This is a genomic window from Kineococcus rugosus, assembly GCF_050871975.1.
Classification (GTDB): Bacteria; Actinomycetota; Actinomycetes; order Actinomycetales; family Kineococcaceae; genus Kineococcus.
In genome coordinates this window covers 1-56,735 of sequence record NZ_JBJLSJ010000027.1, presented here as the reverse complement: position 1 = coordinate 56,735, position 56,735 = coordinate 1, and the positions used below count along the sequence as shown (strand labels likewise).

Below are 56,735 nucleotides of genomic sequence, written 5' to 3'. Positions count from 1 at the left end.
CGAGACGTTCTCGGCGATCCGGGCGCCCATGGCCACCAGGACCTCCCGCTTGTAGTGGCCCAGCACCGTCAGCAGCGGCGGGGTCTCCGCGACGCCGCTGTCCGCGGCCCGCTGCGCCGCGACGCGCTGCGCCTCCAGGAAGACCGGCGACTCGCTGACCGACAGCCGGACGAACAACCCGACCAGGATGAGGGCCGCCGACAGCAGGAACGGGATCCGCCAGCCCCAGCTCTCGAAGGCGGCGTCGGACTGGAACGCGGCCAGCAGCGCCAGGACGCCGGTGGCGAGCAGGTTCCCGGCCGGGGCACCGGCCTGCGGCCAGGAGGACCAGAAACCCCGGTTCTCCGGCTTCCCGTGCTCGGACACCAGCAGGACGGCCCCGCCCCACTCCCCGCCGAGGGCGAAACCCTGGACGAGGCGCAGGGTGACCAGCAGGGCCGGCGCGAGCACGCCGACGGTGGCGAAGGTGGGCAGCAGGCCGATGGCGAACGTCGCGCCGCCCATCATCAGCAGCGAGATCACCAGCAGCTTCTTACGCCCGACGCGGTCGCCGAAGTGGCCGAAGACGAGGGCGCCGATCGGCCGGGCCGCGAACCCGACGGCGTAGGTCCCGAAGGCCAGCAGCGTGCCGGCGAACTCCGAGCTCTCGGGGAAGAACAGGGCCGGGAAGACGAGCGCGGCGGCCGACCCGTAGAGGAAGAAGTCGTACCACTCCACGGTGGTGCCGATGAGGCTCGCGCCGACGACGCGGCCGAACCCCCGCTGGGGGTGCGCAGGTGCGGACATGGGGTCTCTCCTCGTCGAGGGAACTGCTGCTCCGACGCTAGGAGCGCGTCGCGCCGGCCACCATGTGCTCCGGGACCCCCTTCGAGGTGGCCGTCGTGTGCCGGGCCGACACGTCCGGGCGACCGGCGGGCCGGGCCCCGGGTGTGGGCGCCCACCACCGCCAGGCCGCGGGTTGTGTGCGCTGCGCCCTGGGAAACCCCGCGGGGGGCCTCTAGCGTCGCGGCATGGCAGTCAGCGAACCCCCCGGCGTACCCACCGGCGAACCCCTCGGCGGGCGCCGTGCCCTCGTCACCGGCGGTGCGTCGGGCATCGGCCGCGCCTGCGCCGTGCGCCTGGCGCAGGCCGGGGCCGCCGTCGTCGTCGCCGACCGGGACGGCGAGGCGGCGCGCGCGGTGGCGCAGGAGGTGGGCGGCACCGCGCTGGTGGTGGACCTGTCGGACCTGGACGCCGTGGACGCCCTCGACCTCGACGTGGACGTGCTGGTGAACAACGCCGGCCTCCAGCACGTCGCGCCGGTGCACGAGTTCCCCGCCGACCGCTTCTCCCTCGTCCTGCGGCTGATGCTGGAGTCGCCGTTCCGGCTGCTGCGGGGTGCCCTGCCGCACATGTACGCGCGCGGCTGGGGGCGGGTGGTGAACATCAGCTCGATCCACGGGCTGCGGGCCTCGGCCTACAAGGCCGCCTACACGACCGCCAAGCACGGGCTGGAGGGGCTGTCGAAGGTCGTCGCGCTGGAGGGCGCCGCCCACGGCGTCACGTCGAACTGCGTGAACCCCGCCTACGTGCGCACGCCGCTGGTCCAGGGGCAGATCGCCGACCAGGCCCGGCTGCACGGGATGTCCGAGGACGACGTCGTCGCGCAGGTCATGCTCGCCCCGGCCGCGGTGAAGCGGCTGATCGAGCCCGCCGAGGTCGCCGAGGCCGTCGCCTGGCTGTGCTCACCGGCCGCCGCCTCCGTCACCGGGACGTCGCTGGTGATGGACGGCGGCTGGAGCGCGCACTGACCGGCGCACCGGCGAGAATGCCCGCCGTGACCGGGACCGGTGCCGCGGAGTTCCTCGAGCTGCTGCTCGAGGACGCCGCCGCCATCGAGTACGAGCGCCCGCTGGTGCGGGCCCGCGCCGCCGGGGCCGACGCGGCGGACCTGGCCGAGCTGGAACGGGCGAAGCTGCTCGCCCTGGAGGTCCGGGAGGCGTTCGCCGCCCGCCGGCGCCGCGAGTCGGAGCTGTCCGCGCTGTTCGACACCGCCGGCGACCTGGCCGCCCTGCGCGGGGTCGACTCGGTGCTCACCGCGATCGTGCGGCGCGCCCGCCAGCTGCTGGGGACCGACGTGTCGTACCTGACGCTCAACGACCCCGCCCGGGGCGACACGTTCATGCGGGTCACCGACGGGTCGGTCTCGGCCCGGTTCCAGGCGCTGCGGCTGCCGATGGGCGCCGGGCTGGGCGGTCTGGTCGCCCAGACGGCGGCCCCGTACGCCTGCGCCGACTACTTCCACGACGACCGGTTCCGGCACACCGGCGAGATCGACGGCGGTGTCCTGGAGGAGGGGCTGGTCGCCATCCTGGGCGTGCCGCTGGTTCGCGGGTCGCAGGTGATCGGGGTGCTGTTCGCCGCCGACCGCACCGCGCGCACGTTCGACCGCTCCGAGGTCTCCCTGCTCGGTTCCCTCGCCGCGCACGCCGCGATCGCCCTGGACAACGCCCGCCTGCTGGAGGAGACGCGGGCGGCGCTGGAGGAGCTGTCGGCGACCAGCCGGGAACTGCGGGAGCACACCGCCTCGGTCGAGCGGGCCGCCGGGGCGCACGACCGGTTCATCGACGTCGTCCTGCACGGCGGGGGCGTCGACGACGTCGCCGCCGCCGTCCGGGACACCCTCGGCGGTTCCATCACGGTCCTCGACCCGGAGGGCCGGGGGAGGCGCTGCGACGGCGAGGGGGCCGAGCTGCCGCCCGACCCCGCCGGTGCCCTGACGCGGGCCCGCAGCACCGGCCGGACGGTGCGGGAGGGGAACTGGTGGACCGCGGCCGTGACCGTCGACCGCGAACTGCTGGGCGGGCTCGTCCTGCACCGCGAGGAGGAGCTGCCCGAGGCCGACCAGCGGATCCTGGAGCGGGCCGCGCTGGTCACCGCGCTGCTGCTGCTGATCCGCCGCACGGCCGGCGAGGCCGAGGGCCGGGTGCGCGGGGAACTGCTGGAGGAGCTGCTGACGTCCCCCGTCCGCGACCCCGAGGGGCTGCGGGAGCGGGCCCGCCGCCTGGGCGCCGACCTGGACCGGCCGCTGGCCGTGGTGGTGGCCCTCGTGCCCGAGCACGGCCGGTCCCGGGCGCTGGCCGCGGCGACGCACCTGGCCGCGACACGCGGCGGGCTGGCCGGCCCGCACGACGGTGCCGTGGTGCTGTGCCTGCCCGACGCCGGCGCCGGGCCGGCGGCCGCGGCGGTCCGCCGCGACCTGGCCGCCGCCGGGGCCGGCCCGGTGACCGCGGGCGGCGCCGGCCCGGTCCGCGACCCCGCCGCGATCGCGACCGCGCACGCCGAGGCGGCCCGCTGCGCGGCGACCCTCGTCGCGCTGGGCCGGACCGGGGACTCCGCCGACACCGGCGAACTGGGTTTCTTCGGCCTCCTCGTCGGCGAGGGGCGGGACGTGGGCGGGTTCGTCACCGCGACGCTGGCGCCGGTGCTGGAGTACGACCAGCGCCGCCGCACCGACCTGGTGGGCACGCTGGAGGCGTACTTCGCCGCGAGCGGTTCCCCGGCCCGCGCCGCCGAAGCCCTCGGGGTGCACGTCAACACCGTCACCCAGCGCCTGGAACGCGTCGGCCGGCTGCTGGGGGAGGACTGGTCGGCCCCGCAGCGGGCGCTGGAGGTGCAGCTGGCGCTGCGGCTGCGCCGCCTCACCGGGGCATAGAAAAGTCCACCGGAGTGATGTACGGCGCTCTCTCTCGCGAGTGAAAGTGCGTCCACCACCGAATGAGGTGGCCGCTGGCTCCGATGCCTCGGCTTAGAGGTGACCTCACTAGGTTGAGGGAAGCGGGAAGAACGGCTCTCAAGTTCCTAGCGCATGTAACTAGCTTCGTAAGGAAGCCTACACGCGGTCACTGACACTAGGTACCCTGTCAGGATGGGTTGGCGCGACTGGTTCGGCTCGACGAATCATCAGAACTCTCTACCACCTATGCGTCCGACGTTCCCGCCTTCGGTCCAGCAATCAGTGCGCTCTACGTTCGATGGCGCGGAGCTGGGGACTGCAATTGCGGCGGTGCATGGTCTGACTGGTGACGCCTGGAAAAAAGCCCAGGCCGCCTACATCGGCGGTTTGGCGTCCGCCGACTCATCTCTTTCTCAACAGGTCGATGCGCTACTGGCGGTCGTTACCACTTGGAGTTTGGTCGGCAAAACATCGAGTAAGGTGACCAGTGTTGCGCCGAATCTCGGTCAGGTCATCGAAAGGGTCGCTTCCTCCCTGGTCCGGCCGGACGAGCGGTTGCTAGCGTTCTACCCTACCGACGGCGACACTGCGGAAGTTTTGATTATTGCCGTGAGTCAGGGTTACATCATTCGACAGGAGGGCAACACCTTTAGGTTGGGTCCGCCTGCTCTGCGGGCCACAGTAGGAAGCGGCGTTCTTGATCTCGGCCGCGGTCAGTCGATAACCCTCACTGAACTGCCCTACGCCTTAGCCATTGCGGCTGCTGCAGGTGCTCAGCAGATGCCTGTATCGCGAGGCAGCTCGAAGCCCTATTTTCGACAGGCGAAGCGACGGACGGATAAACCCAAACGCTCCCCACGTCCCCGTTCTAAGTCGGACGCCAGCGCGACAGCAATCCACTCGGCGGTGGCAACTACGGTCGATTTTGTTAATGTCCCACCCGTCGAGATTGTGCCGATGGCCGTACGACCACGACCTGCCCATCGCTTCATTCGTACATACCGGGATGCCGAGGAGGTGGCGGCAGAGTGGATGGAGTACATGGGCTACACCGGCGTACAGGTTACAGAGCTCGGGCCGGACGGCGGCATTGACATCGTGGCGGACGGCGCAGTCGCCCAGGTGAAGCTTCATGGCAAGCCCATGGGTCGGCCGCCACTGCAACAGCTCCGTGGCGCTTCTCGCGATGGCGATGCTTTGTTGTTTTTCTCCGCCTCTGGTTATACGGCTCAAGGCAGAGAGTGGGCCGACACTGTCGGAATGGCGCTGTTCACCTTTGATCGCCAGGGAGAACCCGAGCCGGTCAATGAAGTCGCACAAGAGCTATTTCATGCAAATGACCAGTAAGTTGCTCGCTGCGAGTTGCATATTTACGATCGTCGCTCCAGCGACTGTCGTGGCTCAGTTTTGACCAGAATGTTAAGCAGCGCTTAGGCGGCGTCAGTCCTTATAGGTTCATCGCGGATCGAATCGATGGCCAGATCCGTGGCGGTCGCGTTCGGCTCACCGCGAAGTCAACGGGTGCCCTCGGCGACATCTGGTCGAAGCCGAAACTTTTCGTCAATTTCAAATGCGACTTTGTTATGCGCGACATGGCCACATCTGGCTTATTGTTGCATGGGATGCCAATCTCACTATCCATCCAACGTGCATTCTTCAATCGCCGTCGCGACTCGCGTCCTTAGTCGGCCAAAGAATGCCTAGGAATTATGTATTGTTCTCTTCAGGGCACCGGCGCGTCGAACGTCTCCGGGCACTCCCGCAACGCCCGCGCCATCGCCGCGGTCCCGTCGAACTGGAAACCCAGCTGGGTGGCGTAGGCGGCGCAGGCCGCGACCTTGGCGTCCAGTTCCTCCCGCGCCGCCGGGCGTGGGGAACCGGTGGGGGCCGACGCCCCGGGGCGCAGCACGTACGGCGTGTCCGCCCAGCGGGCCAGCGGGTACCCCCGCCGCCCGGCGAGGGCGTCCACGGCGGTCCGCACGTGCCGGTGGTCGACGTGGTCGCCGAGCCCCTGCGGGCCCAGCAGCAGGTCCACCGGCCCGTCGAGGTGCTCTGCGCCGAGGAGGTCGAGGAAACCCTCCAGGGCCGCCCCGACGGCGGCGGGGCAGTCCTCGTCGCCGGGGGCGATCGCCCCGAACAGTTCCGCGGCGCTGTGGTAGCCGCGGTGCGGGGCCTCGCGCAGCGGCAGGTGGTGTCCCCGCACGCCGAGGGCCGCCATCGCGGCGGCGTCCTCGGCGCGGCGGACCGCCATGTAGTCCACGTCGGGGGCCAGGCCCTTGTCGGTCTGGCACGCCAGCGCGAAACCCGCCGGGTCGGGCACGGTCGCGGTGAACACCGTCACCACGTGCACCCGCGCGCCCGCCGCGGCCAGCCCGGTCAGCAGGGCCCCGGCGGAGAACGCCGCGTCGTCCAGGTGCGGGGAGACGGCCACGACCCGGGTGGGCCTCACAGCAGGTGCGGGGTGGCGAGGAACCGGCAGTCGGCGTCCGCGGTCGCCGGTTCGACGCCGCGGCCGGTGCTGGTGGGCCGCCGGGCCGGTTCCAGCGCCGTCCACGCCGTGTCCGGGGCGGTGCCGGCGAGGCGGTCGTAGACGGCCTCGACGCGCGCGGTCAGGGCCGGCCACGACCACACGTCGCGGACCTCGCTCAGCGCCTGCTGGGCCAGCTTCGGCCCCAGCGCGGGGTCGTCGAGCAGGCGGCGCAGCGCGGCCGTGAGGCCGTCGACGTCCCCGACCTCGTGCAGCAGGCCGTTCTCCCCGTCGCGCACGCAGTCCACGACGCCCACGGTGCGGGTCGTCACGACCGGCAGCCCGGCGGCCATGGCCTCCAGAATCGTGTTGGAGAAACCCTCGGACTGGGTGGGGGAGACGAACACGTGCCCGTCGCGGTACACGGCCGGGGCGCCGGTGTACGGGACGTACCCGCGCTGCTCGACGGCCTCCCCGAGCCCGAGCTCGGCCACGAGGTCGGCCACGGCGGTGACGTCGGGCCCGATCCCGGAGACCAGCAGCCGCACGTCGCGGCCCTCGGCCCGCAGCGCGGCCAGCGCGTGCAGCAGGTCCAGGACGCCCTTGCGGCGGTCGACGCGGCCGTGGAACAGCAGCGTCACCGGCCCGTCGGCGGGCAGCGTCCCGGCGGCGGTGTCGTCGGCGGGCGTGAACGCGTCGGTGTCGGTGGCCCCGCCCACCAGGTCGAACCGGGCGGGGTCGGTGCCGTGGTGCTCCACGACCTCGTCGGCGAACGTCTGCGAGCCGATGAGGACGGCCCCGGCGTGGTCCAGCACGGTGCGGATGCCCACCGAGTGCGCCGGGCAGCACAACCCGACCCAGTGCCCGTCGCCGCCCTGGACGCTGACGACCGACGGCAGCCCGAGGGACGCCGACGCCTCCAGCACCGCCATGCCGGTGGGCCAGGCGTACTGGGCGTGCAGCAGGTCGAAGGGTTCCTCGGCGTGCAGGCGTTCCACCGTCTCCCGCATGGTCGCGATGTCGGCGTCGAAGTCGGCGTCGGAACCGTCGGCGACCCGCTGCTCGCCCAGGGCCTCCAGACCCACCGCCCGCACGCCCGCCGGGACGCGGTCGGCGGGGGGCGGGCCGCCGCCGTAGACGGCGCTGCCGGCGGGGTCGCCGCGGAACTGCGAGACCAGCACGACGTCGTGGCCGCGGGCCACCAGGCCCTCCAGCAGCTTCTCGGCGTAGACGCTCATGCCGGACACGGCCGGCCAGTAGCGGCGGCTCACGAAGCAGATCCTCATGCCGTCCATCCCTTCGCGCGGGCCACGGCGGCCGCGTGCAGTGCCGGTTCGCGGTACAGCGGGTACAGGTCGCCCAGGACCCGGTCCAGGGCGGCGCGGTCCAGCCACGCGGGGCCGCCGACGCGCTCGCGCGCGGCGTCGGTGAGGTGGACCGGGGCCGCGGTCGCGGGCACCCCGTCGCGGCCCGGGACGCCGAGACCGGCGATGCCGTGCAGCCCGGTGCGCCCGTCCCCGCGCTCCAGCAGGTCGGTGAGCCCGCGCTCGCCGATGCGGCCGTAGCTGACGATCTCGACCTCCAGGCCGGGGACGACGACGCGGGCGACCGCGACGTCGTCCGGCCCCCCGCCGCTGGAGCAGTCCAGGACGAGGACGTCGAGACCCCGCTCGCGCAGCAGCCCGACGAGGTGCGCGGCCAGCGCCTGCTGCTCGTCGGCGCCCTCGGGGGCGCTCCACGTGGGGAGGGTGTCGAACCGGCGGCGGCTGCGCTCGGCCAGCACGACGGGTTCCAGCAGCGCGCGCAGCTGCGCGGCGTCGCGCTCCAGCCACCCCAGCATGCCGCGCAGGGCGCGTTCCTCCTGGGTGGCGGGGTCGGCGGCGTAGCGGTCGACGTACCCGGCGGGGCTGATGGCGCGCACCGCGTCGAGGTCGCCGTGGGTGAACGCCTTGCGCGAGCGGGCCGCGGCGAACTCCAGGACGGCCTTGCGCAGCGCGACCTCGCGGTCGGGGTGGGCGGCCTCCCCGGCGGCGGTCACCATGACCGGCTGCAGCGGGTCGTCGTCGGCGCCGACGACGGTGACGTTGACGATCCCCCACCAGTCGTTGGCGAGCTTGGGCACGACGCGGACGCCCTGCGCGCGCAACTTCGCCAGCGCGTCGCGCGTCACGGGGTCCCGCACGAGCTCGTCGCCGGGGCCGAGGTCGAGGACGACGCCGGTGTCCATCGCGCGGAACCTGGTGCCGTTGCCGTCGCGCTGGAGGAGCTCGCCGATGCCGTGCGCCACGGCGCGGTCGAGGGTGTCGCCCGCGCCGAGGCCGTTGCCGTGGCGGGTCACGAGCCGGGGCAGGTCGTCCACGAACCCGGGGGGCAGTTCGTCGGCGTCGCGCAGGACGACGTCGGCGGGGGCCCACACCCGTTCACCGGTCCCGTGGCGCTGCAGCGGCAGCCAGTTCAGCACGGCACCGGGTCCCCAGGCGGACCCGGCGTCCAGGCACACCGACGGCGGGTCGAGCACGGCGTCGGCGCCGAACTCGGCGACCAGGTCGGCGCGGGTCCCGCGGCGGTGCTCCAGGGTGGCGACCTTGCGGCGCAGCAGCCCCAGCTCGGCGGACTCGCCCCAGCTGGAGCGGCGCGCGTCGGCGTCGGTGGCGCCGTAGCCGTGGCCGATGGCGGCCGAGGCGGCGCTGCCGGTGGCGGCGATCGTCCACCAGGAGGGGATCCCCACGGTGTCCAGGCGGTAGGTCGGGAACTGGAACCGGTCGCGCTCGCCGAGGACGTCGCGGAACCGCTCGGTGGCCCGGTGGTCGCCGTTCTCCTCCACGGGGTGGTCGACGGTCAGCCGGTGGGTGGTCCTCACGCGAACACCTCCACGGCGCGGTCGAGCAGGTCCATCGGGACGGGGGAGGCCGACGGCGGGTTGGCGAGCATGTGGTCCACCAGCGCGACGACGTGCCGGGTGGTGACGCCGCGGGCGAACTCGAACGGGCTGAACACCGTGTCGAACTCCAGGGCGCCGACGATCTCGCGCATGCTGCGCAGCTCGGCGCGCGAGAGCGGGATCTGGGCGTGGAACGCCTTGTGGGCGCTGAGGGCCGCGGCGTTGCCCTGCTCGTCGAGGTCGATCTTCAGGGAGTCGCCGCAGAAGAACAGGCCCCGGTCGGCGTCGTGCAGCACGCTGTGCCCGGGGAAGTGGCCGCCGGTGCGGTGCAGCGTGATGCCGGGGGCCAGTTCGGTGCGGTCGTCGGCGGGCCAGGTCACCCGGAACGCCTTGGTCCAGGTGAGGTCGTGGACCCCGACCGACACGACGGGCGGGTCGAGCTCGTCCTGCAGCTGCCAGAGCCCGCCGAACCCGTGGACGTGGCTGGAGGCCAGCACCCGCAGGCCGCCGCGGTGGCGCAGCTCGGCCAGCGCGTCGGCGGAGTACCACGGCGCGGCCTCGAAACCCAGCAGGCCGTCGGCGGTCTCCAGGACCCAGCCGTGCGACCCCAGGCCCACCACCGGGTCGCACCAGAACTCGGTGACGCCGGGGACGGCCTCGCGCCACGACGTCGTGACGAGGTCGTCGACCTCGGTCTCGCGCAGGAACCGGAAACCGTCCACGGGCAGTTCGTTGCGGACGTCCGAGCACACCGGGCACGCCGGCGGCGGGGTGTGGGCGAACCAGCGCTGCCAGTGCCCGCAGTTCGTGCAGGAGTAGGCCCGGTGCTGGCGGTGGGCGCGGGTGGGCAGCGGGGCGAGCTCGCCGGCGCGGACCCCGCGCAGGACGTGCGAGTCGTCGGGTCCGGTCACGCTCGTGCCTCCAGGGTCCGGGGTTCGGCGCTCCGGGACGCCGGGGTGATCGCGTCGTGGAGCAGGTGCAGCAGGCGCAGGTCGCGCGCCATCGGGAACCGCCACCCGGCGCCGCCGGTGACGGCGGCCTCCAGGGCGCGCAGCTCCCCGGCGAACGGGGACGTGCCCCGGTCGAACTCGACGTCCCGGGAGACGCCGGTGGCCGCGTCGAGGAACTCCACACGGCCACCCGCGTCCTGGCCCATGGTGTCGGTCGCGACGAGCTGCCCCGCCGTCCCGACGATCTCCAGGCGGCGGCGCGGGAGGGTCTCCACGGTGTTGAAGGAGTTCGAGATCGTCACCAGCACACCGGAGGGCGTGCTGCCGACGAGGACGGAACCGTCGTCGACGGCGTAGTCGTGGACGCGGTGCTGCAGGTGGGTGGTGGCCGTGGCGACGTCCTCGCCCAGCAGGGTCCCGACGAGGTCCAGGCCGTGCGGGGCGAGGTCCACGTAGGCCCCGCCGCCGGCGCGGACGGGGTCGACGCGCCAGTTGTCGCCCGTGGTGCTGCCCGGCGGCGCCCAGCCCGGCGGCAGCCAGCAGGCGTAGACGATGCGGACGGCCGTCACGGTCCCCAGGTCCCCGCGGGCCACCATCGCGGCCATCACCTCGTGGGCGGGGTGGAACCGCTGGTCGAAGGCCGTCGCGGCGACGACCCCGGCGCCCTCGCAGCCGGCGACGAGCGCGGCGGCGTCGTCGAGGTCGGCGGCCAGGGGTTTCTCGCAGAGCACGGCCAGACCGGCCTGCGCGGCGGCCACGGCGACCTCGCGGTGGGCGTGGTTCGGGGTCGCGACGTAGGCGATCCGGGCGCCGGGGGTGGCGAAGGCGGCGGACAGGTCGTCGTGGGCGACGGCGCCGGGGAACCGCGCGGCGAGCGCCCGCGCGGCCTCGAGGTCGCGGTCGACGACGGCGACGACGCGGCTGCTGGCGGAGGCGGCCAGGGCGGGGGCCATGTGGTCGCGGGCGACCCAGCCCGCGCCGGCGATGACCCAGCCGGTGCGTTCGTCGGGCTCGGCCGGGTGCTGGGCGGGGACGGTCACGGAACTCCTCGATCGGGGGTTTTCAGCGCACGGGGATGCCGGCGCCGGCGAGCACGCCGAGCTGGAACTGCTGCACGGCACCGGGGTGCACGATGTCCAGGTCGTCGAGGGCCTGGGCGGCGGTGAACGCGGCGGCGCGGGCGTGGTGGTGCACCTGGAGCACGCGGTCGAGGACGTCGGCGGTGTTGAACGTCCGCCCGATCGCGGTGCCCGTCGTCTCCCGCTGCGGCAGCAGGTCGCGCAGGTACCCGGCCAGGCCCAGCGGCAGTTGCCGCAGGGACCGTTCCTCCAGGGCCGCCAGCACGGGCAGGTAGTGCTCACCGAGCAGGACCTCACCGCCGAAACCGGCGTCGGGCAGGTCGCCGTTGGGCAGGTGGTGGGCCAGCGCCACGAGGAACGCCGTGCCCCGCCCGACGCCGAAGCGGGGGGCGACGAGCGCGGAGTACACGGCGGTGACGAAGCAGTGGTCCCCGTGGCTCTCGGGGGGTTCGACGACCACGCGCGGCAGGTCGGGGTGGGTGGCCCCGGCGCGCGGCTGGCGGACGAGGGCGTCGACGAACGGCGGCGCCGCGGGCAGCAGCGCCTCGTCGAGGGGGTCGGGGTCCAGGGCCGCGCGCAGGTCGGCGAGGTCGCCGAAACCTCCCCGCGCGGTGGCGGTGACGGCGTCGAAGGCACGTCCCAGCACGTCCAGGCGCTGGTCGCGGTCCAGGCCGGCCTGGGCCAGCACGCCGGCGTCCACGCCCGCGAGGCGCGCGGCGACGAGGGCGTGCGCGACCTCGCGCAGGGCCAGCCGCTGCACGTGTTTCGGGGACCAGTCCCGCAGCAGCAGGCGCCAGGAACGGGTGAAGGCGCGGTCGGCGAGCGACCCGGGGCCGCGGGCGTCGCGCAGGCGCTTCACGTCGGCGACCTCCCGCAGGAGGGTGAGGGTGGTGGGGGCGACGACGGGGCCGTCGGTCCCGGGCAGTTCCGGGCGGGGTTCGGCGTCGGGTTCCGCGCCGGTCCCGGTGGCGGTCCCGGTGGCGGTCGGCGACGGGGTCACCGCTGACCTCGGTCACCCGCGGTTTGGATGAGGAGCACGCAGTCACTGTGCCCGCGGCCCGGGGGGGCCGCGCGTCGAAACCCCCGTGACGATCCTCACCCGTCCACCCGCGGTGCGTGAGCGCGCCGGACGTGGTTACGTGCGAAGGGGACCCGTCGCGCCGTTCCGTCGCGACCGGCCACCGTGACGTCCCCACCGCGCCACCCGTCACACCGCCGTCACGCCGGCACCACGCCGGCCGAGTCGCCCCGGCGCGCCACTTCGAACCCAGGAGTCCCCGTGCCCCTCACGCCGCCCTCGACGACCCGCCTGGCCTACAACGCCAACGGCCTGCGCTCGCTGGACGTCGGCGACGCCGTCCGCACCCTGGCCGACCTGGGGTACGACGGCATCGAGCTGTCCCTGAACCACCAGCACGTCGACCCCTGGACGTTCGGCGCCGCCGACGCCGACCGCCTGCGCGCCACGCTGGAGCGCACCGGTCTGGTCGCGTGCAGCCTGGCGACCGGCGACCCGCACCTGCTGAGCGACTCCCCGTTCGAGCCGGCCCTGGTCGACCCCGACCCGGCCGAGCGGGCCCGCCGGCTGGACCTGCTCCAGCGGGGGGTCCGCGCCGGCGTCCTCATCGGCGTCCCCCTCGTGGTGTTCTCCTCGGGGCGGCGGCGGCCGGAGGTCCCCGCCGCGCAGGCGGACGCCTGGTTCGACGAGGCGCTCGCGGTCCTGCTGGACACCCTGCACGACGCCCTCGACGCCGCCGGCCTGCCCCGTGGCAGCACGGTGCTGGGCATCGAACCCGAACCGGGTTTCCACTACCAGACGAACGCCGAGGTGGCGGCCGTCATGGAACGCACCGGCAGCCCGGACCTGTGGCTGAGCCAGGACCTGGGGCACTGCGTCGTCGTCGAGGACGACGCCCTGGGGTCGCTGGAGCGCCACCTGCCGTTCACGCGGCACCTGCAGGTCGAGGACATCGCCGACCGGGTGCACGCCCACCTCGTGCCCGGTGACGGCGACGTCGACTTCGGCGCCGTGGGCGCCGTGCTCGCCGCGGGGTACGAGGGCTGGGTCAGCGTCGAGCTGTACGACCACGACCCGGTGCACCGCGAGGCCGCGCGGCGCAGCCGGGAGTTCCTGCGCGAGGCCTTCCCGGGGCTGCGCGCGCCCGCCACGATCGACCTCACCGCGCCCGTCCCGCGCCGCGAACGGGTCGCCGTCCCGCGGTCCTGAACCGCACCCGCGTCGGGTCCGCGGCCGAGGGACCCGTGGGCGCCCACCTCTTCACGTCCGACCAATAGCGATATATCGTCGAGGCATCGCGAGGCGCTCGGCCGCGCGATGACGCGGAGGTGGGCCATGAGGAGCGGCAGGTTCCAGAGGATGTGGGGCGGCCACGTCGAGCACGCCCGGGGGCACCGACCCGGCGGGCCGTTCGGCGGGTTCGGCCCGGGGTTCGGCTTCGAGCCCGGCCGCGGGGGTCCCGGCGGCGGGCCGTTCGGCGGGTTCGGCGGGGGCTTCGGCGGGGGCTTCGGCCGCGGCGGCGGCCGCCGCCCGCGCGGGGACGTGCGGGCCGCGGTGCTCGTCCTGCTCGCCGAGGCCCCCAGCAACGGGTACCGGATCATCGGCGAGGTCGCCCGTCGCAGCGAGGGGCAGTGGAAGCCCAGCCCCGGGTCCGTCTACCCGCTGCTGCAGCAGCTGCAGGACGAGGGCCTGGTCGCCCCCGACCCCGCGGACCCCAAGCGGTTCACGCTGACCGACGAGGGGCGCGCCCACGTCGAGCGCGAGTACGCGGACACCCCGCCGCCGTGGGAGACGCTCGACGGCGGCCCGGACCGCGAACGGGCGCACGCCTTCCGGCGCCAGCTCGGGGCCCTGGCGATGACCTACCAGCAGATCGAGCTGGCCGGCCGCCCGGCCGACGTCCGGCGCGCCGGGGACGTGCTGGAGAGGGCCCGCCGCGACCTGCTCGCGATCCTCGCCGAGGACCTCAGGGAGACGCCGGGAGAGTGACCCGCGGGGTCGCCACCAGCGGGGTCAGGGCGTGCACGAGCGGCACCCGCCGCCGGTCGGCGAGCACCGCGGCCAGGAGGTCCGCGCGCACGGCGAGGTTGGCGGTCAGCGCGTGCGTCCCGCCGGTCCCGCGCACCGGCCCGGTGCTGGCGCGGGCGCCCTCCCGGTGGTGCCGGACGTGCCCGACGACCCAGTCCGGGGCCACCAGGACGTCGCACGTCGTGGTCAGGACCACCGTCGCGGGGTCGGCGAGCGCCTGCGCGGACCGCCACCGCAGCTCCTCGCGCGAACCCGCCCCCGGGTGGTGCTCGACGGTGAGGGCGACGCCGTCGAGCAGGTTCAGCAGCGGCACCCAGCTGGCCAGCACGGCGTCCACGGCGCCGCGGTCGGCGCTGGTCGCCAGCACCAGGGTCGTGGGCACGCCCGCGGCGGTGCTCTCGTCGGCGGCGGCGACGAGGTGCTCCAGGCTCGCCTCCAGCGACGGCAGGTCCGCGGGCAGGACGGGCAGCAGGGCGTGGGCCCGGGTCACCGGCACGACGTACCACCCTCCGATCCGTCCGTCGATCCGTCCGTGATCGACCGTTCAGCGATGGTGTCGGCCCACCGGCCCCGGCACTTGAACGGGAGTTCCCCGCGGGCCTTGACCCTGCCGCTGCGTCAACTCCTACCGTCGTGGACGTGGGACGGGAGTGGACGATCCAGCAGGTGGCGCGGGCGGCGGGCACGACGAGCCGGACGCTGCGCCACTACGGCGAGATCGGGCTGCTGCCCGCCTCCCGCACCGGCACCAACGGGTACCGGTACTACGACGAGGGGTCGCTGCGGCGGCTGCAGCGGATCCTGCTGCTGCGCGAGCTGGGCCTGGGCCTGGCCGCGATCGGCGACGTCCTGGCCGCCCGGGTGCGGGAGGAGGACGCGCTGGCCGCGCACCTGGCCCTGCTGGAGGACGAGGCCGCGCGGATCGCGCGGCTGGTGAGGTCGGTCCGCCGGACGCTGGCGGGCCCGGGCACGGGGGAGGGGTTCACCGTGGAGGAGATGTTCGACGGGTTCGACGCGAGCCGGTACGAGGAGGAGGTCGTCGAGCGCTGGGGCCGCGCCGCCCACGAGGACGGGCAGCGCGCCTGGCGGGAGCTGGGCGAGGCGGGGCGGCGCGCCCACCTGGCCGAGCACGAGGCCGTGGGGGCCGGGCTGGCCGCCGCGGCGGCCCGCGGGGACGCGGTCGAGGACGCGGCGGTGCAGGAGCTGGTCCGCCGGCACCACGCGTGGGTCTCGGTGTTCTGGACCCCCGACGCGGCGGCGTACCGCGCCCTGACGCAGGGGTACGTCGACGACGAGCGGTTCCGCGCGACCTACGAGGCCTTCGGCCCCGGGACGGCGGGGTACCTGCGGCGCGCCGCGGACGTGTTCGCGCAGCGTGCGCTGACCTGACACCCGCCCGTCACCCTGCGTGTCGGAGGTCGGGTGCAGGCTTCCGGGATGAGCGACACGGACACCGGGACCGGTCTGGGGATCAGCCGCGCGGGAGCGCCGGACCTGCGGGGGCGGGCCGGGTACGACCCGTCCTTCCTCGCACCCGGCCCGTGGATCCCGCTGCCCGAACCGCTGGACGGCGCGGAGGTCGTGGTCCTGCCGTACACGAACTTCTCGATCGTGCAGCGGCCGGACCGCCGCCTGGCCGCGGCGACGGTCGTGGCGATCGACGGTGCCGCCCTGGTCGACCTGGACCGCGGCGGCGACGCCTGGTTCACCGACCCCCGCATCGGCCCCGACGAGCAGGCCGGCGCGGAGCTGTACGCCCGCAACGACTTCGACCGCGGTCACCTGGTGCGGCGCCGCGACCCGGTGTGGGGCCCGCAGGCACCGACGGCGAACGCGGACACCTTCGCGTACACCAACGCCGCCCCGCAGGCGTCCCGGTTCAACCAGTCGGCGGAGCTGTGGCTGGGCCTGGAGGACCACGTCCTGGACCACGCCCGGCGCTGGGACCAGCGGCTCGTCGTGGTGACCGGCCCGGTCTTCGCCGACGACGACCCCGAGTACCGGGGGGTGCGCATCCCGCGCCGCTTCTACAAGATCGCCGCGTTCCTGCTGCCGCAGCCGGCCGACCTCGACCCCGACGAGGAGGTGTCGGTGCTGGCCACCGTCGGGTTCGTGCTGGACCAGACCCCGCTGGTGGAGCAGGTCGTGGGGGCGCCGGCGGCGCGGGACGTCCCCGAGCTCGGGGGTTTCCGCACGTTCCAGGTGCCGGTGGAGGACATCGGGGACCTGACGCAGCTCGACCTCGGCCCGCTCGTCGCGGCCGACCGGCTGCCGGGGCTGGTGCCGGCCGCGGCCGGCGACGAGGTGCCCGCGTGGCGCCCGCTGGCGGTGCCGGGGGACCTGCTGCTCTGATGGGCGCGTGAGCGCTCAGTGGTGGGAGCGGGCCCGGGCGGCGGAGACGGCGCAGGCGCAGGAGATGCTGCGCGGGTTCGTGGCCGAGCTGCTCCGCCGGGGCCGCGAACCCGGTCCGCTGCGAGCGCGGGCGGGGTCGGTGCGCTGCCGCACCGACGTCGTGGGCTGGTACCTGCGGGCGAACGGCTCGCTGGGGGTGGACGCGGCGGGGCGGTACTACGTGCTGGACGTCGCGCCGGTGCTGCTGGGGCGGTTCCGCCGGGTCCACGTGGACCCCGCCGAACCGCCCCTGCAGGTCGGGCGCGGTGCCCGCGACGGGGAGTCGGTCGAACTGGCCGAGCTCCTGCGCCGCAGGCTCACCGAGCTGTGAGGCTCAGCCCTTGCGGAACCGCACGACCGCCCAGCTCAGCGGGGGCAGCACCACGGTGGCCACGCCCTCGGTGACGGTGACGTCGTCGAGGCGGCGCAGGCCGACCTGCTGGTGGTCCCCGTCGCGGTTGGTGGTGTGCCGGTCCTGACCCTCGGTCGCGGCGAGGACCTTGGCCTCGGCGAGGCGGTCGACGCCGAAACCGCGCAGCGGCACCTCGACGGAGGCGGAGTCCTCCAGGTCGCGGTTGGCGAGGAAGACGGTCAGGGTCTCCTCGTCGTAGGTCGCCGAGGCGTCCACGACGTCGACGTCGCCGAAGTTCCCGGTCTCGTACGTGTCCGACGTGGTGACGACCTGCAGGACGTTGCCCGTGGCCAGCTTGCGCATCTGCTCGAACGGGTGGGCGATGGACTGCTTCCACGCCTCCCCGCCCGCCTCGCTGCGCAGCAGGCCGATGACGTTGACCAGCTGCGCCTGGGCGCCGATGTGGACGCGGTCGGAGTGGCGCAGCAGGGAGTTCAGCAGGGTGCCGACGACGACGGCGTCGGTGATGGAGTACTCGTCCTCGATGACGCGCGGGGCGACGTCCCAGGGCTGGACGCCCTCGGCGTGGTGGGGCCGGCTCTGGTACCAGACGTTCCACTCGTCGAAGCTCAGGTTGATCTTCTTGGAGTGCTTCCCCTTGGCGCGCACGGCGTCCGCCGTCGCGACGACCTGCTCGATGAACAGGTCCATGTCGACCGCGGAGGCGAGGAAGTTCTTGGTGTCGCCCGGCTTCTCCTCGTAGTACGCGTGCAGCGAGACGTAGTCGACGGCGTGGTAGGACAGCTCCAGGACGGTCTGCTCCCACTCGCCGAACGTCGGCATCGAGCGGCTGGAGGAACCCACCGCGACGAGTTCGATGTCGGGGTCGATGGAGCGCATGGCCATGCCGGTCTCGGCGGCGAGGCGGCCGTACTCGGCGGCGGTCTTGTGCCCGGTCTGCCAGGGGCCGTCGAGCTCGTTGCCCAGGCACCACAGCTTGATGTCGAACGGGTCCTTGGAGCCGTGCGCCCGGCGCAGCTCGGAGAACTTCGTGCCGGAGTCGAGGTTGGTGTACTCGAGCAGGTCGCAGGCCTCCTGCAGGCCGCGGGTGCCGAGGTTCACGGCCATCATGGTCTCGGTGCCGACCTTGCGGGCCCAGGAGTCGAACTCGGCGAGGCCGAACTGGTTCGTCTCCACCGAGCGCCACGCCCGGTCGATGCGGCGGGGGCGCTCCTCGCGGGGGCCGACGGAGTCCTCCCACTCGAACCCGGAGACGAAGTTCCCGCCGGGGTAGCGCACGACGGTGGGGCCCAGTTCCTTCGTCAGTTCCAGGACGTCGGTGCGCAGACCGTCCTCGTCGGCGCTGGGGTGGTCGGGCTCGAAGATCCCGGTGTAGACGCAGCGGCCCATGTGCTCGACGAACGAGCCGAACAGCCGGCGGGGGACCGGACCCACGGTGAAGGCGGGGTCGAGGGCGAGGCGGGCGGTGCGCACGGATGGCTCTCCTGGTTCGCGTCACGTCGGTGTGAGGAGCTGGTCACCGGGGCGTGCCCTGGATCGGCCAGCGCTGTACTTCCAACGTTGCAAGTGCAACGTTGGAAGTAGTGAACGCGAAACCGGCGACGGCGTCAAGGCACCGGTGGCACAATGCCTCGGTGCCTGCCGGTCCCTCCCCGTCGCGAACCCCCGCGCGGCCGACGACGTTGCGGGACGTGGCCGAAGCGGCCGGTGTCTCCATCAAGACGGTCTCCAACGTCGTGAACGACCACCCGCACGTGCGGCCCGAGATGCGGGAGCGGGTCAAGGAGTTCATCGAGCGGCTCGACTACCGCCCGAACGGCATCGGCCGCCAGCTGCGGCAGGGCCGGACCGGCCTGGTGGCCCTCGCCCTGCCCAACGTCACCAGCCCCTACTACGGCGAGCTGACCTCCGCGCTGGTGACCGCCGCCCGGTCGCGGGGCATGACCCTGCTCGTGGAGCAGACCGACGGCGACCTCGAGCGCGAGCGCGAGGTCGCCGGCGGCTTCCCCGTCCGCCTGGTCGACGGGCTGGTGTTCGTGCCCCTGACCATGCCCGTCGGCGAGCTCGCGCAGCGGCGCGACTCCACCCCGGCCGTCCTCATCGGAGAGCACGGCGAGGGGTCCGGCTACGACCGGGTGACCATCGACTCCGTCGCCCTGGGCGACACCGGGGTGCGCCACCTGGCCGAGTCGGGGCGGCGGACCATCGCCTTCCTCGGCGACAAGGCCGCGGACGCGGTGCGCCCGCCCGTCGTGGCCCAGCGCATCGAGGGCTACCGCAGGGCCCTGCGCCGGGCGGGGCTGCCCTTCGACCCCGAACTGCTGTGGCCGCTGCCGGAGTGGGAGCTGCGGCACGGCTACCACGGGGCGCGCGAACTGCTGGCCGCCCGACCCGACGTCGACGCGATCTTCGCCGCCAACGACCTCGTCGCCTTCGGCGCGATGCACGCCCTGCGCGAGCGGGGGCTGCGGGTCCCGCAGGACGTGGCCGTCGTCGGCGTCGACGACGTCGAGCAGGCCCGCTACGGCGCGCCGACGCTCACCTCCATCGCGCTGGACCGCTCGGAGATGGCCGACCTCGCCCTGGGGCTGCTCGCCGACCGGCTGGCCGGGCACCACGGCCCCGAGCGGCTGATGACGGTCACCGGCCGGCTCGTGGTGCGGGAGAGCACCGGGGGCTGAGGGGCGCCGTCGCGGGCCCCCTGGCAGGCTCGCCCCGTGCGAGCCGTGCAGATCGAACGGACCGGGGGACCGGAGGTCCTCACCGTCACCGACCTCCCCGCGCCCGAGCCCGGGCCCGGTCAGGTCCTCGTCGACGTGGAGGCCGCCGGGGTCAACTACATCGACACCTACCGCCGCTCCGGGGTGTACCCGCTGGACCTGCCCGCCGTCCTGGGCAGCGAGGGCGCCGGGCGGGTGCGCGCCCTCGGCGCGGGCGTGGAAGGCCTGGCCCCCGGGCAGCTCGTGGCCTGGAAGGAGGCGCCGGGCAGCTACGCCGAGCAGGTCCTCGTCGCCGCCGACGAGGTCGTGCCCGTGCCCGACGGCGTCGACGCGACCACCGCCGCGGCCGTCCTCCTGCAGGGCCTGACCGCCCACTACCTCGCCACCGACACCTTCGCGGCCGGCCCGGGCACCTGGGCGCTCGTGCACGCCGGGGCCGGTGGCGTCGGGCTGCTGCTGACGCAGGTGCTGAAGCTGCGCGGGGCGAACGTCGTGACGACCGTCTCCACCCCGGCCAAGGCCGAGCTGTCCCGGGCCGCCGGCGCCGACGAGGTCGTCGTCGGCTACGACGGGTCGACCGCCCGGGCCCGCGAGCTCACCGGCGGCGCCGGCGTGGACGTCGTCTACGACAGCGTCGGGAAGGACACCTTCGACGCGAGCCTGGACGCGCTGCGGCCGCGGGGGCTGATGGTGCTGTTCGGCGGGTCCAGCGGGCAGGTGCCGCCCTTCGACGTCCAGCGGCTCAACGCGAAGGGGTCGCTGTTCCTGACCCGGCCCACCCTGGCGTCCTACACCCGCGACCGGGCCGAGCTGCTCGCGCGCACCGACGAGCTGCTCGGCTGGGTCGCGGCCGGGCGCCTCGACGTCCGGGTCGGGCACACCCACCCCCTGGCCGAGGCGCGCCGGGCCCACGAGGAGCTCCAGGGGCGGCGCACCACCGGCAAGGTGCTGCTCCTGCCCTGAGGGGCGCGGGCGGCGCCGTCCCCCGGACGGGTGCGCCGGGCGGTTCCGACCGGCCCGCCGGACGGGTGGTTCCGCCCCGGGACGAGACGGCGCACGGTCACGAGGGGTGACGATCGGGAGGTCAGCCGGCCCTCAGGTGGCCGCGTCCCCCGGAGGTCCCCTTGGCACCCGCCATCGTCGTCCTGATCCCTGCCCACGACGAGGCAGCCCAGCTCGCGAGCACCCTGCGCGCCCTGCAGCAGCAGACCCGCCGCCCCGACCGCGTCGTCGTCGTCTGCGACAACTGCACCGACGACACCGCGGTCATCGCCCGCGCCGCGGGTGCGGAGGTGTTCGAGACGGAGGGGAACACCGACAAGAAGGCCGGCGCCCTGAACCAGGCCTTCGCGGCGCGGTTCCGGCGCAGCGGCGCCTCGCGCCGGGGCGCGGCGCAGGACGAGGGGACCGGTGCGGACCGCCGCGCCCGGTCGGACCGCCGGGCCGCCGCCGCGGCGCGGCCCGACCTCGCCGACGACGACCTCGTGCTCGTCATGGATGCCGACACCGTGCTGTCGCCGCGCTTCCTGGAGGCGGCCGCCCGGTCCCTGGAGTCCGATGAGCGGATCGGCGCAGCCGGCGGCATCTTCTACGGGGACCGGGGTGCGGGCCTGCTGGGCCAGCTGCAGCGCAACGAGTACACCCGCTACGGGCGGGAGATCGCCCGCACCGGCCGGGTCATGGTGCTGACGGGCACGGGGACGCTGTTCCGCTCCCGGGCGCTGCGCCAGGTCGCCGAGCAGCGCGGCACGACGATCCCGGGACGGCCGGGCCACGTCTACGACACCCTGGCGCTCACCGAGGACAACGAGCTCACCCTCGCCCTCAAGACGCTGGGGTGGCGCATGACGTCGCCGCCCGAGTGCGTCGTCACCACGGAGATCATGCCGACCTGGGGCGACCTGTGGCGCCAGCGACTGCGCTGGCAGCGCGGTGCGCTGGAGAACCTGCGCCACTACGGCCTCACGCGCACGACGCTGCGGTACTGGGGGCAGCAGCTGGGCATCGGCGTCGGCGTGGTGGCCTTCCAGCTGTACCTGCTGCTGCTGCTCGTGATCGCGCTCGACCCCGGCCTCGACTTCGGGGTGACGCCGCTGTGGTCCTCGGTGGGTCTGGTCTTCCTCGCCGAACGGCTCGTGACGGTGTGGCGCGGGGGCCCGGCGGCGAGGCTGGTCGCGGCCCCGCTGGTGGTGGAGCTGGTCTACGACGCCTTCATCCAGGCCGTCTTCGTCCGTTCCCTGACGGACCTGCTGAGAGGACGGGAGGCCCGGTGGCACCACGTCACCGCGGATCCCGCGACGCTGAGGAGCGTGTGACGTGTACGGGAACATCAGCCTGGTGAGCAGCGCCGGGGGGCTGAGCACCGCGACCCTGCTGTGGTCGGGGGCGACCGACGCGCTGCAGGTCGTCGTGGCCGCCACGACCCTGACCTTCGCCGTGCTGGCCGTGGGCAAGCTCCTGCCGAAGCGGCGCCCGGCCCCGCGCCGCTAGCCGACGACCCCGGCGAGCACGCAGAACTCGTTGCCCTCGGGGTCGGCCAGCACCGTCCACCCGACCCCGGGGCCCTGCCCCACGTCGACGGGCCGGGCCCCGGCGTCCAGCGCCCGGGACAGGACCCGGTCGCGGCCCGGGCCGGTCGCGGTCGCGCGGACGTCCAGGTGCCAGCGGTTCTTCACCCGGTGCGGGGTCGGGGAGGCGACGAACTCCAGGAAGGGGCCGCCGTCACCGCGCAGCGCGGCGACCCGCGCGGAGGAGCGCACCGGGCGCATCCCGGCCAGCGGGGCCCAGAACCCCGCCAGGGCCTGCGGGTCCTGCGCCAGGCAGACGACGGAGGCGACCCGCCCCGTGCCCTCGTACTCCGGCCGCGGGTCCAGGACGCAGAACTCGTTGCCCTCGGGGTCGGCCAGCACCACCCACGGGACGTCGCCCTGGCCGACGTCGGCCGGCCGGGCGCCGAGGTCGAGCAGGTACGCGACCGTCTCGCGCTGGTCGGCGGGGGAGGAGGAGTCCAGGTCCAGGTGCACCCGGTTCGGGCCCGTCTTGGGGCCGGCGCCGGGCAGGAAGACCAGGTCCACCCCGGGCTCGCCCTCGGGCGGGACGACGTCGGTCTCGAACCGGTCGGCGTACCCCATCCGCCACTCCAGGGCCTGGCGCCACCAGTGCGCGAGCGGGACGGGGTCGACCGCGTCGACGACGACGTTGACCAGCCGGCTGTCCGCTCGGTCGCTCCCCAGGTCCTGCACGGACCGACCGTAGCGGGCTCGCGACACCCCGTGCCCGTCGGTCGGGCCAATAGACTCACCGCATGACCCACGTCCTGTCTGCCGTGGCCTGGCCCTACGCCAACGGCCCCCGTCACATCGGCCACGTCGCCGGTTTCGGCGTCCCCTCCGACGTGTTCAGCCGGTACATGCGGATGGCGGGTCACGACGTCCTCATGGTCTCGGGCACCGACGAGCACGGGACGCCGATCCTCGTGCAGGCCGAGCAGGAGGGGCTGACCCCGCAGGGCCTGGCCGACCGGTACAACCGCGTCATCACCGAGGACCTGCAGGGCCTGGGGCTGTCCTACGACCTGTTCACCCGCACCACGACGGCCAACCACTACGCGGTCGTGCAGGAGATGTTCCGCACCGTCCACCGCAACGGCTACATGGTGGCGAAGAAGGGCATGGGCGCGATCTCGCCGTCCACCGGCCGCACCCTGCCCGACCGCTACGTCGAGGGCACCTGCCCGATCTGCGGGTACGACGGCGCCCGCGGGGACCAGTGCGACAACTGCGGCAACCAGCTCGACGCCATCGAGCTGAAGAACCCCCGCAGCCGCATCAACGGCGAGACGCCGGTGTTCGTCGAGACCGAGCACTTCTACCTCGACCTGCCGGCCGTGGCCGACGCGCTCGGGTCGTGGCTGCAGGGGCGCGCCGAGACGGGTCGCTGGCGGCCGAACGTCCTGAACTTCTCGAAGAACCTCCTCGAGGACATGAAGCCGCGGGCCATGACCCGCGACATCGACTGGGGCATCCCGGTCCCGCTCGCCGGCTGGGAGGACAACCCGGCCAAGCGGCTCTACGTCTGGTTCGACGCGGTGATCGGGTACCTGTCCGCGTCGGTCGAGTGGGCCCGCCGGTCCGGTGACGACGACGCCTGGCGCGCGTGGTGGACCGACCCGTCCGCGGAGTCGTACTACTTCATGGGCAAGGACAACATCACGTTCCACTCCCAGATCTGGCCCGCCGAACTGCTGGCCTACGACGGCCGCGGTGCGCACGGCGGGGAACCGGGGGTGTTCGGGAACCTCAACCTGCCCACCGAGGTCGTCGCCAGCGAGTTCCTCACCATGGAGGGCAAGCAGTTCTCCTCCAGCCGCGGCGTCGTCATCTACGTCCGCGACGTGCTGGCCCGCTACCAGCCGGACGCGTTGCGGTACTTCATCTCCGCCGCCGGCCCGGAGAACAACGACTCCGACTTCACCTGGCAGGAGTTCGCGACCCGCGCGACGTCCGAGCTCGTCGCCGGCTGGGGGAACCTCGTCAACCGGACGGCCTCGCTCATCGCGAAGAACGTCGGGGAGGTCCCCGCGGCCGGTGAGCTCACCGACGCCGACCGCGCGCTGCTGGAGACCACCCGCGCCGGGTTCGGCGCCGTCGGGGACCTCATCGAGCACCACCGCCAGCGCGCCGGGCTGGGGGAGGCGATGCGGATCGTCGGGGAGGTCAACAAGTACCTGACCGACCAGGAGCCCTGGAAGATCAAGAACTCCGACCCCGAGCGGATGCGGACCGTCCTGCACGTCACCGCGCAGGCCGTCTCGGACTGCCGGACCCTGCTGTCGCCGTACCTGCCGCACTCGGCGCAGAAGGTGCACGAGGCGTTCGGCGGCACCGGCACCGTCTCCCCGCTGCCGGAGCTGCGCGAGGTCACCGACCTCGACGACGGCCGCCCGTACCCGATCCTGACCGGGGACTACCGGCGGGGCGAGACCCTGCCGCAGTGGGCCCCGCACCCGATCGTGCCGGGCACCCCGGTGGCCGCGCCGACGCCGATCTTCACCAAGCTCGACGTCGCCGCGGTCGTCGAGGAGGAACTGGCACGGTTGCAGAAGTGAGGTCCGCCCGTCCCCCCGCCCCCGAGCCGCTCGCGGTCCCCGTCGTCGACAACCACACCCACCTCGACTCCGAGACCGAGGAGGACGTCGAGGCGCTGCTGGCGGCGGCGACGGCGGCGGGGGTGCCGCGCAGCGTCCAGATCGGCTGCGACCTGGCCGCGGCGCGCTGGACCGTCGCCGCGCTCGACCGCCACCCGCAGCTGCTCGGCGGCGTCGCGCTGCACCCCAACGAGGTCCCCGGCCTCGTGGCGGCGGGGGAGTTCGACGCCGCGTTCGCCGAGATCGCCGAGCTGGCCCGCCACCCCCGGGTCCGGGTCGTGGGGGAGACCGGGCTGGACTACTTCCGCACCGGACCCGACGGCGCCGGGGTCCAGCAGGAGTCGTTCCGCGCGCACGTCCAGCTGGCCAAGGACCTCGGCCTGGCCCTGCAGATCCACGACCGCGACGCCCACGAGGACGTCCTGGCGGTCCTGCGGGAGGTGGGGGCCCCGGAGCGGACGGTGTTCCACTGCTTCTCCGGCGACGCGGCGATGGCCCGCGAGTGCGCCGAGGCGGGCTACTACCTCTCGTTCGCGGGGACCGTCACCTTCAAGAACGCCGAACCGCTGCGCGAGGCGCTGCGGGCCGCGCCGCGGGACCGGGTGATGGTGGAGACCGACGCCCCGTACCTGACGCCGACGCCGCACCGCGGCCGGCCCAACGCGGGGTACCTGGTGCCGCTGACGGTGCGGTCCATGGCCGCCACCCTCGGCGCGGACCTGGACGAGCTGTGCGCCACGATCGCCGCCACCACCGAGGCCGTCTACGGCCCCTGGTGAGTCGCGTCACACCGCCCCGGTCCGGCCCGTCCGGAGCGGTCCGGGCGGTCAAGCGATCACGGCGGTTTGTCGAAGAGGTCTCGGAGCGGTTACGGTCCGCTCCTGTCGGCCGGATCGAGACGGCCGGACCACGAGGTGCGCGCGTGGGGACGGGGGTCCCTCCAGGCGCGGCCGGAGTCCGGTTCTCGTGCCCGGGCACATCGTCGAAGGATCCTCCGTGCCGTTCCCGCTCGCCCACGCCGTCCGCCGCACCTCCCGCACCGTCCGCCTCGTCGCGGGGGGCACCTGCCTGGCCGCCGTCGTCGGCGGCGCCGTGGCCTTCACCGCCCTCGACAAGGACGTCGTGATCGACGCGGACGGCCAGCGCACGCAGGCCAGCGCCTTCGGCGGGACCGTCGCCGACCTCCTGCAGGACCAGGGCATCACCGTCGGCGAGCACGACCTCGTCGCCCCGGCCGTGGACACCGAGCTCGCCGACGGGCAGACCGTCGTGGTCCGCTACGGCCGCCAGCTCACCCTCACCGTCGACGGTGAGACCAAGACCTACTGGACCACCGCCCAGACCGTCGACGCCGCCCTGGCCGACCTCGACGTCCGCGCCGACGGCGCCAAGCTGTCCGCCTCCCGCTCCGAGCCGCTGGGCCGGCAGGGCCTGGCCCTGGACGTGACGACCCCCAAGGCCGTCACCGTCGTCGCCGACGGGCAGTCCCGCCCGCTGACCAGCACCGCCGGCAGCGTCGACGAGCTGCTCGCCGAGGCCGGCGTCACGATGCGCGAGGGCGACGAGCTGTCCCACGCCGGCGCCGACCCGCTCACCGCGGGCACCACCGTCACCGTCGTGCGGATCGACCGCTCCACCAGCACCGAGACCGTCGCCATCGGCCACGGCAGCCGCACCGAGCAGACCGATCAGCTGTTCACGGGCGAGAAGAAGGTCGTCACCGCCGGCGTCGACGGCTCCAAGACCGTCACCTACGCCGACGTGTTCCGCGACGGCGTCCGCTCCGAGCACGTCGCGACCGGCGAGGTCGTCGACGCGGCCCCCGTCGAGGAGGTCGTGCAGGTCGGCACCAAGGCCCGCCCCGTCGCGGCCGCCCCGGCCGCCTCCGGTGGCGGTGGGGGCTCGGTCGGCGGCGCCGACGGGCTCAACTGGGGCGCGCTGGCCAAGTGCGAGTCCGGCGCGAACCCCTCGATCGTGTCCGCCAGCGGCAAGTACCACGGCCTGTACCAGTTCTCCGTCGCGACGTGGAAGGCCGTCGGCGGCAGCGGTCTGCCCAGCCAGGCGTCCGCCGACGAGCAGACGTACCGCGCCAAGCTCCTCTACCAGCGCGCCGGTGCCGGACAATGGCCCGTGTGCGGCAAGAAGCTCTGAGCTCCCTCCTGTCGGCCCGGGACGTCCGCGACCTCGCGGGACGTCTCGGCGTCCGGCCGACCAAGACCCTCGGCCAGAACTTCGTCGTCGACGCCAACACGGTGCGGCGCATCGTGCGGGTCGCCGACCTGACCGCCGACGACGTCGTCGTCGAGGTCGGCCCCGGGCTGGGGTCGCTGACCCTGGCCCTGCTCGAGGTCGCCGACCGGGTCGTGGCCGTGGAGATCGACCCGGTCCTCGCGGCGGAGCTGCCGACGACCCTGGCCGAGCGGGCCCGGGCGGGCGCGACCTTCGAGGTCGTCCTGTCCGACGCCCTGCAGGTCACCGACCTGCCCGGCCCGCCGCCCACGGCGCTCGTGGCCAACCTGCCCTACAACGTCGCGGTCCCGGTGCTGCTGACGATGCTGCAGCGCTTCGACACGCTGCGCGGCGGCGTCGTCATGGTCCAGTCCGAGGTCGCCGACCGGCTCGTCGCCGGCCCGGGCAGCCGGACTTACGGCGTCCCCAGCGTCAAGACCGCCTGGTACGCCGAGGCCCGCCGGGCCGGGGCCGTGCCCCCGCCGGTGTTCTGGCCCGTCCCGCGCGTCGACTCCGGCCTGGTGGCCTTCACCCGCCGCCCGGCGCCGCCGACGTCCGCGACGCGCGAGGAGGTCTTCGCCGTGATCGACGCGGCCTTCGCCCAGCGGCGCAAGACGCTGCGCGCGGCCCTGGCGACGTGGGCCGGGTCCCCGGCGCGCGCCGAGGACGTCCTGCGGGCCGCCGGCGTCGACCCCTCCACCCGCGGCGAGCAGCTCGCGGTCGAGGACTTCGCCCGCGTCGCGGCCGCCGCGAAGGAGTCCTGACGGTGCCCGGCCCGGCGGCGGGCGCCTCCGTCACCGCGCAGGCCCCCGCCAAGGTGAACCTCCTGCTGCGGGTGGGCCCGCTGCGGCCCGACGGCTACCACGACCTCGTCACCGTCTTCCAGGCCGTGTCGCTGTTCGAGGAGGTCACCGCCACCCCGGCCGGGCGCTGGGGCGTCTCGGTGGAGGCCGTCGACGGGACCGACGTGTCCGGCGTCCCCCTCGACGGGTCCAACCTCGCGCTGCGCGCCGCGCGCGCCCTCGCCGACCGCGCGGGCCTGGACGAGCCCGTCCACCTGCACGTGCGCAAGGGCGTCCCGGTCGCCGGCGGCATGGCCGGGGGGTCGGCCGACGCGGCGGCGGCGCTGGTGGCGTGCGACGCGCTGTGGCAGCTGCGGACCGGCCTGGACGGGCTGGCCGCCCTCGGGGCCGAGCTGGGCTCCGACGTCCCCTTCGGCCTGCACGGGCGCACCGCCGTCGGCACCGGCCGCGGCGAGCACCTGGTCCCGGTCCTGACGACCGCGGGGTTCTCGTGGGTGTTCGTGCTGGGCACCGCGGGGCTGTCCACCCCGGCCGTGTACGGCGAGTGCGACCGGCTGCGAGCGCTGGGGGGCTGGAGCGACCCGGCCGACGACGACCGGCTCGAGGCCGTCGAGTTCGCCGTGCGCAGCGGGGACCCCGCGGTGCTGGGCGCGGCCCTGTCCAACGACCTGGCCGAGGCGGCCTGCTCGCTGGCCCCGGAGCTGACCCGGACGCTGCGCGCGGGGCAGCGGGCCGGGGCGGTGGCCGGGGTCGTCTCCGGCTCCGGTCCGACCGTCGCGCTGCTGGCGTCCTCGGCCGCCGCCGCGCAGGACCTGGCCCGCGACCTGACCGCCGTGGTCGGGGCCGAGCGGGTGCGGGTCGCGTCCGGTCCCGTCCCCGGTGCCCGGGTGCTGGAGGCCGTGGCCTGAGGGCGTCCGCCGCCGGGAGGGGCCTCAGAGCGCGTCGAAGGACCGCAGCTCGTGCTCGGCCTCGTCGCGGCGCTGCACGGCCCGCCGCAGGTCGGCGGTGGCCGCCTCGTGCGCGTGCTCGCGGCGGACCCGCTCGGCGGTGACGCGCCGCAGCCGCCGCCGCTGGTCGTGGCGCAACCGCAGGCGCGCCCACCACCGGTCGGCGTGCTCGGAGAGCTGCCGCTGCTCCTCGGCCCAGACGACGAACTCCGCCTCGGCCAGGGAGCCGTGGGCCAGGCGCGCCCGCCCGTCGGCGGTGGCCAGGTCCCGCTCGGCCGCGGCGAGGCGGCGCCAGGCGTCGTCGCGCTGGCGCAGCCGGTCGCCCGAGCGGGACGGTTCCGTGCTCACCCGGGGGAGCATGCCAGAAACCCTCCCGCCCCGTGACGGTCCCGCGGCGGACCGCGGTGGGTCTACGCCACGAGCTCGGACAGCTCCAGCCAGCGCTCCTCCAGGGTCGCGATCTCGGCCTCCAGCGCCCGCAGCCCCTCGGCGAGCCGCATCGTCCCCTCGTAGTCGGACGGGTCGGCCTCGGCCATCTTCCGGTGGACCGCCTCGATCTCGCCCGTCAGCTTGTCGAGGCGGCGCTCGGCGGCCGTCATCTCCTTCTGCGCCGCCCGCAGCTGCGCCCCGCTCAGCCCGGCCGGCTCCGCGGGCCGGGCCGGCTGCCCGCCGGTGGCCGCGGCCGCACCGTCGGCCGCGGCGCGCAGCCGCAGGTACTCCTCGAAGCCGCCGGGCAGGTGGCGCAGCCGGCCCTGCAGGACGGCGTACTGCTGGTCGGTGACGCGGTCGACGAAGTACCGGTCGTGCGAGACGACGACGAGGGTGCCCGGCCAGGTGTCCAGCACGTCCTCCATCGCGGCCAGCATGTCCACGTCGAGGTCGTTGGTCGGCTCGTCGAGGATGAGGACGTTCGGCTCGGACAGCAGCACCAGCAGCAGGTGCAGCCGCCGGGCCTGGCCCCCGGAGAGGTCGCCGACGCGGGCGGACAGGTGCTCGCGGGCGAACCCCAGCCGTTCGAGCAGCTGCGCCGGGGTCATCTCCCTGCCGTCGATCTGGAAGGTCGTCCGCGTGCGGGCGAGGACCTCGCGGACGCGGTCGCCGGCGATGTCGGCCAGTTCGCGGGCCTGCTGGTCGAGGATCCCGATCCGCACGGTCGAGCCGGTCTTGACCCGTCCCGACGTCGGCTGCAGGGTGCCGGCGACCAGGGACAGCAGCGTCGACTTGCCGGACCCGTTGGCCCCCAGGATGCCGGTGCGCTCACCGGGGGCGATGCGCCACTCGACGTCGCGCAGCACCTCCTTGTCGCCGTAGGAGACGCCGACGTCGAGCAGGTCGACGACGTCCTTGCCGAGGCGGGCGGTGGCCAGCCGGGACAGCTCGACCCGGTCGCGCGGCGGGGGGACGTCGGCGATGAGCTCGTTGGCGGCCTCGATGCGGAACTTCGGCTTGGAGGTGCGCGCGGGGGCGCCGCGGCGCAGCCAGGCCAGCTCCTTCTTCATGAGGTTCTGCCGCTTGGCCTCGGCCGAGGCGGCCTGCCGGTCGCGCTCGACGCGCTGCAGGACGTAGGCGGCGTACCCGCCCTCGAAGGGCTCGACGACCCGGTCGTGCACCTCCCACGTGGTGGTGCACACCTCGTCGAGGAACCACCGGTCGTGGGTGACGACGAGCAGGGCGCCGGCGCCGGCCGCCCAGCGACCCTTGAGGTGGGTCGCGAGCCAGGCGATGCCCTCGACGTCGAGGTGGTTGGTGGGCTCGTCGAGGAGCAGCACGTCCCAGTCGCCGATGAGGACGGCCGCGAGCGCGACGCGGCGGCGCTGGCCGCCGGACAGGTCGCCGACGCGGGCGTCCCAGGCGATGTCGGCGACGAGGCCGGCGATGACGTCGCGGACCCTGGGGTCGCCGGCCCACACGTGCTCGTCGAGGTCGCCGACGACGCTGTGCCCCACGGTGGCCGCCGGGTCCAGGTCGTCGCTCTGGTCCAGGACGCCGACGCTGACGCCGCCGCGGCGGGTGACGCGGCCGCCGTGGGGTTCGACCCGGCCCGACAGCAGCCCGAGGAGGCTGGACTTGCCGTCGCCGTTGCGCCCGACGACGCCGATGCGGTCGCCCTCGTCGACGCCGAGGGTGATCGACTCGAAGACGACGCGGGTGGGGTGTTCGAGACGGAGCGCTTCGCCGCCGAGCAGGTGTGCCACCGCACCAGGGTAGGTCTCCGGCGGGGAGGCGATCACGCGCGACTTTGATCACTCTCCGCAGCGGTGGGTGACCATTGCGTCGAACGGGTGAGGCCAACCGGTCGAATACTGCGCTCTGAGCGTGACAGCGGCTGTCACCTCTTGCGTCGTTCGGGTGGCTGTCTACTACTCTCTGCCACGCACCGGTGGTCCCGTGGGGGCGTGGACCGCGGGTGCCGCCCCCGGTGTCCGGCGGGCGACGCACCAGTCCAGGGGGGACTTTGAGCATCAGCGACGTGCCCGGCACCAGAACGTCACCGGGTGAGCTGGAGGACCAGCTCCTCGGCACCTCACCGGCGGACGAGACCGCGGACGCCGTGCGTCGCGAGCGTCTGCTCGTCCCCCGCCAGCGCACCGCCCTCGGCCTCGCCGAGCGCACGCCCGCCTGGCAGCGCACCTACGTCCAGAAGATCGTCGCGGTCGACGCGCTGGCCGCCGCCTTCGCCGCCTTCGTCGGGTTCTTCGCCCGCTTCAACGACTCCCCGGCGGACCTGGCCACCACCTCCGGCCGGGCCGTCGTCGCGTGCGCCGTCCTGCTGCCGGTCATCTGGGTCGTGGCGATGGGCGCCCTGCGCACCTACGAGCCCCGCTTCCTCGGGGTCGGGTCGGAGGAGTTCCACCGCGTCCTGACCGCGGGCCTGGCGGTGGTCGCCCTCGTCGGCACCAGCTCCTGGGCCTTCGGGCTGGAGATCGCCCGCGGGTACGTCGTGGTGGCCTTCCCCATCGCGATCTTCCTGACCCTCATCGGCCGGTACGCGCTGCGCCAGCAGCTGCACGCCCGCCGCACCCGCGGCGAGGCCAGCCAGACCGTCGTCGCCGTCGGCCACCGCGCCGCCGTCGCCGGCATGGCCCGCCAGCTGCACCGCGCCAGCTACCACGGCATGCGCATCGTCGGGGCCTGCGTCCCCGGCGGCCGCGGCACCGCCGAGGAGGACGCCGAGCTGCGCGCCCTGGGGATCCCGGTCATCGGCAGCCTCGACGACGTCCGGCACGCCGTGACGAGCGTGGACGCCGACGTCGTGGCCGTCACCGCCTGCCCCGAGCTCGACGGCCCGGGCCTGCGCCGCCTCGGCTGGGAGCTGGAGGCCACCCGCGCCGACCTCGTCGTCGCCCCCGCCCTGACCGAGGTCATCGGGCCGCGCGTCGCGATCCGCCCCGTCTGCGGCCTGCCGCTGCTGCACGTCGAGCGCCCCGAGCTCGAGGGCGTCCGCCGGCTGGCCAAGACCACCGTCGACCGCGTCAGCGCCGGCCTGGCCCTGGTCGTGCTCAGCCCGCTGTTCCTGGCCCTGGCGGTCGCCATCAAGCTCGACAGCAAGGGCCCGGTCTTCTTCCAGCAGCAGCGCGTCGGCAAGGACGGCAAGACCTTCCCGATGATGAAGTTCCGCTCGATGGTCACCGACGCGGAGAAGCTGCTCATCGACCTGCGCGACTCCACCGACGGCAACGGCGTGCTGTTCAAGATGAAGGTCGACCCGCGCATCACGCGCATCGGCCGCGTCCTGCGCCGCTACTCCCTCGACGAGCTGCCCCAGCTCATCAACGTCGTCCGCGGCGAGATGTCGCTGGTCGGCCCGCGCCCGCCGCTGCAGAAGGAGGTCGACGAGTACGGCTACGACATGCGTCGCCGCCTGCTCGTCAAGCCGGGCCTGACGGGGCTGTGGCAGATCAACGGCCGCTCCGACCTCGACTGGGACGAGTCGGTCCGCCTCGACGTCCGCTACGTCGAGAACTGGTCCTTCACGTTCGACTTCATGATCCTGTGGAAGACCGCCGGGGCCGTGCTCCGCGGCCGCGGGGCCTACTGACGGCCCAGCCGCCGCGGCCTCACCCCTCGAAGGGCGCCGACACCCGACGCAGCAGCGTCGCGAGTGCTCGGCGCTCTTCGCGTCCCAGGACGTCCAGCATCCGGTGCTCGGCCTCCACGAGGTCGGCCAGCGCCGCGTCCACGACCGCCGCGCCGTCCGCGGTCAGCCGCACCCGGATGCTGCGCCCGTCGTCGGGGTCGGGGCGGCGGTCCACCAGGCCGCGGCGCACCAGCCGGTCGACGCGGTTGGTCATCGTGCCGCTCGTCACCAGCGTCTCCACCAGCAACTGGCCGGGGGACAGCTCGTGCGGGGCGCCGGCCCGGCGCAGCGCGGCCAGGACGTCGAACTCCCACGTCTCCAGCTCGTGCGCGCTGAACGCGTCGCGGCGCAACCGGTCCAGGTGCCGGGCCAGCCGGGCGACGCGGGACAGGACCTCCAGCGGCTCGACGTCGAGCTGCGGGGCCTCGCGCCGCCACGCGGCGACGATGAGGTCGACCTCGTCGCTGCCCGCCGTCTCGTTCGTCACAGCGCGACCCTAGTGCTCGCCGTCCCGGGCGTCGGCGACCCGCGCCCGGGCGGACAGCCGCGGCTCCGGCTCCAGCCCGGTCAGGCCGTTCCAGGCCAGGTTCACCAGGTGCGCGGCGACCTCCTCCTTGCCCGGCTCGCGGGTGTCCAGCCACCACTGCCCGGTCACCGCGATCATCCCCACGAGCATCTGGGCGTACATGCCCGAGCGCTCGGGGGCGTACCCGCGGGCGGCGAAGGCGTCGACCAGCAGGTGCTCGACCTGCCGCGCGATGTCGGAGATGAGGCTGGCGAAGGTGCCGGTGGGCTGGGTGACGGGGGAGTCGCGGACCAGGATCCGGAAGCCCTCGGTGGAGGCGTCGATGTAGTCGAGCAGCGCGACGGTCGCCCGCTCCAGCAGCGTCCGCGGTGACCCCCGGCCGGACAGGGCCCGGGTGATCGACCCCAGCAGGGCCGCTATCTCGCGGTCGACGACGACCGCGTACAGCCCCTCCTTGCCGCCGAAGTGCTCGTACACCACGGGTTTGGAGACCCCCGCGGCGGCGGCGATCTCCTCCACGGTCGTGCCCTCGACGCCCTTGGCGGCGAACAGCGAGCGGCCCACGCCGATGAGCTGCTCCCGGCGCTCCCCGCCGGTCATGCGGGCGCGGGGACGGGTGGCGGGCACGGTCCCATCCTGCCGGACGGGTGTCCGGCCCGGGCCGGGGGAGCTGGCAGGATGGGCGGGCACGGTGCTCGCGGCCCGAACGGCGCGGGGCCGTCCCGGGTGGTGTAACGGCAGCACGGCGGGTTTTGGTCCCGTCCAGTAGGGGTTCGAATCCTCTCCCGGGAGCGCGGGGCCGCGTCCGCGGCCGTCCGCCGATTGCGTGGCCGGTGGTCCGGCGCGGCGCGCGCGGCGGATATCCTCGCCCCTGTCCGTCGACGCCACCGGCCGCTCGACCCCCCGGGCCCACCAGGACCCGGACGAGCCGGCCGGACGAGCCGCGAGGAGCGCGCCCCGCGTGACCACCGCACAGCCAGCCCGCCCGTCCCCCACCCCCGTCCCCGCCGCCGTCGTCGTGCTCGCCGCGGGGGAGGGGACGCGGATGCGGTCCTCGACGCCCAAGGTGCTGCACCCGCTCGGCGGGCGCCCCCTGGTCGGTCACGCGCTGCGCGCGGCCCGCGAGGTCGGCCCCGAGCACCTCGTCGTCGTCCTGCGCCACCAGGCCGAGCGGGTCGCCGCGGCCGTCACCGCGCAGGACGGCGCCGCCGTCGTCGCGCTGCAGGACGACGTCCCCGGCACCGGCCGGGCCGTGCAGTGCGGCCTGCAGGCCCTGCCCGCCGACCTCACCGGCACCGTGCTGGTCACCTACGGCGACGTGCCGCTGCTGTCGGGGGCCACCCTGCGCGACCTCACCGCGGCCCACGTCGCGGGCGGCAACGCCATGACGGTCCTGACGGCCGAGCTCGACGACCCCACCGGCTACGGCCGCGTGCTGCGCGACGACGCCGGCGTCAGCGCCATCGTCGAGCAGAAGGACGCGACGCAGGCCCAGCGCGCGGTGCGCGAGGTGAACTCCGGCATCTACGCCTTCGACGTCGCGGCGCTGCGCGCCGCCCTGGGGCGGGTCGGCCGCGACAACGCCGCCGGCGAGGTCTACCTGACCGACGTCCTGGCCCTCGTGCGCGCCGCCGGCGGTCGCGTCGAGGCGCTCGCGCTCACCGACGAGTGGGAGATCCGCGGGGTCAACGACCGCGCCCAGCTCGCCGAGCTGGCCGCGGAGGCGAACCGGCGCACGCTGCGGCGCTGGATGCTCGCCGGGGTGAGCGTCGTCGACCCGGCCACGACGTGGGTCGACGCCGACGTCGAGCTGGAGCAGGACGTCACGCTGCGCCCCGGCGTCCAGCTGCACGGCACCACGCGGGTCGCCACCGGCGCCGTGGTCGGCCCCGACTGCACGCTGACCGACGTCGAGGTCGGCGCCGGGGCCGTCGTCGAGCGGACCCACGGGTCCGGGGCCGTCGTCGGCGCCGGCGCGCAGGTCGGCCCCTTCGCCTTCCTGCGCCCGGGCACCCACCTGGGCCCGGACGGCAAGATCGGCACCTTCGTGGAGACGAAGAACGCCCGCATCGGCCGGGGCTCGAAGGTGCCGCACCTGTCGTACGTCGGGGACGCCACCATCGGCGAGCACTCCAACATCGGGGCCGCGTCGGTGTTCGTGAACTACGACGGCGTCAGCAAGTCGCGCACCACGATCGGCAGCCACGTCCGCATGGGCTCGGACAACATGTACGTCGCCCCCGTGACGGTCGGCGACGGCGCCTACTCCGGGGCCGGAACGGTGATCCGCAAGGACGTCCCCCCGGGCGCCCTGGCGATCAACGTGGCACCCCAGCGCAACCTCGAGGGCTGGACCGTCGAGAAGCGCCCAGGAACTCCCGCGGCCCAGGCGGCCCAGCGGGCTCAGGACGACCACGGCGTCGAGAAGCAGGAGACCGACTCATGACCGGCATCACCACCACGGGCGAGAAGCGCATGGTCCTCATCTCGGGCCGCGCGCACCCGGCGCTCGCCGAGGAGGTCTCGGCGGCCCTGGGCGCGGAACTGGTGCCCACGAGCGCCTACGACTTCGCGAACTCGGAGATCTACGTCCGGTTCGAGGAGAGCGTCCGCGGCTCCGACGCCTTCGTGATCCAGAGCCACACGGCGAACGTCAACCAGTGGATCATGGAGCACCTGATCATGGTGGACGCGCTGAAGCGCGCGTCGGCCAAGCGCATCACGGTCGTCGCGCCGTTCTACGGCTACGCCCGCCAGGACAAGAAGGGCCGCGGCCGCGAGCCGATCTCGGCCCGCCTCATCGCGGACATGTTCAAGACCGCCGGGGCCGACCGGCTCATGTCGGTGGACCTGCACACCGCCCAGATCCAGGGGTTCTTCGACGGCCCGGTCGACCACCTGTGGGCGCTGCCGATCCTGGCCGACCACGTCGGCAAGCGCGTCGACCGCTCCAACATCACCATCGTGTCGCCCGACGCCGGCCGCGTGCGGGTCGCGGACCTGTGGTCGGACCGGCTCGGCGCCCCGCTGGCGATCATCCACAAGCGCCGCGACCCGAACGTGCCGAACCAGGTGAAGGTGCACGAGGTCGTCGGTGACGTCGAGGGGCGCACCTGCGTCCTGGTCGACGACCTCATCGACACCGCGGGCACGATCGTCCAGGCCGCCGAGGCGCTGAAGGCGAACGGCGCCGCCGACGTCATCGCGACCGCGACGCACGCCGTGCTGTCGGGCCCGGCCGTGGACCGGCTGAAGAACTCGCCGATCACCGAGCTCATCGTGACCGACACCTTGCCGATCGCGGAGTCCCAGCAGTTCCCGCAGCTGACGGTGCTGCCGATCGCGCCGCTGCTGGCCCGCGCGATCCGCGAGGTCTTCGACGACGGGTCGGTCACTTCGCTGTTCGACGGCCACAGCTGAGCCGCCCGCTCCTCCGGCCCGTCCGGGCGGGCCGGGGGAGCAGGTAGTATCGAGCCCGGTTGCCTCGGCGAGGGTGGCGCGTGAGCGGCACCGTGATCGACGCGGTGGATGAGTGCGCAGTTCTCTCCCGGGGCCTTGTCACGCCGCCCGACCCCGAGATCGAGGAGACCCACCATGTCCGAGACCCAGCTCACCGGTGAGAAGCGCACCAGCTTCGGCAAGGGCGCCGCGCGTTCCATCCGTCGCGCCAACAAGATCCCCGCCGTCGTCTACGGCCACGGCGAGGCCCCGCTGCACATCACGCTGCCCGGTCACGAGACGCTGCTGGCGCTGCGCAACTCCAACGTCCTGCTGAACGTCACCGTCGACGGCGAGTCGCACCTGACCCTGCCCAAGGACGTCCAGCGCGACGCCCTCAAGGGCTTCATCGAGCACGTCGACCTGCTCGTGGTCCGTCGCGGCGAGAAGGTCACCGTCGACGTCCCGCTGCACCTCGAGGGCGAGGCCGGTCCGGAGACCGTCGTCCAGCAGGAGCTCACCACCCTGTCCGTGGAGGCCGAGGCCACCCGCATCCCGACTACCCTGACCGTGTCGGTCGAGGGCCTGGCCGCCGGGTCGCACGTCGCCGCCTCGCAGGTCGAGCTGCCCGAGGGCACCACCCTCGCCGGTGACCCCGAGCAGCTGGTGGTCGTCGTGACCGCCGCGGCGACCGCCGCCCAGGCCGAGGCCGAGCTGGAGGCCGCCGAGGCCGAGGCCGGCATCGTCAAGGAGGAGCACACCGAGGTCGAGGGCGAGAACGCCTGAGACCGCTGACGGAGGACTGACCGCGTGAGCGACGCCTGGCTGGTCGTGGGCCTGGGGAACCCCGGGGCCGAGTACGAGCGCACCCGGCACAACGTCGGCCAGATGGTGCTCGACGAGCTGGCGTCGCGCACGCGGGGTTCCTTCAAGCGGCACCGTTCCGGGGCCAGGGTCGCCGAGGTCCGCCTCGGCGTCCTGCCCGGCGGTGCCCCCGGGCCGCGGGTCGTCCTCGCGGCCCCGACGTCGTACATGAACGTCTCGGGCGGCCCGGTGGCCGGCCTGGCGAAGTACTTCGACGTCGACGTGGACCACGTCGTGGTGGTGCACGACGAGCTGGACGTCGACTTCGGCGCCGTGCGGCTCAAGCGCGGCGGCGGTGAGGGCGGCCACAACGGCCTGCGCTCGATCTCGAAGTCGCTGGGGGACAAGGACTACCTGCGGGTCCGCGTCGGCATCGGCCGCCCGCCCGGCCGCCAGGACCCGGCCGACTTCGTGCTCAAGGAGTTCTCCGGCACGGAGAAGAAGGACCTGCCCTTCCTGCTGATGGACGCCGCCGACGCGGTGGAGAAGCTCGTGGCTGAGGGGCTCGAGCCCGCGCAGCAGAAGTTCCACGCCCCGGCTGGCTGAGCGCGGCGGCGGTTCGCCGCAGCACCGCCTCCGCCACGGGCCCGTGGCCCAGGGCCACCGGCGCGGAGCACGCCCGCCCCCGCCGGTTCGTCAGCCGCACCGCCGTGGTGCAGCGCACCAGTTCCCGCTCGCGGTCGACGCCGACGGCGCAGCGGGGGTCCAGGTGGGTGTCGCCGACCGCGACGAGCGCCTCCTCGCCGACGACCCGGCTGACCGTGAACGCCGAGTGCGGTGCGCGGGGGATCCCCGGCCGCGGCACCAGCGCGTCCCGCGCCCGCAGCGCCGCCCCCACCCACAGCGAGGGTCCGGGTCGGCTCCCGCGGGCAGCGGGACGGCGGGCAGGTCGCAGTGGTCCGGCCGCGGCAGGTCGTCGACCGCGCAGGACGGGGGGGCACCGTCGACCTCCTCGGGCCGGCGCGCCGGGGCCGGTGACGACGGAGGGCCGCCGGGTTGCCCCGGCGGCCCTCAGCGGTGCCCGGTGTCGCGTCAGTGCGAGCGGCGCGCGCTGCGGCGGCCGGCGACGACCATCGCGGCGCCACCCAGGACGAGCACGGTGCCGGCGGCGGCCCAGGGCAGGACCTCGGCGCCGGTGTAGGCCAACTCGTCGCTGGAGCCGCCCACGGCGGCCGGGGTGGTCGAGCGGGTCGAGGACGAGGACGGGGTGGAGCCCCCGGTCGTCGGGCTCGCCGACGGGGTGACGACGTCGGACACCGACGGGGTCGGGGTCGACGGGACGTAGCTGGTGCCGGCGAAGGCCGCCCCGGAGGTGGCGCCGAGAGCGGCGACGGTCAGAGCCCCGGCAGCAGCCAGGCGGGCGGTGGTCTTGCGCACGGTGGTTCCCCCCACTTCGAGTGCCCCGGCGAACCCTGTGATCGCGAGGCGGCCCCCAGGATGACGGAACGTGACCCCGGAGTCCAGCCGGTGTGGGCGATTCGTGGGACGAGGTGACACCAGAGTGACGAGACCTACACGTTCGGCTCAACCCTCACGGGGTGCAGTCGCCGGTCGTCACGGTGGGCGCGGTGGCGGTCGTCGGCCCGACGACGGTCCGGGGCAGGGCGTCGGCCGCACCGCTGAAGCGCCAGCGCACCGTCACCGACGTGCCCGGGGGGATCCGCACGCTCACCCGCACCAGCCGCCAGCCGCGCTCGGTGTCGACGGCCGCGCCCACGGCGGTCCCGTCGACCGTCACCTGGTCCAGCCCCACCCACGGCGCCACCCACAGCGAGACGGTCTCCGCCGCGGTGCGCCGGTCGGCCACCCGCGGGGCCGCCGCGTTCGACACGTACGCCGGGACGGAGGGGGGCACCGAGTTCGCCAGCGTCAGGCTCAGCGACCCCTGCGCGGTCCCCGTCCCCGAGCAGGGCGCCGAGACCTCCAGGGACGGGCGCACCCAGTAGTCGAGCTTGGAGGGGACCGTGCTCGTCAGCCCCACCCGGGCCACCGCGTCCCGCGGCTCGCCCAGGGTCCCGGCCACCCCGGCGGCCACCAGCGCCTCCTGCTCCTGCGGGCGGCTGGACCACACCGCCAGGTGGCCGGACCCGACGGCCTCCCGCGCCCCGTCGAGCGCCGCGGTCGACAGGCCGTCGGACAGCACCGCCTCGAACGCGGCCGCCGACGTCGCGGCCAGGAACGCCTTGCGGGCGTCCTGGTCCTCGCCGTAGGTCACGTACGCCTCGTACATGAGGACGTGCGCGAGGTCCGGGGTCGCGACGGCGCCGAACGGGCCCAGGTCCAGCGGGGGGTGCTCCTCGCCCAGCAGCTGCGCCAGGCCGACCGGGTCGACGAAGACGACGGCGTCCGGCGTCGGCAGTCCCGCCGCGGTCACCAGGGAGGACGTCAGGACGCCCGCCTCGTCGGCGCTGCCGCCCATCGTGACGTTCTGCACGCGCGCCGCGTCCTGGCCGTAGAGCGCGGCGAACTCCTCCCCGACGGCGGAGACGTCGGCGCGCGCGGCGTACAGGTCGTTGTCGGTCCCGGTCGCGGTCAGCGAGATCCGGCCGCCGTCGACGCTCAGGTAGGCGTAGGCGCCCACGATGCCCTGCACGGGCCGGACCTCGGCGGGGTTGGTGAACGCGACCAGGTAGGTGCGGGCGCCGTCGTCGGCCCCCAGCAGCGCGGGCACCTGCGGCAGCACCCGGGCCGCGGTGTCCAGCGGGGCGGAGACGGCGTCGAGCTGGGCCGTCACCGGGTCCAGCCGCTCGCGCAGGACGGGCAGCACCGCCGGGGTCTCGGCCCCGTGCAGCGCCGAGCGGGCCTGCTCGATGCGCGCCCGGTAGTCGGTGACGATCGGGGTCAGGCGCCGCACGCCGTCGACGTTGACGGTGCGGTCCGCCGAGACCAGGCCCTCGCCGAGCACGTCGTCGACGACGCCCAGGGCCCGCGGCAGCGGGTCCGTGAGCAGCGCCGCCGCGCGCGCACCCCCGGCCGCGGCCCCCAGCTGGTCGCCGACCCACGGCACGGCGGTGGCCAGCCGGTACGGCAGCGTCGACGTCGCCCGGTCCGCGCTGCGGGCGTCGTCGGCGATCGCCGTGGCGGTGCTCGCGGCCCCGGTCCAGTCCTCGGCGCGGACCCGGGTCTCCAGCACGGGCACCTCGTCGGCGACCCGCTGCAGGGCCAGGCCGGCCTGCACCCCGGCCACGGCGACGGCCACCGCCCAGGCCAGCAGCAGCAGGCCCAGCAGCGCCAGCACCAGCCGCAGCGGGCGGGTCCGGCGGGGTGCGCGGGGGGCGGGGCCCGCGTCGGGGGACTGGTCGGGGAAGCCGGGCACGGCCGCGACAGTAGTGGGAGCGGACCGGCCCGCCGGACGCCCGCGGCGGGGCCCGTGCCGCAGGCCGGTCGTAGGCTGGTCGCGACCCCCCACCACCACCGCCGCACCACCGCACCACCGCACCACCTCTTCGCCGTCCCCCGTGGACCCCTCGTCACCGGAGTGTTCGTGAGCCTCACCGGCCTGCTCGACGTCCTGCGCACCGAACCCGCCGTCCGCGCGGCCGTCCAGACCGCGCAGGAGGGGGGCAGCACCGCCCTGGACGTCGTCGCCCCGCTGGGGGTGCGCCCCGCCCTGGTCGCCGCCTTCGCCGAGGCGCGCCCGCTGCTCGTCGTCACCGCCACCGGCCGCGAGTGCGAGGACACCGCCACCTGGCTGCGCTGCTACCTGCCGCACGACGCCGTCGCGGAGTTCCCGGCCTGGGAGACGCTGCCGCACGAGCGGCTGTCCCCGCGCAGCGACACCGTCGCCCAGCGGCTCGCCGTCCTGCGCCGCCTCGCGCACCCCTCGCCAGACGACCCCACGACCGGGCCGGTGCGCGTCGTCGTCGCCCCCGTCCGCGCCGTCCTGCAGCCGCTGGTCAAGGGCCTGGCCGACCTCGAGCCCGTCCGCCTGCGCGCCGGCGACGACGTCGGGCTCGACCAGACCGTCGAGGCGCTCGCGGCCGCCGCCTACACGCGGGTGGACATGGTGGAGCGCCGCGGCGAGTTCGCCGTCCGCGGTGGCATCCTCGACGTCTTCCCCCCGACCCGCCCGCACCCGCTGCGCGTGGAGTTCTTCGGCGACGAGGTCGAGGAGGTCCGGTCCTTCTCCGTGGCCGACCAGCGCACCCTGGAGGTCGAACCGGACGGCGTGTGGGCCCCGCCGTGCCGGGAGCTGCTGCTCACCGAGACCGTCCGCGAGCGCGCCCGCGCGCTGCAGGAGACCCTGCCCGGCGCCGCCGACGTGCTGGCCAAGCTCGCCGAGGGCATCGCGGTCGAGGGCATGGAGTCCCTCGCCCCCGCCCTGGTCGACGGGATGGAACCGCTGCTGGACGTCCTGCCGGCCGGCACGCACGTCGTGCTGGCCGACCCCGAGAAGGTGCGCGCCCGCGCCCACGACCTCGTCGCCACCGGCGCGGAGTTCCTCGACGCGGCGTGGATGAACGCCGCCGCGGGCGGGCAGACGCCCGTCGACCTGGGCGCGTCCTCGTTCGCGACGCTGGCCGAGGTCCGGGCCCACGCCGAGGCCACCGGCCGCCCCTGGTGGTCCATCACCTCCCTGGTCGAGGACGAGGAGCTGCGCGACCTGGAGGACGTGCGGATCCTGCGCGTGGGCGCCCGCGACGTCGCCGGGTACCGCGGGGAGACCGAGAAGGCGCTGCACGAGCTGCGCGACCTGGCCTCGGCCGGGTGGCGGATCGTGGTGACGACCGAGGGGCACGGCCCGGCCAAGCGCCTGGTCGAGATGCTCTCGGGCGAGGACGTCCCGGCCCGGCTCGTCGACGACCTCGTCGAGGAACCCGCCCCGTCAGTGGTGACCGTCACCACCGCCAGCGTGGAGCACGGGTTCGTCGCCGAGGCGCTGCGGACCGCCCTGGTCACCGAGTCCGACATCACCGGCGTCGGCGGGCAGTCCACGAAGGACATGCGGCGGATGGCGCCGCGGCGACGGCGCAACGCCGTCGACCCGCTGTCCCTGCGCCCCGGCGACTTCGTCGTCCACGAGCAGCACGGCATCGGCCGGTTCGTCGAGATGGTGCAGCGCACGATTCAGGGCGCCACCCGGGAGTACCTGGTGCTGGAGTACGCCCCCAGCAAGCGCGGCCAGCCCGGGGACCGGCTGTTCGTGCCCACCGACACCCTCGACCAGGTCACCCGGTACACCGGCGGCGAGGCGCCCACGCTGTCGAAGATGGGCGGTTCGGACTGGGCCAAGACCAAGAGCCGGGCACGCAAGGCGGTCAAGGAGATCGCCGGGGACCTCATCCGGCTGTACTCGGCGCGGATGGCGACCAAGGGGTTCCAGTTCGGCCCCGACACCCCGTGGCAGCGTGAGCTGGAGGACGCCTTCGCCTACGTCGAGACGCCCGACCAGCTCGTCAGCATCGACGAGGTCAAGGCCGACATGATGAAGCCGATCCCGATGGACCGGCTCATCTGCGGCGACGTCGGGTACGGCAAGACGGAGATCGCGCTGCGCGCGGCGTTCAAGGCCGTCCAGGACGGCAAGCAGGTCGCCGTCCTGGTGCCGACGACGCTGCTGGTCCAGCAGCACTACAAGACGTTCGCCGAGCGGTACGCCCAGTTCCCCGTGTCGGTGAAGCCGCTGTCGCGGTTCACCCCGGGCGGGGAGGCCAAGGAGACGATCGCCGGTCTGGCCGACGGCTCGGTCGACGTCGTCATCGGGACGCACCGGCTGATCTCGGGGGAGGTGAAGTTCAAGGACCTCGGCCTCGTGATCGTCGACGAGGAGCAGCGGTTCGGCGTCGAGCACAAGGAGGCGCTGAAGACGCTGCGCACCAACGTCGACGTGCTCGCCATGAGCGCGACCCCGATCCCGCGCACCCTGGAGATGGCCGTCACCGGCATCCGGGAGATGTCGACGCTGGCGACCCCGCCGGAGGAGCGGCACCCCGTCCTGACGTACGTGGGCGGTCAGGAGGAGAAGCAGATCACCGCCGCCATCCGCCGCGAGCTGCTGCGCGAGGGGCAGGTGTTCTACGTCCACAACCGGGTGTCCTCGATCGAGCGGACCGCGGCCCGGCTCAAGGAGCTCGTCCCCGAGGCGCGCATCGCGACGGCGCACGGGCAGATGGGCGAGCACCGCCTCGAGCAGGTCGTCGTCGACTTCTGGGAGAAGAAGTTCGACGTGCTGGTCTGCACGACGATCGTCGAGACGGGCCTGGACATCTCCAACGCGAACACCCTCATCGTCGAGCGCGCCGACGCGATGGGCCTGTCGCAGCTGCACCAGCTGCGCGGCCGGGTCGGCCGCGGCCGCGAACGGGCGTACGCCTACTTCCTGTTCCCGCCGGAGAAACCCCTCACCGAGACCGCCCACGACCGGCTCGCCACCATCGCCCAGCACACCGACCTCGGGTCGGGCATGGCGGTGGCGATGAAGGACCTGGAGATCCGCGGCGCCGGGAACATGCTCGGCGGGGAGCAGTCCGGGCACATCGCCGGGGTGGGTTTCGACCTGTACATGCGGATGGTCGCCGACGCCGTCGCCGACGTCCGCAACAAGGTGCCGGGGGCGGCGAACGAGGACGCCGAACCCGAGCCCACCGAGGTCAAGATCGAGCTGCCCGTCGACGCCCACCTGCCGCACGACTACGTCCCCTCCGAGCGGCTGCGCCTGGAGGCCTACCGGCGGCTGGCCGCGGCCGACTCCGCCGACGACCTCGTCGAGCTGCACTCCGAGCTGGTCGACCGCTACGGCACCCCGCCGCAGCCGGTGCTGAACCTGCTGGAGGTCGCGAAGTTCCGCATCGCCGCCCGCCAGGGCGGTCTGCGGGAGGTCGCGCTGATGGGCAAGCAGGTCCGGTTCGCCCCGATCAGCCTGCCGGAGTCCAAGGAGCTGCGGCTCAAGCGGCTCTACCCGGGGACGGTCCTCAAGCCCGCCCTCGACGTGGCGCTGGTCCCGGCGCCGATGACGGCCCGCATCGGGGGCAAGCCGCTGCGGGACGCCGAGGTGCTGGCCTGGGCGACGGAGTTCGTCAACGCCGTCCTGCTGGACCAGCCCGCGGCGGTCGCGGCGGGGAACGCGCGGTAGGGGTCAGCCCAGCAGGCGGGCGAGGTCCACGGCGAGTTCCGCCGGGCCGACGTCGAGCGGGACGGCGGGCTCGCCGTCCCGCAGGACGCGGTCGGCGCGGAACACGCCGCTGTCGTCCAGGACGTGGACCGACAGGGTGCGCTCGCGGGGATCGACGATCCAGTAGCGGGGCAGGCCGGCGGCGGCGTACTTGGCCATCTTCAGCAGGAGGTCGTCGCTGCGGTTCGTGGACAGGACCTCGACCACGAGGGACGGCGTGCCCGTGAAGCGCCTGTCGTCCGTCTCGTCGGCGCGGGCCCACACCATGACGTCGGGGATGAACTCGTCCTTCCCCGGTTTCCAGCCCCAGGCCACCGTCGCGTCGTGCGTCGGGGGGAGCACCGCTTGCAGCCGTGCCACCAGTGCCACGGAGATCCTCTGGTGGTGCAGCCCCGGGGCGGGGTTCACGACGACGAGGCCGTCGATGTACTCACGGCGAGGATCCTCCGGCAGCGCCTCGTACTGTTCCCAGGACATGGGCTCCCCCGCGGGGAGCGGTGTGGTCACCGACATCGCGCTCGCCTCCTACGGGTCGACCCCTCGGAGTCTAGGGTCGCCGCGCCGGCCGGGGTAGGTAGCTTGCGCCCATGAGCCAGTCCCCGCCCGGCAGCAAGCTCCTCGACCTCGTCGCCGTCATGGACCGCCTGCGCTCACCCGGCGGCTGCCCCTGGGACGCGCAGCAGACCCACGTCTCGCTGCTGAGGTACCTCGTGGAGGAGACCTACGAGGTCGTCGACGCCGTGGAGAACGGCACCCGCGCCGAGCTGCGCGACGAGCTCGGCGACCTGCTGCTCCAGGTCGTCTTCCACGCCCGCGTCGCGCAGGAGGACCCCGAGGAGCCGTTCGACGTCGACGACGTGGCGGCGGCGATCGTCGCCAAGCTGGAGCGGCGGCACCCGCACGTGTTCGCCGGCGAGGCCGTGGCCGAGGACCTGCAGGCCGGCTGGGACGCCATCAAGGCGACGGAGAAGCCGCGCGAGAGCGTGCTCGACGGGATCCCGCCGGGGTTGCCGGCGCTGGCCCGCGCGGACAAGGTGCTGGGGCGGCTGCAGCGCAACGGCCTCGACGAGCCGGTGAGCGCGCAGGCCACCCCGGAGCAGGTCGGGGAGGAGCTCCTGGCCGTGGTCCGCCGCGCCCACGCCGCCGGCGTCGACCCCGAGGCGGCGCTGCGCACCGCGACCCGCGAGCTGGAGACCGCGGCCCGGGCCCGCGAGCGCGCGGCTGGGTAGGGTCCGGGCTCGTGACCCACGTGCTGGCCATCGACATCGGTGGCACCAAGATCGCTGCCGGGCTCGTCGCCGACGACGGGACCGTGAGCCACGACCGCGAGGTGCCCACCGACGCCCGTGACGCCGCCGCGGTCGCCGCGGCGCTCGCGGGGCTGGTCGACGACGTCGTCGGGGACGCGCTGGCCGCGGGCCTGTCGGCCGCCGACGTCGCCGACGTCGTCGGCATCGGCTCCGCGGGGCCGGTCGACACGGTCACCGGGACGGTGCACCCGGTGAACATCGTGTCGCTGCGCGGGTTCCCGCTCGTCGAGCACGTCGCGGCGCACGCCGCGAAGGTGCTGGGGCGGCCGGCGCGGGCGCGGCTGGCGCAGGACGGCCAGTGCTTCGCCGCGGCCGAGCAGTGGATCGGCGCGGCCCAGGGGTCGCCGTCGATGATGGGCGTCGTCGTGTCCACCGGCATCGGCGGCGGCATCGTCCTGGACGGGCGGATCCTGTCGGGCAAGTCCGGCAACGCCGGGTTCATCAGCCACGTCGGGGTCGTGCTCGACGGGGAGCTGCTGCCGGGGTCGGGGGCCTCGGGGGTCGTGGAGGCCTACGCCAGCGGCCCGGCGATGGTCCGGGCCGCGCTCGCGCAGGGCTGGCGGCCGGGGGAGCGGGTCGACGCGAAGGTGCTGACGGCCGACGCCCGCGACGGCGACCCGGTCGCCCGCGCCGTCATCGCCGCCGGGACCCGGGCCCTGGCCTCGGCGTTCGCGTCGTCGGCGGCGCTGTTCGACCTGTCCGACATCGTCGTGGGCGGCGGGGTCGCCTCCGCCGGTGACGTGCTGATGGACCCGCTGCGCCGGGCGTTCGCGGAGTTCGCGGTGTACCCGCACCTGGCCGACGTCCGCCTCACCCCCTCCGCCCTGCCCCGCGGGTCGGGCCTGGTGGGGGCGGGGCGGCTGGGGTGGACGGCGCTGGCGGGCTGACCGGCTGACCGGCGGCGGCCGGCGGCTCAGCGCCGCAGCGGCTCCACGTGCGCCCCGTCCAGCCGCAGCGAGGACCGGGTCGCGAAGCCGCCGTAGGCCAGGTCCACCTCCACGACGGCCTCGTGCGTGCCGATCGGGAAGCGGAACTCCTTGTCGGAGAACCAGATCCGGTCCTCCTCGAGGACCTTCCCGTCCAGCCGGACGACGATCTTCCCGCTCATCGACGCGACGTCGACGTCGATCTCGTGCTGCCGGCCGTCCAGCTCGAACCGCCAGGCGTTGTCACCCTCGCTCATCGTCCTGCCCCTTCCTCGGCGTCGGCCCCCACCCTGCAGGACGTCGGGCGTCGGGGGGTGGTTCCCGTCACGGCGGAGGCGACTAGGCTCGGGTCGACAGACGACATCGAGAAGCACGAGGAGTGCGCGTGGCCACCATCGAGGCCGTCGGAGCTCGCGAGATCCTTGACTCGCGCGGCAACCCCACCGTCGAGGTCGAGATCCTGCTCGACGACGGGACCTTCAGCCGGGCGGCCGTGCCGTCCGGTGCGTCCACCGGCGCCTACGAGGCCAACGAGCGCCGCGACGGCGACAAGGGCCGCTACCTGGGCAAGGGCGTCGAGCAGGCCGTCGAGGCCGTCATCGAGGAGGTCGGCCCCGCGCTGGTCGGCCACGAGGCCCACGAGCAGCGGATCATCGACCAGGTCATGCTCGACCTGGACGGCACCCCGAACAAGAGCCGCCTGGGCGCCAACGCGATCCTCGGGGTCTCGCTGGCCGTCGCCAAGGCCGCCGCGTCGTCGGTGGACCTGCCGCTGTTCCGCTACCTCGGCGGCCCGAACGCGCACGTCCTGCCCGTGCCGATGATGAACATCGTCAACGGCGGCGCGCACGCCGACACCGGCGTCGCGATCCAGGAGTTCATGATCGCCCCCGTCGGCGCGGCCTCCTTCCGCGAGGCGCTGCGCTGGGGCGCGGAGACGTACCACGCGCTGAAGTCGGTCCTGAAGTCGCGCGGGCTGTCCACCGGCCTGGGGGACGAGGGCGGCTTCGCCCCCGACCTGCCCAGCAACAAGGACGCCCTCGACCTCATCCTCGAGGCCGTCGGCAAGGCCGGGTTCGCCCCGGGCAAGGACATCGCGCTGGCGCTCGACGTCGCCGCGACGGAGTTCTTCGAGGCAGGCCAGTACTCCTTCGAGGGCGCGGAGCGCTCGGCGGAGTGGATGACCGGCTACTACGAGGGCCTGGTCTCGGAGTACCCGCTGGTCTCCATCGAGGACCCGCTGTCCGAGGACGACTGGGACGGCTGGGTGCACATCACCAACGCCCTGGGCGGCAAGCTCCAGCTCGTCGGCGACGACCTGTTCGTCACCAACCCCGAGCGGCTGGCCAAGGGCATCGACCTCGGTGCCGGCAACTCGATGCTGGTGAAGGTCAACCAGATCGGTTCGCTGACCGAGACCCTCGACGCCGTCGACCTGGCGCACCGCAGCGGGTTCACCACGATGATGAGCCACCGCTCGGGCGAGACCGAGGACACCACCATCGCCGACCTCGCCGTCGCGGTGGGCTCGGGCCAGATCAAGACCGGCGCCCCGGCCCGCTCCGAGCGCGTCGCGAAGTACAACCAGCTCCTGCGCATCGAGGAGGAGCTGGACGACGCGGCCCGCTACGCCGGCGCGAAGGCGTTCCCGCGCTCGGCCGGTTTCACCGGGCGCGCCTGACCCGGTGACGGCCGCGTCCGGGAGAAGCTAGAGCCCATGGCGACGCGACGTCCGACTGCGCCCCGCAGCCCCTCCCGCCAGGCGGGGGCCGCGGGGCGCAGTGCTGCGCCCCGCCAGCCGTCGCGCGCCGGGCGCGGTCCGGGCAGCACCGGCCGCACCCCGAGGGCGAACTCGCGGCCGGCGCCGGCGGCCCGCGGCCGCAGCGCCGCGACGATGAGCCCGGCCGACCGGCGCCGCACCCGCGGCCCGCGCGTCCTGGTGCTGTCCGCCGTGGTGCTGCTGCTGGCGATCTTCCTCGTGCCCAGCCTGCAGAAGTGGCTGGAGCAGCGCTCCGAGATCGGGCGGCTGACCCACCAGATCGCCCAGCAGGAGCAGGACCTCGCCGCGGCGCAGGCGCAGGCCGACCGCTGGGACGACGACGCGTACGTCGCGACCCAGGCGCGGGAGCGGCTGCGGTACGTCCGGCCCGGGGAGGTCCCGTACGTCGTCGACGGCGAGAGCCGGGCCGACGAGGTGTCCCCGCAGGAGGCCGCGACGGCCGTGCCGAAGCCGTCGGCGGCCTGGTACGAGAACATCTGGGAGTCCCTGCGGATCGCCGGCAACCCCGCCGACGCCCCCCCACCGACCACCCCCGGGCTGGGAACGCCCAGTTCGACGAAGTAGAAGGCAGATCGTGAGCAGCCCCGCCACCCCCGTCGCCCAGGCCGACCTCGACAGCATCGCCGGCCGGCTCGGCCGGGTCCCGCGGGGGGTGGTGGCCATCGCCCACCGCTGCTCCTGCGGCCGCCCGGACGTCGTCGAGACCGCGCCGCGGCTGCCCGACGGCACCCCGTTCCCCACGACGTACTACCTCGTCGACCCCGTCGCGGCCGGTGCCATCAGCACCCTGGAGGCGTCGGGCCTGATGCGGGAGATGACCGAGCGCCTCGGGCAGGACCCCGAGCTCGCCGCGGCCTACCGGCGCGCGCACGAGGACCTGCTGCGCCGCCGGGCCGCGCTCGGGGACGCCGACGTCCCCGAGATCGCCGGGATCTCCTGCGGCGGGATGCCGACGCGGGTCAAGTGCCTGCACGCCCTCGTCGGGCACGCCCTCGCCGCGGGCCCGGGGGTCAACCCCATCGGGGACGAGACCCTGGAGCGGCTCGCCGCCGACGGCGGCTGGCCGGCCACCTGCCCGCACACCGGGGACGACGCGTGAGGCGCGTCGCGGCGATCGACTGCGGCACGAACTCGCTGCGCCTGCTCGTCGCCGACGTCGACCCGGAGACGGGCCGGGCGCACGAGCTCGAGCGCACCATGGAGGTCGTCCGCCTCGGCCAGGGCGTCGACCGGACCGGCGCGTTCGCCCCGGAGGCGCTGCAGCGCACCTTCTCCGCGGTCGACCGCGCCGCGGGGCTCATCGCCCGGCACGCCCCCGCCGCCGTGCGGTTCGTCGCCACGTCCGCCTCGCGGGACGTGTCCAACCGGGAGGAGTTCCGCGCCGGGGTCCGGGCCCGCCTCGGGGTCGACCCCGACGTCGTCAGCGGCGACGAGGAAGCCGCGCTCAGCTTCGCCGGGGCCACCGCCGAGCTCGACGCCCGGCGGGCGCCGTTCCTCGTGGTCGACCTCGGCGGCGGGTCCACCGAGCTCGTCCTCGGCGGTGAGCGGGTCGAGGTCGCGCGCTCGCTGGACGTGGGGTCGGTGCGGATGACCGAACGGCACCTGCACGACGACCCGCCCACCGCGCAGCAGGTCGCCGCGGCCCGCGCCGACGTCGAGGCCGCGCTGGAGGCCAGCCCCGTCCCGCTGGAGCGGACCCGCACGCTCGTCGGGGTCGCCGGGTCCATCACCACGATCACGGCCGCCGCGATCGAGCTCACCGAGTACGCCCCCGGCCGCCTGCACGGGGTGCGGCTGCCGGTGGGGCAGGTCCTGGCCGCGTGCGAGCGGCTGCTGCGCGCCACGCGGGCGCAGAAGGCGGCGATGCCGTTCGTGCACCCCGGCCGCGTCGACGTCATCGGCGCCGGGGCGCTGGTGTGGGCGACGGTGCTGGAGCGGGTCGCGGCGCGCGCGGGCGTCGAGGAGGTCCTCACCAGCGAGCACGACGTCCTCGACGGGATCGCCGTCGCGCTGGCCCGCAGCCTCTGACCGGCCCGGCCCGGCCCGGCGCTCAGCGCTGCGGCAGCAGAGCCCGCAGGTCGTCGGGCAGCGCGAGCTGCACCTGCTTCGGCGCGGTCCGGCGCCACGCCTCCAGCACCACCGAGCGCAGCTCGGTGGGGTCGGCGCTCGCCAGCCGCACCTCCACCCACCCGAACCGCCCGGTGTGCGACGCGACCCGGTACGTCGCGCCGTCCCCGGCGATCAGTTCGGCCTGGTCGGCCTTCGACGCCTTCACCGACGCGAGCGCCTCCTCGTCGTGCAGGATGACGAAGATCTTCGCCCGAACGCGGAACGTCGCCGCGCCCCACGTCTGCTCCTCGTACGCCTCGGGCAGTCCCAGGGCCCAGGCCCGCAGCGCGCCGCTCGTCACCACGCGTCCAGCCAACCGCAGATCTGGCAGGGTGGGAAGCATGAGCACCGTGACCGCCACGACCACTCGACGCATCGACGCGCCCGCCGAGCGCGTCCTCGCCGCACTGGCCGACTACAGCGGCACGCGCCCGCGGCTGCTGCCCGAGCAGTTCACCGACTACGAGGTGCTGGAGGGCGGCCAGGGGCCGGGCACGCAGGTGCGCTGGAAGCTGCACGCCACCAAGAAGCGGGTCCGCGACGTGCGCGCCGTCGTCACCGCCACCGACCGCCACGCCCTCGTGGAGAGCGACGCGAACTCCACCCTGGTCACGACGTGGCGCGTGGAGGACGACGGCCCGGACGCCTCCGAGGTCGTCGTCACCAGCGAGTGGAACGGCGCCGGCGGCATCGGCGGCTTCTTCGAGCGCACCTTCGCCCCCCGCGGTCTGGACCGCATCTACGGTGAACTCCTCGACAACCTCGCCGACACCGTCGCCCGCTGAGCACCCCGCGACGGGGGTGCCGTTCGACTCGCCCGTCCCGCCGGGCACCGGCTGGCCGGGGGACCCGTCGGCGCCGGGCACCCCGGTCGCCCGCACCCCCGACGACGTCCGCCGGCTCGCGACGACGGACCTGCTCGCCCGCAGCTGCGTGTGCCGCGCGTGCCCGCGGCTGGTCGCCTGGCGCGAGGACGTCGCCCGCCTCAAGCGCCGCGCGTTCCGCACCGAGCCCTACTGGGGCCGGCCCGTGCCGAGCCTGGGCGTCGACGACCCGCGCGTCCTCGTCGTGGGGCTGGCCCCCGCCGCGCACGGCGGGAACCGCACCGGGCGCATGTTCACCGGCGACTCCTCGGGGGACTGGATCATCCGGGCCCTGTTCCGGGCGGGGCTGGCGAACCAGCCCACGTCGGTGCACGCCGCCGACGGCCTCGCGCTGCGGCGCACCCGGATCGTCGCGCCCGTGCGGTGCGCGCCGCCGGACAACAAGCCCACCCCCGACGAGCGCGCCACCTGCGCGCAGTGGCTGGACGCCGAGCTGCGCGAGGTCGGCGCCGACGTCCGCGTCGTCCTGGCCCTGGGGGGCATCGCGTGGGCCTCGACGCTGACCGCCGCCCGGCGGGCGGGGTGGGCGGTGCCGCGCCCGCAGCCGAGGTTCGGCCACGGCGCCGAGGCCGACCTCACCGGCCCGCACGGCCCGGTCCGGCTGCTCGGCAGCTACCACGTCAGCCGGCAGAACACCGCGACCGGCCGGCTGACCGAGGCCATGCTCGACGAGGTGGTGGCCCGCGCCGCCCGGCTCGGTGGTCAGGGGTGACCCCCGTGCCCGGCGCCCCCGCGGAGGTCCTCGTGGTCGGCGGCGGTTTCGTCGGGCTGCACGCGACCCTGCGGCTGCTGCGCCGGTCGCGGCCCGGCGAGCTGCACGTGACCCTGGTCGACCCCCGCGGGTACATGACGTACCACCCGTTCCTGCCCGAGGTCGCCGCCGGTTCCGTCGAGCCCCGCCACGCGGCGGTCCCGCTGCGCCGCACCCTGTCCGGCGCCGACGTCCTCACCGGGGAGGTCGTCGCCCTCGACCACGCCGGCCGGCGCGCGCGGGTCCGGACCGCCGACGGGGCCGAGCGCGACCTGACCTACGACGTGGTGGTCGTGGCCCCGGGGTCGGTGGCCCGGACGCCGCCGGTGCCCGGCCTCGCCGAGCACGCCACCGGGTTCAAGACGGTCGAGGAGGCCGTGCACCTGCGCGGGCACGTCCTGGCCCAGCTCGACCTGGCCGAGGTCTCGGCCGACCCCGCCCGGCGGGCCCGGGCGCTGACGTTCGTGTTCGTCGGCGGCGGCTACGCCGGGATCGAGGCGATCGGCGAGCTCGAGGACGTGGCCCGGTACGCGGTGCGGCTGCACCCCGGGCTGCGGGTCGCGGACCTGCGGTTCGTCCTGGTGGAGGCCGGCGACCGCCTCCTGCCCGAGGTCGGCGAGCAGCTCAGCCGGTACGCCGCGCAGGCCCTGCGGGCGCGGGGCGTCGAGATCGCGCTCGGCACCACCCCGACGTCCTGCGCGGGCGGCCGGGTCGAGCTGTCCGACGGCCGCGCGTTCGAGGCGGGCACGATCGTGTGGACCGCCGGGGTGAAGGCGCACCCGGTCCTGCGGGCCACGGACCTGCCGCTGGACGACCGGTCCCGGCTGCGGGTGGGCACCGACCTGCGGGTCGTGGGCGTCGAGGGCGCCTGGGGGGCGGGGGACTGCTGCGCGGTCCCCGACGTCACGGCGCCCGGCGCGTTCTGCGCCCCCAACGCCCAGCACGCCGTGCGGCAGGCGCGGCGGCTGGCCGACAACCTCCTGGCCGGGCTGCGCGGGCGCCCGGCGCGGGAGTACCGGCACGCCCACGTGGGGTCCGTCGCCTCGCTGGGGCTGCACCAGGGCGTGGCGCAGGTCCGCGGCCTGCGGCTGCACGGCTACCCGGCCTGGTTGCTGCACCGGCTGCACCACCTGTCCGCGGTCCCCACCGGCAGCCGCAAGGCGGGCGTGCTGCTGGGGTGGGTGCAGGCGGCGCTGTTCCCCCGCGAGGCCGTCTCGCCGGGCGCGTCGTCGCACCCGTTCACCGAGTTCGAGCGCGCCGCGCGCTCCTGACAAGATGGGCCCGCGCAGGCCCGGGTGGCGTAACTGGTAGGCGCACGGGGCTTAAACCCCCGGGCCGTTCGCGGCGTGCGGGTTCGATCCCCGTCCCGGGTACCCATCGTGATGACTCCGTGATCGAGGCCGGGAACGGCGCGGCCCCGCGGGTCGTTGCACCCCACAAGGATCATCAGCTCCGGAGGGGAGCCATGGAGAGCAAGAACCCGGTCTTCGCGCGCAGCAACGAGTGGAAGCGGAACGGCTACGCGACGTTCGACGCGCCCAGCTCGGCCCAGCGCCAGCCCGCGGACGCCTCGGCCCGCACGCTCGAGGACTGGTACCAGAAGCCGTCCGCCACCCCGGCGCAGTCGCGCCGGATGACCCTCGACGACGTCGTCCTGCGGACGGCGTCGCTGTTCGCCGTCCTGCTCGTCGGCGCGGCCGCCGGCTACTTCGGGGTCCGCGGCGGGACGCTGAGCTTCCTGCCGATCATCGGCGCGGCCCTGGTCGCGATGGTCCTCGGCATCTGGGCGCAGGTGTCCCGCACGGTCCGCCCGGGCGTGATGTTCGCCTACGCGGCCCTGGAGGGCCTGTTCGTCGGCGGCATCTCGGCGGTCTACGCCTCGCTGTACGACGGCATCATCGGCCAGGCCGTGCTCGGCACGCTGGCGGCGTTCGCCGGGATGCTGGTCGCCTACAAGACGGGCGTCGTCCGCAACAGCCCGCGCTTCACGAAGATCCTGCTCATCGCGGGTGCGGGGTACCTGGTCTTCGGGCTGGTCAACCTCGGCCTGTGGGCCTTCACGGGTGCGAGCGTCTACTCCGGCGGTGGGCCGCTGGCGATCCTCGTCAGCGCCTTCGGCGTCGTGCTGGCCTCGCTGTTCCTCGTCCTCGACTTCGACTACATCGAGCAGGGCGTCCGCAACGGCCTGCCGGTCAAGGAGTCCTGGCGCGCCGGCTTCGGCCTGATGGTGACGCTGGTCTGGCTGTACCTGGAGGTCCTGCGCCTCATCGCGATCCTGCGCGGCAGCAGCGACTGACGCGTGTGATCGACTGTCGGGCGTGAACGACCCGACGCCGCACGAGACCGACCCCGAGCTCGGCGCGCTGGAACCTCAGCGCGCCGAGCTCCGTCGTTCCCTGGGCCTGCAGGCCGACCGGGTCCGCGGGCTGCCGCTGTCGCGCCTGGAGCGGTCGGTCGAGGGGGCCCCGAGCCCGGCCGACGCCGTGCGCGCCGCGGCGCAGGCGCTGGCCGACCTGGCCGCCGACGCCGAGGGCGAACCCCGGCGGGAGCTGCCGCGGGTGGGCACCCACGGCCTGGGGGACCAGCTCGCGGTCGTCGGCGCCGACGTCGCGCGCTTCGGCGGCGCGGCGGCGCTGGCCGCGGCGCAGGAGGTGCTGGTGGCCGTGCGCCGGGCCCTGTGACGGCGCGCGGCACGTGCGGACCCCCGCGGCCGGTGGGCGATGATGGGCCCATGCGCTACGCCGAGACCGTCGTCGACCTCGTGGGCGGGACCCCGCTGGTCAAGCTCAACCGCGTGACCGAGGGCCTGGCCTGCACGGTGCTCGCGAAGGTCGAGTACCTCAACCCGGGCGGCTCCGTGAAGGACCGCATCGCCACCCGCATGATCGAGGCCGCCGAGGCCGAGGGGGCCCTGAAGCCGGGCGGGACGATCGTCGAGCCCACCAGCGGCAACACCGGCGTCGGCCTGGCGCTGGTCGCCCAGCAGCGCGGCTACCGCTGCGTGTTCGTGTGCCCGGACAAGGTCGGGGTGGACAAGCGCAACGTCCTCAAGGCCTACGGCGCGGAGGTCGTCGTGTGCCCGACGGCGGTGCCGCCGGAGGACCCGCAGTCGTACTACTCCGTCTCCGACCGCCTGGTCCGCGAGATCGAGGGCGCCTGGAAGCCGAACCAGTACGCCAACGTCCACGGCCCGCGCAGCCACTACGAGACCACCGGCCCGGAGATCTGGGCCGACACCGAGGGCCGCGTCACGCACTTCGTCACCGGTGTGGGCACCGGCGGGACCATCACCGGCACGGGCCGCTACCTCAAGGAGCAGGGCCCGGTCCGCGTCATCGGCGCCGACCCCGAGGGTTCGGTGTACTCCGGCGGCACCGGCCGCCCGTACCTCGTCGAGGGCGTGGGCGAGGACTTCTGGCCCAGCGCGTACGACCCGTCGGTCCCGGACGAGATCATCGCCGTCTCCGACGCCGACTCCTTCCAGATGACGCGGCGCCTGGCCCGCGAGGAGGGCCTGCTCGTCGGCGGGTCCTGCGGGATGGCCGTCGTGGCGGCCCTGCGGGCGGCGGAGGGCCTCGGCCCGGACGACGTCGTGGTGGTGCTGCTGCCCGACGGGGGCCGCGGGTACCTCGGCAAGATCTTCAACGACGACTGGATGGCCTCCTACGGGTTCCTGGACTCCGAGGAGGGCGGTACCGTCGGGGACGTGCTGCGCCACAAGAGCGCCGGGCTGCCCGCGCTGGTGCACACGCACCCGACGGAGACCGTGCACGACGTCATCGAGATCATGCGGGAGTACGGCGTCTCGCAGCTGCCCGTCGTGGGGGCCGAGCCGCCGGTCATGGCCGGGGAGATCGCCGGGTCCGTCAACGAGCGGGAGGTCCTGGACGCGCTGTTCACGGGCCGGGCGAAGATGTCGGACGCCGTCAGCGCGCACATGGGCGCGCCGCTGCCGCTGGTCGGGTCGGGGCAGTCCGTCGCCGACGCGCGGGAGGTGTTCACCGCCGCCGACGCGGCCGTGGTCGTCGAGGACGGCAAGCCCGTCGGCGTCATCACCCGCCACGACCTGCTGGCCTACCTGGCCCTGTCCCACTGACCTCGCGCTGAGGTTCCCGGGGGGGGGGGGGGGGGGGGGGGGGGGGGGGGGGGGGGGGGGGGGGGGGGGGGGGGGGGGGGGGGGGGGGGGCGGGGGGGGGGGGGGGCGGCGGGGC

54 protein-coding genes and 2 tRNA genes (1 of these 56 running past the window's edge) are annotated in these 56,735 nt (G+C 74.6%); 37 read left to right on the top strand and 19 right to left on the bottom strand.

Annotation, left to right across the window (positions count from 1 at the left end; genetic code table 11):
• Positions 1-786, bottom strand: partial view of an MFS transporter gene (locus tag ACRYM6_RS15860; RefSeq protein WP_432543850.1) — the 5' portion only. The gene continues 582 nt to the left of window position 1, outside the view; 786 of the gene's 1,368 nt are visible here — the first part of the coding sequence; the start codon lies at positions 784-786; its stop codon lies beyond the left edge, outside the window.
• Between the two features lie 224 nt (positions 787-1,010).
• Between ACRYM6_RS15860 and ACRYM6_RS15855 the strand changes: the two genes are divergently transcribed.
• From ACRYM6_RS15855 to ACRYM6_RS15845, 3 genes are all read left to right on the top strand, one after another.
• Positions 1,011-1,790: a 3-hydroxybutyrate dehydrogenase gene (locus ACRYM6_RS15855; RefSeq protein WP_432543849.1), complete on the top strand. Its 780-nt coding sequence runs from the start codon at positions 1,011-1,013 to the stop codon at positions 1,788-1,790.
• Between the two features lie 17 nt (positions 1,791-1,807).
• Positions 1,808-3,694: a helix-turn-helix domain-containing protein gene (locus ACRYM6_RS15850; protein ID WP_432543848.1), complete on the top strand. Its 1,887-nt coding sequence runs from the start codon at positions 1,808-1,810 to the stop codon at positions 3,692-3,694.
• A 213-nt stretch (positions 3,695-3,907) separates the two neighbouring features.
• Positions 3,908-5,062 (top strand): restriction endonuclease, encoded by a 1,155-nt coding sequence (locus ACRYM6_RS15845; protein WP_432543847.1) that lies wholly within the window; start codon positions 3,908-3,910, stop codon positions 5,060-5,062.
• 376 nt (positions 5,063-5,438) lie between these two features.
• Here ACRYM6_RS15845 and ACRYM6_RS15840 read toward each other — a convergent pair whose 3' ends face one another.
• Genes ACRYM6_RS15840 through ACRYM6_RS15815 form a run of 6 tightly spaced genes read right to left on the bottom strand, consistent with a single transcriptional unit; the run spans position 5,439 to position 12,092 of the window.
• Entirely contained in the window at positions 5,439-6,164 is a 726-nt protein-coding gene (locus ACRYM6_RS15840) for a PIG-L family deacetylase (RefSeq protein WP_432543846.1), read from the bottom strand.
• Positions 6,161-7,468 carry a glycosyltransferase family 4 protein gene (locus ACRYM6_RS15835; RefSeq protein WP_432543845.1) on the bottom strand — a complete coding sequence of 436 codons (1,308 nt, stop codon included), beginning with the start codon at positions 7,466-7,468 and terminating at the stop codon, positions 6,161-6,163. Before ACRYM6_RS15835 ends, ACRYM6_RS15840 begins: the two co-directional genes overlap by 4 nt.
• Entirely contained in the window at positions 7,465-9,042 is a 1,578-nt protein-coding gene (locus ACRYM6_RS15830) for a YcaO-like family protein (RefSeq protein ID WP_432543844.1), read from the bottom strand. Before ACRYM6_RS15830 ends, ACRYM6_RS15835 begins: the two co-directional genes overlap by 4 nt.
• Positions 9,039-9,974 carry an MBL fold metallo-hydrolase gene (locus ACRYM6_RS15825; RefSeq protein WP_432543843.1) on the bottom strand — a complete coding sequence of 312 codons (936 nt, stop codon included), beginning with the start codon at positions 9,972-9,974 and terminating at the stop codon, positions 9,039-9,041. The genes ACRYM6_RS15830 and ACRYM6_RS15825 overlap by 4 nt, the downstream gene beginning before the upstream one ends.
• Positions 9,971-11,053: a Gfo/Idh/MocA family protein gene (locus ACRYM6_RS15820; protein ID WP_432543842.1), complete on the bottom strand. Its 1,083-nt coding sequence runs from the start codon at positions 11,051-11,053 to the stop codon at positions 9,971-9,973. Before ACRYM6_RS15820 ends, ACRYM6_RS15825 begins: the two co-directional genes overlap by 4 nt.
• A gap of 22 nt (positions 11,054-11,075) precedes the next feature.
• Complete coding sequence (locus tag ACRYM6_RS15815; RefSeq protein ID WP_432543841.1) at positions 11,076-12,092, bottom strand: HD domain-containing protein; 1,017 nt, start codon at positions 12,090-12,092, stop codon at positions 11,076-11,078.
• 279 nt (positions 12,093-12,371) lie between these two features.
• Here ACRYM6_RS15815 and ACRYM6_RS15810 point away from each other — a divergent pair, with 279 nt between their 5' ends.
• Both ACRYM6_RS15810 and ACRYM6_RS15805 read left to right on the top strand, forming a co-directional pair.
• The gene (locus ACRYM6_RS15810) at positions 12,372-13,319 is read left to right on the top strand and encodes a sugar phosphate isomerase/epimerase family protein (RefSeq protein ID WP_432543840.1); all 948 of its coding nucleotides are present in this window, start codon (positions 12,372-12,374) and stop codon (positions 13,317-13,319) included.
• A gap of 126 nt (positions 13,320-13,445) precedes the next feature.
• Complete coding sequence (locus tag ACRYM6_RS15805; protein ID WP_432543839.1) at positions 13,446-14,099, top strand: PadR family transcriptional regulator; 654 nt, start codon at positions 13,446-13,448, stop codon at positions 14,097-14,099.
• On the opposite strand, the gene ACRYM6_RS15800 is transcribed toward ACRYM6_RS15805, so the two are convergent.
• Positions 14,077-14,628: a hypothetical protein gene (locus tag ACRYM6_RS15800; RefSeq protein ID WP_432543838.1), complete on the bottom strand. Its 552-nt coding sequence runs from the start codon at positions 14,626-14,628 to the stop codon at positions 14,077-14,079. The genes ACRYM6_RS15805 and ACRYM6_RS15800 overlap by 23 nt on opposite strands.
• A gap of 149 nt (positions 14,629-14,777) precedes the next feature.
• Here ACRYM6_RS15800 and ACRYM6_RS15795 point away from each other — a divergent pair, with 149 nt between their 5' ends.
• The 3 genes from ACRYM6_RS15795 to ACRYM6_RS15785 are packed head-to-tail and all read left to right on the top strand — an operon-like array spanning position 14,778 to position 16,860.
• Complete coding sequence (locus ACRYM6_RS15795) at positions 14,778-15,527, top strand: MerR family transcriptional regulator (protein WP_432543837.1); 750 nt, start codon at positions 14,778-14,780, stop codon at positions 15,525-15,527.
• A 48-nt stretch (positions 15,528-15,575) separates the two neighbouring features.
• On the top strand, positions 15,576-16,490 hold the full coding sequence (locus tag ACRYM6_RS15790; RefSeq protein WP_432543836.1) for a DNA/RNA non-specific endonuclease: 915 nt from the start codon (positions 15,576-15,578) through the stop codon (positions 16,488-16,490).
• A 7-nt stretch (positions 16,491-16,497) separates the two neighbouring features.
• Entirely contained in the window at positions 16,498-16,860 is a 363-nt protein-coding gene (locus tag ACRYM6_RS15785) for a hypothetical protein (RefSeq protein ID WP_432543835.1), read from the top strand.
• Between the two features lie 3 nt (positions 16,861-16,863).
• On the opposite strand, the gene arfA is transcribed toward ACRYM6_RS15785, so the two are convergent.
• On the bottom strand, positions 16,864-18,375 hold the full coding sequence (gene arfA / locus ACRYM6_RS15780; RefSeq protein WP_432543834.1) for an arabinosylfuranosidase ArfA: 1,512 nt from the start codon (positions 18,373-18,375) through the stop codon (positions 16,864-16,866).
• A 161-nt stretch (positions 18,376-18,536) separates the two neighbouring features.
• Here arfA and ACRYM6_RS15775 point away from each other — a divergent pair, with 161 nt between their 5' ends.
• From ACRYM6_RS15775 to ACRYM6_RS15760, 4 genes are all read left to right on the top strand, one after another.
• Positions 18,537-19,583, top strand: a complete 1,047-nt coding sequence (locus ACRYM6_RS15775) for a LacI family DNA-binding transcriptional regulator (RefSeq protein ID WP_432543833.1) — start codon at positions 18,537-18,539, stop codon at positions 19,581-19,583.
• Between the two features lie 36 nt (positions 19,584-19,619).
• Complete coding sequence (locus tag ACRYM6_RS15770; RefSeq protein WP_432543832.1) at positions 19,620-20,585, top strand: quinone oxidoreductase family protein; 966 nt, start codon at positions 19,620-19,622, stop codon at positions 20,583-20,585.
• 161 nt (positions 20,586-20,746) lie between these two features.
• On the top strand, positions 20,747-21,937 hold the full coding sequence (locus tag ACRYM6_RS15765) for a glycosyltransferase family 2 protein (protein ID WP_432543831.1): 1,191 nt from the start codon (positions 20,747-20,749) through the stop codon (positions 21,935-21,937).
• 1 nt (position 21,938) lies between these two features.
• Positions 21,939-22,112, top strand: coding sequence for a hypothetical protein (locus ACRYM6_RS15760; protein ID WP_432543830.1), 174 nt, complete (start codon positions 21,939-21,941; stop codon positions 22,110-22,112).
• Here the strand turns inward: ACRYM6_RS15760 and ACRYM6_RS15755 are convergent.
• A complete protein-coding gene (locus ACRYM6_RS15755; protein WP_432543829.1) occupies positions 22,109-22,864 on the bottom strand; it encodes a VOC family protein in 756 nt (251 codons plus the stop codon). The two genes, ACRYM6_RS15760 and ACRYM6_RS15755, sit on opposite strands and share 4 nt — an antisense overlap.
• A 62-nt stretch (positions 22,865-22,926) precedes the next feature.
• Between ACRYM6_RS15755 and metG the strand changes: the two genes are divergently transcribed.
• From metG to ACRYM6_RS15730, 5 genes are all read left to right on the top strand, one after another.
• A complete protein-coding gene (gene metG, locus ACRYM6_RS15750; RefSeq protein WP_432543828.1) occupies positions 22,927-24,729 on the top strand; it encodes a methionine--tRNA ligase in 1,803 nt (600 codons plus the stop codon).
• Positions 24,726-25,547 (top strand): TatD family hydrolase, encoded by an 822-nt coding sequence (locus ACRYM6_RS15745; RefSeq protein ID WP_432543827.1) that lies wholly within the window; start codon positions 24,726-24,728, stop codon positions 25,545-25,547. The genes metG and ACRYM6_RS15745 overlap by 4 nt, the downstream gene beginning before the upstream one ends.
• Before the next feature lie 217 nt (positions 25,548-25,764).
• Positions 25,765-26,919 carry a ubiquitin-like domain-containing protein gene (locus ACRYM6_RS15740; RefSeq protein ID WP_432543826.1) on the top strand — a complete coding sequence of 385 codons (1,155 nt, stop codon included), beginning with the start codon at positions 25,765-25,767 and terminating at the stop codon, positions 26,917-26,919.
• On the top strand, positions 26,892-27,761 hold the full coding sequence (rsmA, locus tag ACRYM6_RS15735; protein WP_432543825.1) for a 16S rRNA (adenine(1518)-N(6)/adenine(1519)-N(6))-dimethyltransferase RsmA: 870 nt from the start codon (positions 26,892-26,894) through the stop codon (positions 27,759-27,761). The genes ACRYM6_RS15740 and rsmA overlap by 28 nt, the downstream gene beginning before the upstream one ends.
• Before the next feature lie 2 nt (positions 27,762-27,763).
• Positions 27,764-28,708 (top strand): 4-(cytidine 5'-diphospho)-2-C-methyl-D-erythritol kinase, encoded by a 945-nt coding sequence (locus ACRYM6_RS15730; RefSeq protein WP_432543824.1) that lies wholly within the window; start codon positions 27,764-27,766, stop codon positions 28,706-28,708.
• A 24-nt stretch (positions 28,709-28,732) separates the two neighbouring features.
• Here ACRYM6_RS15730 and ACRYM6_RS15725 read toward each other — a convergent pair whose 3' ends face one another.
• Both ACRYM6_RS15725 and ACRYM6_RS15720 read right to left on the bottom strand, forming a co-directional pair.
• Positions 28,733-29,095: a hypothetical protein gene (locus ACRYM6_RS15725; RefSeq protein WP_432543823.1), complete on the bottom strand. Its 363-nt coding sequence runs from the start codon at positions 29,093-29,095 to the stop codon at positions 28,733-28,735.
• A gap of 62 nt (positions 29,096-29,157) precedes the next feature.
• Positions 29,158-30,942, bottom strand: a complete 1,785-nt coding sequence (locus tag ACRYM6_RS15720) for an ABC-F family ATP-binding cassette domain-containing protein (RefSeq protein WP_432543822.1) — start codon at positions 30,940-30,942, stop codon at positions 29,158-29,160.
• A gap of 356 nt (positions 30,943-31,298) precedes the next feature.
• On the opposite strand from ACRYM6_RS15720, the gene ACRYM6_RS15715 reads away from it, so the two are divergent.
• Positions 31,299-32,786, top strand: coding sequence for a sugar transferase (locus ACRYM6_RS15715; RefSeq protein ID WP_432543868.1), 1,488 nt, complete (start codon positions 31,299-31,301; stop codon positions 32,784-32,786).
• Between the two features lie 19 nt (positions 32,787-32,805).
• Here ACRYM6_RS15715 and ACRYM6_RS15710 read toward each other — a convergent pair whose 3' ends face one another.
• Positions 32,806-33,312, bottom strand: a complete 507-nt coding sequence (locus ACRYM6_RS15710) for a MarR family winged helix-turn-helix transcriptional regulator (RefSeq protein WP_432543821.1) — start codon at positions 33,310-33,312, stop codon at positions 32,806-32,808.
• Positions 33,313-33,321: 9 nt separating this feature from the next.
• Positions 33,322-33,951 (bottom strand): TetR/AcrR family transcriptional regulator, encoded by a 630-nt coding sequence (locus ACRYM6_RS15705; RefSeq protein ID WP_432543867.1) that lies wholly within the window; start codon positions 33,949-33,951, stop codon positions 33,322-33,324.
• Positions 33,952-34,071: 120 nt separating this feature from the next.
• On the opposite strand from ACRYM6_RS15705, the gene ACRYM6_RS15700 reads away from it, so the two are divergent.
• The 5 genes from ACRYM6_RS15700 to pth all read left to right on the top strand — a co-directional run bounded on the left by ACRYM6_RS15700 (position 34,072) and on the right by pth (position 38,199).
• Positions 34,072-34,143 (top strand) — tRNA-Gln (locus tag ACRYM6_RS15700).
• A gap of 253 nt (positions 34,144-34,396) precedes the next feature.
• Positions 34,397-35,797, top strand: a complete 1,401-nt coding sequence (gene glmU / locus ACRYM6_RS15695; protein ID WP_432543866.1) for a bifunctional UDP-N-acetylglucosamine diphosphorylase/glucosamine-1-phosphate N-acetyltransferase GlmU — start codon at positions 34,397-34,399, stop codon at positions 35,795-35,797.
• Complete coding sequence (locus ACRYM6_RS15690; protein WP_432510553.1) at positions 35,794-36,771, top strand: ribose-phosphate diphosphokinase; 978 nt, start codon at positions 35,794-35,796, stop codon at positions 36,769-36,771. The genes glmU and ACRYM6_RS15690 overlap by 4 nt, the downstream gene beginning before the upstream one ends.
• A 174-nt stretch (positions 36,772-36,945) precedes the next feature.
• Positions 36,946-37,575, top strand: coding sequence for a 50S ribosomal protein L25/general stress protein Ctc (locus tag ACRYM6_RS15685; protein WP_432543820.1), 630 nt, complete (start codon positions 36,946-36,948; stop codon positions 37,573-37,575).
• 24 nt (positions 37,576-37,599) lie between these two features.
• The gene (pth, locus tag ACRYM6_RS15680) at positions 37,600-38,199 is read left to right on the top strand and encodes an aminoacyl-tRNA hydrolase (protein ID WP_432543819.1); all 600 of its coding nucleotides are present in this window, start codon (positions 37,600-37,602) and stop codon (positions 38,197-38,199) included.
• 486 nt (positions 38,200-38,685) lie between these two features.
• Here pth and ACRYM6_RS15675 read toward each other — a convergent pair whose 3' ends face one another.
• Together ACRYM6_RS15675 and ACRYM6_RS15670 are read right to left on the bottom strand one after the other, a co-directional pair.
• A complete protein-coding gene (locus tag ACRYM6_RS15675; RefSeq protein ID WP_432543818.1) occupies positions 38,686-39,030 on the bottom strand; it encodes a hypothetical protein in 345 nt (114 codons plus the stop codon).
• Positions 39,031-39,184: 154 nt separating this feature from the next.
• Positions 39,185-40,969 (bottom strand): DUF4012 domain-containing protein, encoded by a 1,785-nt coding sequence (locus ACRYM6_RS15670; RefSeq protein WP_432543817.1) that lies wholly within the window; start codon positions 40,967-40,969, stop codon positions 39,185-39,187.
• Positions 40,970-41,137: 168 nt separating this feature from the next.
• Here ACRYM6_RS15670 and mfd point away from each other — a divergent pair, with 168 nt between their 5' ends.
• A complete protein-coding gene (gene mfd, locus ACRYM6_RS15665) occupies positions 41,138-44,725 on the top strand; it encodes a transcription-repair coupling factor (protein ID WP_432543816.1) in 3,588 nt (1,195 codons plus the stop codon).
• Between the two features lie 3 nt (positions 44,726-44,728).
• Here the strand turns inward: mfd and ACRYM6_RS15660 are convergent, their stop codons facing one another.
• Entirely contained in the window at positions 44,729-45,241 is a 513-nt protein-coding gene (locus ACRYM6_RS15660) for a Uma2 family endonuclease (RefSeq protein WP_432543815.1), read from the bottom strand.
• A gap of 110 nt (positions 45,242-45,351) precedes the next feature.
• On the opposite strand from ACRYM6_RS15660, the gene ACRYM6_RS15655 reads away from it, so the two are divergent.
• Together ACRYM6_RS15655 and ACRYM6_RS15650 are read left to right on the top strand one after the other, a co-directional pair.
• Positions 45,352-45,993 carry a nucleoside triphosphate pyrophosphohydrolase gene (locus ACRYM6_RS15655; protein WP_432543814.1) on the top strand — a complete coding sequence of 214 codons (642 nt, stop codon included), beginning with the start codon at positions 45,352-45,354 and terminating at the stop codon, positions 45,991-45,993.
• An 11-nt stretch (positions 45,994-46,004) separates the two neighbouring features.
• The gene (locus tag ACRYM6_RS15650) at positions 46,005-46,961 is read left to right on the top strand and encodes an ROK family protein (RefSeq protein ID WP_432543813.1); all 957 of its coding nucleotides are present in this window, start codon (positions 46,005-46,007) and stop codon (positions 46,959-46,961) included.
• 26 nt (positions 46,962-46,987) lie between these two features.
• Here the strand turns inward: ACRYM6_RS15650 and ACRYM6_RS15645 are convergent, their stop codons facing one another.
• Positions 46,988-47,257, bottom strand: a complete 270-nt coding sequence (locus ACRYM6_RS15645) for a hypothetical protein (protein WP_432543812.1) — start codon at positions 47,255-47,257, stop codon at positions 46,988-46,990.
• Between the two features lie 128 nt (positions 47,258-47,385).
• On the opposite strand from ACRYM6_RS15645, the gene eno reads away from it, so the two are divergent.
• From eno to ACRYM6_RS15625, 4 genes are all read left to right on the top strand, one after another.
• Positions 47,386-48,681 (top strand): phosphopyruvate hydratase, encoded by a 1,296-nt coding sequence (gene eno, locus ACRYM6_RS15640; protein ID WP_432543811.1) that lies wholly within the window; start codon positions 47,386-47,388, stop codon positions 48,679-48,681.
• A 213-nt stretch (positions 48,682-48,894) separates the two neighbouring features.
• Positions 48,895-49,344 carry an FtsB family cell division protein gene (locus ACRYM6_RS15635; RefSeq protein ID WP_432543810.1) on the top strand — a complete coding sequence of 150 codons (450 nt, stop codon included), beginning with the start codon at positions 48,895-48,897 and terminating at the stop codon, positions 49,342-49,344.
• 10 nt (positions 49,345-49,354) lie between these two features.
• On the top strand, positions 49,355-49,879 hold the full coding sequence (locus ACRYM6_RS15630) for a DUF501 domain-containing protein (protein WP_432543809.1): 525 nt from the start codon (positions 49,355-49,357) through the stop codon (positions 49,877-49,879).
• Positions 49,876-50,808, top strand: coding sequence for a Ppx/GppA phosphatase family protein (locus ACRYM6_RS15625; RefSeq protein WP_432543808.1), 933 nt, complete (start codon positions 49,876-49,878; stop codon positions 50,806-50,808). Before ACRYM6_RS15630 ends, ACRYM6_RS15625 begins: the two co-directional genes overlap by 4 nt.
• Before the next feature lie 22 nt (positions 50,809-50,830).
• On the opposite strand, the gene ACRYM6_RS15620 is transcribed toward ACRYM6_RS15625, so the two are convergent.
• Positions 50,831-51,193 carry an MmcQ/YjbR family DNA-binding protein gene (locus ACRYM6_RS15620; RefSeq protein ID WP_432543807.1) on the bottom strand — a complete coding sequence of 121 codons (363 nt, stop codon included), beginning with the start codon at positions 51,191-51,193 and terminating at the stop codon, positions 50,831-50,833.
• A gap of 37 nt (positions 51,194-51,230) precedes the next feature.
• On the opposite strand from ACRYM6_RS15620, the gene ACRYM6_RS15615 reads away from it, so the two are divergent.
• From ACRYM6_RS15615 to ACRYM6_RS15585, 7 genes are all read left to right on the top strand, one after another.
• The gene (locus ACRYM6_RS15615) at positions 51,231-51,674 is read left to right on the top strand and encodes an SRPBCC family protein (protein ID WP_432510568.1); all 444 of its coding nucleotides are present in this window, start codon (positions 51,231-51,233) and stop codon (positions 51,672-51,674) included.
• 16 nt (positions 51,675-51,690) lie between these two features.
• The gene (locus tag ACRYM6_RS15610) at positions 51,691-52,485 is read left to right on the top strand and encodes a uracil-DNA glycosylase (RefSeq protein WP_432543806.1); all 795 of its coding nucleotides are present in this window, start codon (positions 51,691-51,693) and stop codon (positions 52,483-52,485) included.
• 5 nt (positions 52,486-52,490) lie between these two features.
• Positions 52,491-53,795, top strand: coding sequence for an NAD(P)/FAD-dependent oxidoreductase (locus tag ACRYM6_RS15605; RefSeq protein WP_432543805.1), 1,305 nt, complete (start codon positions 52,491-52,493; stop codon positions 53,793-53,795).
• A gap of 18 nt (positions 53,796-53,813) precedes the next feature.
• Positions 53,814-53,897, top strand: a tRNA-Leu gene (locus tag ACRYM6_RS15600).
• Between the two features lie 92 nt (positions 53,898-53,989).
• Complete coding sequence (locus ACRYM6_RS15595; protein ID WP_432543804.1) at positions 53,990-54,820, top strand: Bax inhibitor-1/YccA family protein; 831 nt, start codon at positions 53,990-53,992, stop codon at positions 54,818-54,820.
• Between the two features lie 22 nt (positions 54,821-54,842).
• Positions 54,843-55,205 carry a hypothetical protein gene (locus ACRYM6_RS15590; RefSeq protein WP_432543803.1) on the top strand — a complete coding sequence of 121 codons (363 nt, stop codon included), beginning with the start codon at positions 54,843-54,845 and terminating at the stop codon, positions 55,203-55,205.
• A gap of 50 nt (positions 55,206-55,255) precedes the next feature.
• Complete coding sequence (locus ACRYM6_RS15585) at positions 55,256-56,620, top strand: cystathionine beta-synthase (protein WP_432543802.1); 1,365 nt, start codon at positions 55,256-55,258, stop codon at positions 56,618-56,620.
• The last annotated feature ends 115 nt before the right edge of the window (positions 56,621-56,735 follow it).

Bases quoted from the DNA above. Each gene is read 5' to 3' on its own strand.
- ACRYM6_RS15595 (WP_432543804.1), top strand. From the start codon at position 53,990: ATGGAGAGCAAGAACCCGGTCTTCGCGCGCAGCAACGAGTGGAAGCGG.
- ACRYM6_RS15655 (WP_432543814.1), top strand. From the start codon at position 45,352: ATGAGCCAGTCCCCGCCCGGCAGCAAGCTCCTCGACCTCGTCGCCGTC.
- ACRYM6_RS15845 (WP_432543847.1), top strand. From the start codon at position 3,908: ATGGGTTGGCGCGACTGGTTCGGCTCGACGAATCATCAGAACTCTCTA.
- ACRYM6_RS15690 (WP_432510553.1), top strand. From the start codon at position 35,794: ATGACCGGCATCACCACCACGGGCGAGAAGCGCATGGTCCTCATCTCG.
- ACRYM6_RS15660 (WP_432543815.1), bottom strand. From the start codon at position 45,241: ATGTCCTGGGAACAGTACGAGGCGCTGCCGGAGGATCCTCGCCGTGAG.
- ACRYM6_RS15635 (WP_432543810.1), top strand. From the start codon at position 48,895: ATGAGCCCGGCCGACCGGCGCCGCACCCGCGGCCCGCGCGTCCTGGTG.
- ACRYM6_RS15705 (WP_432543867.1), bottom strand. From the start codon at position 33,951: ATGACCGGCGGGGAGCGCCGGGAGCAGCTCATCGGCGTGGGCCGCTCG.
- ACRYM6_RS15585 (WP_432543802.1), top strand. From the start codon at position 55,256: ATGCGCTACGCCGAGACCGTCGTCGACCTCGTGGGCGGGACCCCGCTG.
- ACRYM6_RS15805 (WP_432543839.1), top strand. From the start codon at position 13,446: ATGAGGAGCGGCAGGTTCCAGAGGATGTGGGGCGGCCACGTCGAGCAC.
- ACRYM6_RS15850 (WP_432543848.1), top strand. From the start codon at position 1,808: ATGCCCGCCGTGACCGGGACCGGTGCCGCGGAGTTCCTCGAGCTGCTG.
- ACRYM6_RS15685 (WP_432543820.1), top strand. From the start codon at position 36,946: ATGTCCGAGACCCAGCTCACCGGTGAGAAGCGCACCAGCTTCGGCAAG.
- glmU (WP_432543866.1), top strand. From the start codon at position 34,397: ATGCGGTCCTCGACGCCCAAGGTGCTGCACCCGCTCGGCGGGCGCCCC.
- ACRYM6_RS15645 (WP_432543812.1), bottom strand. From the start codon at position 47,257: ATGAGCGAGGGTGACAACGCCTGGCGGTTCGAGCTGGACGGCCGGCAG.
- rsmA (WP_432543825.1), top strand. From the start codon at position 26,892: ATGGCCCGTGTGCGGCAAGAAGCTCTGAGCTCCCTCCTGTCGGCCCGG.
- ACRYM6_RS15835 (WP_432543845.1), bottom strand. From the start codon at position 7,468: ATGAGGATCTGCTTCGTGAGCCGCCGCTACTGGCCGGCCGTGTCCGGC.
- metG (WP_432543828.1), top strand. From the start codon at position 22,927: ATGACCCACGTCCTGTCTGCCGTGGCCTGGCCCTACGCCAACGGCCCC.
- ACRYM6_RS15855 (WP_432543849.1), top strand. From the start codon at position 1,011: ATGGCAGTCAGCGAACCCCCCGGCGTACCCACCGGCGAACCCCTCGGC.
- ACRYM6_RS15790 (WP_432543836.1), top strand. From the start codon at position 15,576: ATGAGCGACACGGACACCGGGACCGGTCTGGGGATCAGCCGCGCGGGA.
- ACRYM6_RS15615 (WP_432510568.1), top strand. From the start codon at position 51,231: ATGAGCACCGTGACCGCCACGACCACTCGACGCATCGACGCGCCCGCC.